We start from the raw sequence: 40,427 nt of genomic DNA on the forward strand, positions 1-40,427 counted from the left end.
GTTGCAGCTTGACACCAAATTGTAGTTTTGAAAGATAACTAAACAAAAATTAAAGGAACTAAAATGGTTGCAGCTTGACACCAAATTGTAGTTTTGAAAGATGTGCTTTTCTTGAAATATTCAATTTCCCCGGTTGCAGCTTGACACCAAATTGTAGTTTTGAAAGATAAAGAAAAATGGGATTTGAAGATGAAGTATGTTGCAGCTTGACACCAAATTGTAGTTTTGAAAGATGAAGCATCGCAAGCGTATAGTAATTCTTATGTTGCAGCTTGACACCAAATTGTAGTTTTGAAAGATTACCGCTTTCTCTGTACGGTGTGGATCAGGTTGCAGCTTGACACCAAATTGTAGTTTTGAAAGATCGAAAAAAAACATATCAAAAACATGATCCGTTGCAGCTTGACACCAAATTGTAGTTTTGAAAGATTTGATTGGCCATCAAACGGAGATAAAACTATGTTGCAGCTTGACACCAAATTGTAGTTTTGAAAGATTGAACATTGCGAGGTATTATGACGAAGGAGTTGCAGCTTGACACCAAATTGTAGTTTTGAAAGATAGCAGCTTTCTAATATGCCTTGCGCTTGTTAGTTAGCTGCTATTGCTACATTTAAAAGAGAGTGATTTCTTAATCAAACAATAGGTACTGGCCTGTTTTATCGGGCATTTTTTCTTTTTTGCGGTTGCAGAAGTGTTCAATCTTTCCGTATTGTTTATCAGTAAAACATAAGATACAAACATCACCACTTGGAGGAACGTGCTCTCTTATTTTATTCTTATATGAGTCCACCCGTTCACGAGTTCCGCAAAATCGCATATACACAGAATATTGACTCATGCTGAATCCCTCGTCCAATAAATAATTCCGGAATTTTGTTGCACGTTTTCTATCCACGTCCTTTTTGACCGGCAGGTCAAACATTACAAGCATCCACATGAGTCTAAGTCCGCTTATCATAAAACTCTGGAAATTGTATTGTGTTCTTTTTTTCTTTAAATGACCGAACAAGAGAAATCACTGTTTGTTTCATGCAATGCTCAAGAGTTAATCTTTTGCCGTCCATGATGAATCGCTCGTTGCACAGATCAGCCAGCTCTTTTTTATGCAGTGGATTGAGTTCATCCTCATTCCCTACGTGCATGGTAAATATCTTCCTGTCAACAAACGGACGATACGGTTCTATAATATCATCCGCAAGGCAGTAGGGATTAAGTTTGTTATGATGATGTAATCCTATTGAGGGCAGCAATCCAAAGGCAATACAATACCGTATTGCGCAGCTTCTTATGATTGCATATCCAAAATTAAGAAATGCGTTTATACCCGGCTCATCAAAATCCCTATTAAAAGCTTTACCGAATACTCTTTTCCAATAGCGAACTGCTGCCTGCGCTTCGATATTATCAGGATCGCCTGATCGAACTTTTTCGATCAGTTTTGCAAAATCTTTTGCATAATCTCCATTATCCAACAACACACATCTCTGGTTTCGGATCTTTTTTTTAATGATCGTCTGCCATATACGTTTTTTAAGAGCTTCAGATGCATCGAGCTGAATATTCATCCTGCCGGTAAATTCATAGTTGGAACAGTGGGAAATAAGATACCCTACAGGAATATAATTCTTCCCGCATAGTATCAATGGAATATTCATCTCACATAACCGAACACAGAGATTGTGTGAATAGCGTATGCCGAATCCGCTGACGATGATCGCGTCTATGTCAGCAAGCGGTTCTTTTCTAACTTCTTCCCTTTTGCATTTAACAACAATAAAACCTCTACTAATACTCAGGAAGATGTCATTCGTTTTGATCTCTAGTATATTCATGTCTTCGTGGATCGGAAATATTCCCAAGAATATCTATTCCAACTTTCCTGGCATTCATATCTTGTAATTTTGTAGGTCTGAACTGTTCACCAATATCCTCTTTACCCTTTTCTTTTTTAGCCACATCTAGCTCTCTAAGATATACTATCTTACCTGTCATTTTTCTTACTCTTCTAATTATCCTAATCCCATCTTCTTCATAAGCAACATTATCATTAATGAACAGGCGCATGATCTTTTTTGCTGTCGGATATTTTTTATGCCATTCGGGTTCAAAATCCTGTTGGTGGGCATAGAACATAGGAATAATTTCTATCTGCCATTTGCCTGCATCCTTTCCTTTATCGGGGCAGTAAATGTCTGCACAATAATTATTACCGGAAAGGTAATATTTATAACTCTCTCCTTTGTCGTTTCTTATTGGAACGACTGTTTTTTTGTCCTTTTCCACATGTATTTTAACTCTCTTTGTTCCGGTTCTTTGTCTAAATTCTTCCAAGATGTTTTCAATTTTTTTATCTTTATTATTTTCAATTTCATTCAACAGAGTTTCTCTTATCCGATTATCGGCGATCTCATTTATTTTCTTTATCGTGGTTAAATCACGAATAGGTTTGCGGACAGAAAGGGTTATCTTATCTTCGGTTTCGGATACAAGCCCGTAAGCGGTTTCATCATGAAGCTGCCCCACTGTTTGGTCATGCCTTATAGCTTCCTTCGCATTTCCATGATCCGGTTTATAAGATACAACAATATCATCTACTTGTTTTTGCATCCCATCGTGCGAAAATTCTTCATAGGGTGGTGGCATTTCTTCGATAAACCTATCCCTTGATTTTTCTGTTGCACGGGCAAATTTCTGTAGCATTGCTCTGTCCGTACACGCTACAATAAATCCATCGATGGCGTGGTGCCGGTTATCAGCACGGTTTTTTTCCGAATCATCAGAAAGCAGTTCGTTCAATCCCCATTTTGCTCTGAACTTTGAAGTAAGTGCTCCCGGAATAGCCCACACATTATTTGGTCCGGATATATAACTCAAATATTCCTTTGCCATTCTGCTCATATACTGGGTATCAGTAAGCAGTCGGGAAATTAATTCTCCTTGATCTTCGAAATTCTTCATTGCATCAGGAAAAAATCTCCATCGCTTTTTAGGTGGGAGCTTTTTACCTCTTTCTAGTATCTCATCCCAATTGTAATCTTCCGGACTGTTTCCAAATGCTTCATAAGGTGACCTTTCTCCTTTGAACTTGTTCGCAAGATAGTATGAAACAGTTTTATTGAGAGGTCGGTCATCAAAGGTTTTGGATTTAGGAAGTATGTGTTCAATCTCAAATTTGTTTGTGAATAGTTCATTGATTGATATTTGTTTTCCAGTATAAGGACAGCAGCGTTTTATCGGATCCGGGTTCAGTTCTTCCCAGAGTTTATATTTTAATCTGTTTTGATAAGTATTTTCAATGCTTATTTTTTCAAGCTCTTCTGCTATTTCTTCATTATGCTTTCTGTTTTCTGCCTGGTCTCTATTTATTTCATCCAGACGTTTCTTGCCGAGCTTAAGCTCACGTGCCAGTTCAATCACGATCTGAGCTGGAGGTCCGTATTTTTTTACCAGTGCGTTGGTTAACTTTCTCAGTTGGTTGAGTGCAATATGAACAGTTGGATTTGCAATTTTTCCATAACGTATTTCATCTATATCATCTGGATCGTTTGTCCCAAACGAAACATGATGTGGCATAATTTTTCCATAGTAGGGTAGATTTCCCTCGTCATAAATTTCTCCAGTGCGAAAATCAGAATGATGATATCCTGCTCTTGCACAAGCATCTGAGTATATATAACCCTCTTTCAAATATGGAAGTAATTTATTGATGGCTTTCTTGCTGAGACTTCCTATGCCCTGTGGTAATCGGACATTTTTAATATTGTTTGCCTGTTCATTCGTAAGTCCAAAATTCTCTTGAAGCCATGTTGTCATTGTTTTTTCTATTTCGACATCATTATCTTCATTAATAATACGTCGTATGATTTCATCCTGTTGATCGTTTGAAAGTTTATCCCACTGCTTTCCAAAACATTCTTCCTTTCTCATAATATGGGATGTTTCATCGCCTTTCAGGTCTTTTCGTTTCTCACTTTCAAGGTTAAATACATAGTCTTCTGGATCTTCTTTTAGTATTTTCTTTTTCAGACTTTTAAATGTTGAGGTTTTCTGTTTGAGAAGCGTTTTAATAATAATGTCCCTTTGCTCTTTTGTTAATTCGTGTTCTTTTCGCTCGAAATTCAATAAAATCAGATTATTCGCTTCCTGGTAAATTCTGAATTGCTGAAAAAGAGGATATGCAACAGGACACCTTGGTTCATCCACCTCAAATCTGCATTTGCCTTTTTGTTGCGGCTGAAGCGGACGCTGAAAAAATATTATATCACGAAGGTGTTCTTTAATATCATCTGTCAACTCATCGTGAAATCTGACCTGACTTTTCCAGATAAAATCGAATTCTTCCTTATACATCTCTCTTGAAGTATAAAAGTTATATGATTTTCCAAAGTCTCTTATTCTTACAGGTCGTTTCTTGTGATGTTCATTTTGGGGAATATCCTTATTCATATTGTATAAATATTCTCCAAGTGTTCGAGCGTTTTGGGCATCCAGTTTTTGTCGCAGTTCTTTGATGGCTTCTTTCAAACGGGAGGTTTCTTTTTCTGCACTATCTAGTTTCCTGTTGCTTTTGAACCCCCTGCGTTGATTGAGATGGAAAATTATTCTACCGATCTCATATATCGTAACTTCTTCATCCAGAGCTTTTGCTCTTAGAAAATATGGATCAATGAGCTGAAGTTGTTTTCTTTTTTCTTCATCTTCTTGTAGTAATCCATATTCTATCAAAGTATCCATGAGATATGCTCTTCTTTGCAAATATCTATCTCTGTTCCTTCTTGCACCGCGATGTTCTCGTCTCGTTACATTGAGTGGTTGACTTGTTTTTGCGTCTCTTCCATCCGGAAAAATCCTTACTCCAAGGTTAATAAGTCCAATCGGAAAATTGTCGTCATTTAGCTCTAGGATGCTCCATCCAAGTGAGGTAGCTCCAAGATCGATTCCAAGACGATATTTTTTCATCTTGACTCCTTTTATTAAAATCCCTTTTTTTGGTTCCAGTTCTTTAACCTGTTAATTAGTTTTAAAAATTTGGTGTCAAGCTGTTAACAAGGTTTTATGAACCAACAAATGAAGGCACAGGCTCCGGCTTGTGCCTTTTCTTCTTTAATTTATTGACAATTTGTTCGTATGAATATTTCCACTTTTAAAAATGAATTTCAGAGGTCTTTATGTCAATCACACATCATCAATACTGCCCGGAAGATTTCTCTCGCGTCAGTGATTTCCTGATCGCTCATTATCTTACGGAAAACAGGGACGGCAACTGGCTGCAACCGGCATGGGAGTATATGCATACACATCCATATCTTGATGAAGATTCTTTGGATAAGATCAGGATATGGCAAGAGAATGGAGAGATAGTTGCTGTAGTTCATTACGAGTCCCGGCTGGGAGAAGTATTTTTCCAGATTCATCCTGACTATACTGCGCTCAAGCCCGAAATGCTCGAGTATGCAGAGCGTTCATTGAAGGGTTCAACAAAAGAAGGCAAATCATATCTGCATGTGTTTGAGAATGATTTTGATGACGCTCTCAACTCTCTCGTTACCTCAAAAGGGTATATGAGAATAAATGCGGAAGATCGTCCTCTTTCCATGCTGAGCATACCCGATCCTTTTCCTGAAATAACTGTTCCTAAAGGATTTGTCATAAAAAGTCTGGCTGACGACAATGACCTGTACAAGATCAATCGTGTGCTCTGGCGCGGATTCAATCATCCAGGAGAACCGCCTGAAGAAGATGAGGATATAGAAGAGAGAAAGAAAATGCAGTCCGGTCCCAACTTTCGCAAAGAACTTACGATTGTGGTCGAAGCACCATCTGGAGATTTCGTTTCCTTTGCGGGAACCTGGTTCGTACCTCAGAAAAAATATGTGTATGTCGAACCGGTCGCAACTGATCCGAATTTCCGAAGAATGGGGCTTGGAAGAGCAGCACTTCTTGAAAGCATCCGAAGGTGCAAGGAACTCGGCGCTGAGGTTGCTTATGTCGGCTCGGGGCAGAAGTTCTATCAGAAACTTGGATTCAAAAAAATCTTTACATCACAATGCTGGGAAAAAGTTTGGTGAAAAACCAATCGGAGATAAGATGAATATTGTGTTGTGGATTCTGCAAATGACTCTGGCAACGAAAATAATTGCTACGGCATTTTCCCATGCTTTTAAGTATTCGGGCATGTATAATCGTCCCCTGATGATTATCGTTTCTGTACTACTCTTCATTTGTGCTGTCGGATTGGTCGTACGTGCTGCAATCGAAGTCCCACAATGGGTAACGCCGCTTGCTGCAGCCATTCTTGCCGTGATGATGATCGTTGCTTTCATCTTTCACCTGAACTGTCCTGAGCATCCATTTATAATTGCGGATATTATCCTGTTTGTTATGTCCCTTTTTATAGCATTTGGTCGCAGATTCATCGTCCCTTTATAATTATAAACTGTACGAGGAGGTTTCTCAAATGACATCAGATTTTAAAACGATTTTTATTACAATGGTTCGTTCTCCAGAGGAACTCTCTCGGTTGACATTGTTGGTTAAAAGTATACGTACGTGGGGAGGAAGACTTGCACGGTTTCCGATCATTATCTTTAATGTCAATCCGATACAGGTATCTTGCAAAGAGCTGGAGGATGACCTGACAGAAAGCATCATGCTGGATATTCCTGATTACTTGCACCGGTATTATTATGGTGATAAAGTTTTTGCCTGTGCCCGTGCTGAAGAGTTCTTCCCGGAAGCAGGTACACTCATCTGGATTGATCCTGCATGTTTGGTTGTAAACCCACCTATCGAATATTTGTTAAAAGAACAAAATGACTGCGCAGTGCGCCCTGTGCACATCAAAAATGTCGGTCTTCAAGCAAACGAACCACTCGATATTTTCTGGAAAAAGATCTATGAAATATGCAGTGTTAAAGATACCGACAGTAACGTCGAAACCTTTGTTGATAAATCGCTGATTCGGGCATATTATAATACTCATGCGTTTGCGGTCAATCCGGCTGCATGTTTGTTCAGACAATGGCTTTCATTATTTGAAAAACTCGTACAAGATACTGAATACCAGCAAGCTGCGTGTGTTGATGTATTGCATAAGATTTTCCTACACCAAGCAGTACTGAGTGCACTTATTTCAGTCAGATGTAATACTGACAACGTAAGAATCCTTCCCCCTGAGTATAATTATCCTTACAATCTGCAAGAAAAAGTTCCTGAAGATCGAAAAGCCCTTGCCTTTAACGATCTCGTTACCATAGCGTATGAAAAGCGCTCTCTTGATCCTGATAAAATCGAAGATATTGATATTGAAGAACCTTTGCGGCATTGGCTTACCGCATATTTCATATAGAGATTTATTGACGTTGAAACGCTAAATTTCTCTTTTTTTGTTACCCTAATCACAGATTGGCAGGTATAATGAAGCCACGTATTATTATTTTTTTATTATGTATCGTTGTTTTCTTCTTTGCAGCGTTCCTGACTCAGGCTTCAGAAATACCAGCAGTTCACAAGCCGCCAATTGTATCGCGGGATTCAATAATTGAGAAGGTCAAAGATCCTCCACCCGGTTATGAAACAGTGAATCCTGCTGAGTTCGGCAGATCGGACGGTGTCATTCTGGCGTGGCCCGGATGGGGAAATGAGATCATCGGTGACATCGCATATGCTGTTGCCGATGATTATAAAGTGTATATGGTCGTGGCGAATTCATATTATGAGGGCATCGCGACCACGTATCTTTCCTCAGTGGGGGTTAATATGCCTAACGTCAACTTCATTCATGATGCAACAATGAACAATATGGGGATGTGGATTCGGGACTATGGACCCTTCTGCATTCATGATGAAGGAGCGTTCGCGATCGATGATTTGATCTGGAGCGGCAACTATGGCATCGACCTAATCCCTTATACCATCGCAGATTTCTTCTCTTTGCCCATTTATCACAGCAACCTGATCCATCATGGCGGAAACCATTTGACCGACGGCAACGGCATGGGATTTTTTTCTACAAACATTTACAACCATAATGGGGGTTATACCCAAAACCAGATAAAGCAAGAGTTCAAAGCCTTCTTCGGCATAGACTCAATGGTCGTCTTCGCACCGATGAACGGTGACGGAACCGGGCATGTGGATATGTTTTGCAAGCTGTTAAATGACACGCTTTTCATCGTGGGTGAATATGAAAATCCTGGTGCAAGCTACCCAGGTGATTATGAACTTCTGAATAATCTTGCAGACTATCTTGGAACGCTCTCTAGTCTTGATGGAAGGCAGTTTCGGGTCGAGAGAATTCCAATGCCCCCGTATTATTACGGAGGACCTGCCGGAACGATCAATTATACCTATACAAATTCGCTTATCATAAATGACAAGGGGCTTGTTCCGTTGTATGGTTTTGATTCCGACGCTGAAGCCCTGCAGGTTTATGCAGACTGCATGCCGTATCATGAAATCATTCCCATAGATTCGGAGTTCATCATCCAATATTGGGGCGCTGTTCACTGTATTACCAATGAGCTTTTCAGCACAAATCCCTTGATCGTACTGCATGATCCACTGAAGGCATATACTTCGGGAACAAACCCGCAGATAAAATTCAGGTTGAATCCGAAATTCTTACAGTCCGGAGCATCAGTTTCCTATAGATGCATATCTTCTCCTAACTATACGGAAATTCCCGCACTGCTTAAGAATGGAGTGTGGTCCGCAACACTCCCCGCTTTGACCGAAGATTTTTCCTACTACATTTCGGGAACCGCAACAACAGGAGATATTGTATTCAATACCTCTCTACCTGAGGATGCTCCGTCAGAAGTTTTTTGGGTTGATGCCCTGAATGTTGGCACAGATGATGAAGCAGGAATATACACAATCCAATTAACTAATTATCCAAATCCTTTTAAAGACGATATATCCATCTCTTTTTCGGCGCCTTTTGCCGCACGATCTGCTTACATTAAACTATTTAACGTCAAGGGTCAGGTTGTGAGAAGCTATAGTATCACCAACCAGCCAACACATACAGCTGAGATTAAATGGGATGGAAAAGATGATCGAGGACGGTCGGTTGAGAGTGGTACTTACTTCTGCAGCGTAGTTCTCGATGGCAAACCGGTGCTGACCGGTAGAATTATAAAGATTCAATAGCAAAAATAGGAGGTTTAGTATGTCACTTACCGCTACAATTATCGGCTGGGTGCTTTGTGGAATATTCTTGATCTTGTTGATCATAACCCTTTCATTGGGAAGGGTCGTTCCTGCAATTCCATTGCTCCTCATATGTATCCTTGTTTCACCATTGTTCGGTGCTTTATTCAAAACTCAAAACGTAAAGATCATAATGTATATTGTGCGTACAGTTCTTGTGCTTGTCTTTCTTTTTGGATTTGTGATGCTCTCGTTCATCGATGCGATCAAATATCCTTTATACAAAAATGATCAACTCAAAGCAGACCTGCAGCGGATCTATGATGACAAAATGGATAAATGGCCTGTGCCGTATGAAACACAATATGTTGAGTGTGCCGGTGGAAAGGCATTCGTGGTGATCTGTGGTCCAGAAGACGCTCCACCCGTTCTGCTGTTCCATGCTGCAAGTATGGGTTCGTGGTCATGGCTTTACAATGTAGAAGAGCTTGCGAAAGATCGCAGGATTTATGCTGTTGATTACATTGGAGAGCCGGGCAAAAGCATTGCAACAGACGAAAAAGCGATCCCCTTTGACACAGAAGGGCTAAATCAAATGTATGATGACATCGTTGCAGGACTTGGCATCACTCAGCCCTATGATGTGATCGGTGCGTCATTTGGTGGATTCATTGCCATGAATAGAGCCATGCACGCACCCGATGAAGTGAAATCTGTAACACTGCTTGGTCCGATGGGAATGACGCCTGCCACATCGAGCGTGAACACAAAACTTATGGCATACCAGCTCTTTCCACTTAAGCCGTTCCAAAATAATATGTTCCACTGGGCTCTTGGATATGACCCGAGTGTTGTGGAAGAGACCGAGGAGTGGTTCTGGCTGGTGCTGAACGGAGTTACAAGAAAAGGATCCCCTCCCAATACATTTACCCCAGAGCAACTCAAAGAGATCGACATCCCTGTTCTTCTCATTCTTGGAGACAAGGATGGGCTTGTTGGAGACCCGCAGACAGTTATACCATTAGCGGAAAACGTGCCTGATATCGATATCGAAATCCTGTCTTCTGGTCATCTTATTGGCATGGAAAAACCGGCGGAAACCAACGCATTAATTATAGAGTTTCTGAGATAATAAATATCAAATATCGCAAGAGCAGGAGCTTCTTTGTTGTAAAGCAGTCTCCTGCTTTTGAATTTATAACGATTCGAAGTAACTGGGCCATCGGTTATAGTAAAATTATACAAATACCTTGAAATACACTTGCTAATAGTTTTTCTCAGTCTAACTTGCTTCCCATAAATAATTGACAAAAAATTAAATAAAACTATGCTTCCTGTAGTTTTCACATTCGACAATGAACGAGTACGAATTTTTTGAAAGGAGTATACTATGAAAAAAATGATAATTATTACCATTTGTATTTTGATTATTTCCACATTGCCGCTTATAGCCTGCACGACTATACTTGTAACAAAAGGAGCATCAGTTGATGGTTCTGTTTTCGTAGCCCATTCTGATGACAGCGAGTTGTTTGATCAACGTCTGGTTTATGTTCCAGCAGCAGATCATGAACCGGGCACATTCCGACCAATCTATTATGATGCCGCTTCACTCGGTGAAAGGCCGGAATATCACGGTTACCTGCTGCGAAGATATGTAGGATCTGACAGAGGTCCAACGTATGAAGATCCCAACCATCCACAGAGTATTCCTCTGGGACAAATTCCTCAGGTAGAACACACCTATGCCTATTTCGATGGCAGTTATGCCATTATGAATGAACACCAGTTGATGTTTGGCGAATGTACTGATGGCACCAAAATCCAACCAGATCCGATACCCGGGAAACTAATTTTCTACAGCGCTGAGCTGAGTCGTGTCGCAGCAGAACGCTGTACAAAAGCCCGAGAGGCAGTTCTTCTTATTGGCCATCTCATAGAAACCTATGGATATTATGGAACAGGAGAAACATTGCCTATTGGTGACACCGAAGAGGGATGGGTGATAGAAATGGCCCCAAGTCCGGAAGGTGTAGGCGGACTCTGGATTGCAAAGAAAGTGCCGGACGGGGAGGTATTTGTTGCTGCAAATGAAATCCGCATTCGTGAAGTAGATCCAGAGGATCCGAATATGCTCTATTGCAAGGACCTTCATGATATTGCCGAGAAGCATGGCTGGTGGAAACCAGAAGATGGTAAACTCGATTGGCTGAAAACTGTAAGTCTTGGTGAATACAGTCATCCATATTACTCCCTTCGAAGGGTGTGGCGACTTCAATCCAGGCTTGCACCCTCCATGAATCTCTCTCCGTGGGTTGAAAATGGCTATACCAAAGCATATCCCTTCTCAGTAAAACCTGATAAAAAGCTAGATGTACGAGATGTGATGGATCTGTATCGTGACTACTACCAAGGAACAGAATTTGATCAATCAAAAGGGGTAACTGCGGGACCCTTCGGGTGTCCATTCCGCTATCCGGGACCAATGGATGCCGGGGGTGATACAGGTGATCCTAACGCAAAGCTAAAAGGCGCATGGGAACGAACTATCTCGATCTATCGTTGCGGTTTCAGTTACGTCTGTCAAGCCCGAGACTGGCTACCCGATCCCATCGGGGGTATACTCTGGTTTGGTCCGGATGAACCAATGAGCACCTGTTATGTTCCATTCTACTGCGGAGTTACTGAGATATCACCCCCTTTCTACACCTGTGATACGGCTGACTTAAGTTTTGAAAGTGCGTGGTGGGCATTTAACTTTCTTGCAAATTGGGCTGCAGTGAAGTACAATTATATGATCAAAGATATCCAACATAAGCAAAATGAAATTGAGCTTGCAGAACTCGATGGTATCAATATAATGGATAAACAAGCCCTTGAGGTTTATAAAACGGATCCAGAAAAAGCTCGCCAGCTCATTACTACGTATTGCAAAAACCAGGGAAATCAAGTAGTTGATGAGTGGTGGAAATTTGCCTGGCTGCTCGTTGCCCGATATGATGACGGCTATGTCAGTTCTCCCGGCGATATGGCAAAAGAAGTTGGTTATCCTGAAAGTTGGTATAAGATTTCCGAGTGGCCAAACGGTCCGAAAACGTATCAAAAACCCAAGTAATTATACTTTTTATCAACCGTGCAATCAAGGAGTAGTCATATGATAGAACTAATGAAAGATCTTCCGGATAATGCTTTGGGACTCATTGCAATCGGCGAGTTGACAGCAGAAGATTATCAAAACGTGGTTATCCCGGCAGTAAAAGAAAAGCTGGAACATTACAAACGAATACGGTTCATCTATTACTTCGGTCCTGAATACAAGGGATTTTCAATAGGTGCAATGTTCGATGATTTGAAAGTTGGTTTTAGCCATCTTGCAATCTGGGAAAAGATTGCTATTGTCACCGACATCAAATGGATCATCGATGGTGTGCGGCTGTGGGGATTCACCATTCATGGGCAATTTAAGGTCTTTCATACCGATGAACTAGATAAGGCAAAGGAGTGGGTAGCGGAATAAGTAAATATATAGATGAATCCATAAGATTGAATCGATTAGTAATGTCATTTTTCTTACTATCAAGAAAGAATGAATACCCTGAAAAATTTGACAATGAATAACTGGGTAAGCTCTTTAATAAAAAAATTATTATGGTAATATGAAATACGATATAGATAAAACATGTAAAGTACTTAAAGCGCTCTCTCATCCGGACAGACTAAAAATCGTTATCGGTGTATATCATGACGAATGTAATGTTTCTGCCTGTCAGAGGAAAATGGGCTTACCGCAATCGACTATCTCACAGCACCTTAAGACAATCAAAGAAGCCGGCATCTGCGTGAGCAGGCGTCAGGGAAATCAGGTTTGCTATAAAGTCGTTGATGATTTCGCGATCGATATAATTAAAAAAATTGAAGGATAAATTTTTTTAGATGTGCATATCCAACTATTTGAATATATCAATACACAAATAAAAGGAGATCTTCATGAAACACACAATCACAAGAAAGGAAGACTTGAATGCGGTTGATTATGTTATCGATGTTGTTGCTCCGGAAGTAGCAAAGAGGTTCAGGCCAGGTAACTTCGCAGTCCTTATAACTGTGAAAAACGGTGAAAGAATACCAATGTCTATAGAGAGAGCCGAGGGCGATACGATCACCATGTATATTAAACGACTTGGGAAAACATCCCGGGAGTTAGACACATGGAACGTCGGTGATGCTCTCTACAAAGTAATCGGTCCAATGGGCACCCCTCCTCCGCTGAAAAAATACGGCACAGTTGTTTTTGCCTCAGATCTTGTTTGCGGTCATGCGGAAAATAATGCAATGTGCAGAGAATTGGGTAAGATCATGGGAAATCATATCATTTCCATCCAGAGCTTCCCTGACAAATCTCTTATCTATCCTGAAAAAGAACTCGCAAAATCTGTTTCAGATGAATTTATCCTCTGTACAGAAGATGGTTCTGTCGGTAGGAAAGGTCATTATCTTGATATTATGCAGGAACTTCTCGAAGAGAGAAGGATCGATCAGGTTTTTGCCGGTGGTGGAATTCCTCCATTGCAGAAACTTTCCGAACTAACCAAGAAGTACAATGTTCCTGTCTATACAACCGTTCGCCAGATCATGGTCGATGCAACGGGTATGTGCGGCTCCTGCCGTGTCTTCATCGATGGAGAACAAAAACTCGCCTGTATAGACGGTCCAATGTTCGACGGTCATAAGGTGGATTGGGAAGCTGCAATCAGCAGGCTCGCCATGTTTAAAAACAAGGAAGCTGTGGCAATGGAATGCTATAATGAAAAAATGAAGGAGGTGGTATAATGGCTGTTCAACCTAGAGTACCTATGAGAGAACAAAATCCCGCTGTTCGAATTACAAATTTCATGTCCGTACCCCTCGGCTATTCCTCAGAAGAAGCTGTAACAGAAGCAAAACGTTGCCTTCAATGCAAGGTTCCTATGTGTGAAACCGGCTGTCCTGTGCGCATGAGCATCAAAGATATTATCAAGCTTATTGCAGATGAAGAATTCGAAAAAGCATTCTATCTCTCAAAAGCAGATAACGCAGTTCCAGCAATGACTGGCAGGGTGTGCCCACAAGAAGACCAATGTGAAGGAAAATGTGTGCTGGATAAAACAGGACAACCCATCAATATTGGCAAACTATTCGCTTTTGTAGCAGACTGGGCTCGCAAAAAAGACATCCTCGAACAGATCCCGGAAGAAAGCAATGGCAAAAAAGTAGCAATCGTTGGTGCTGGACCCGCAGGTATAACCTGTTCAGTTGATCTGCGAAAACTCGGCTATGAGGTAACGGTCTTTGAAGCTCTACATATGGCTGGCGGTGTGCTTCAATATGGCATTCCAGCATTTCGACTGCCGCGCGATGTTGTGGACTACGAACTCTCCTATCTTGAAAAGATTGGTGTAGATATTCAACTCAACAAGGTTGTGGGTCAAAATGTTGATTTTGAAGTTCTCAAAAAAGAGTATGATGCGATCTACCTGGCAACAGGTGCCGGAGCTCCCCGATTCCTCAATTGCGAAGGCGAAAAACTGAAAGGTGTGTACTCCGCGAACGAATTCTTAATCAGAGTAAATCTGATGAAAGCCTATAAATTTCCTGATTGGGATACTCCCATTATTTGCGGAGATAAAGTAGGTGTTATCGGATGCGGTAATGTGGCAATGGACGCTGCGCGTTGCGCAAAACGTCTCGGCGCAAAAGAAGTATCCATTCTCTATAGACGCACAAAGCAATGTGCGCCTGCACGGGCAGAAGAGATCCATCACGCAGAAGAAGAAGGTATCATCTTTAAAGAAATGATCTCTCCATGCCGCATTTTCGGAAATGAAGACGGTTGGGTAACCGGCATTGAAATGGTCAAGACTGAATTCAAGGGAACCGATAAGAGCGGACGCCCAAGACCTGTAAATGTCGAGGGATCTGAATTCATTTTGGAAATGGATACAATTATTAATGCTCTTGGCACAACACCGAACAGGCTGTTCCTCAGCAATGTTCCGGAGCTGGACACCTATTCATGGGGTGGCATCAAGGTCGATGACAACTATATGTCGAACATCCCCGGTGTGTTCGCTGGTGGAGATGCACTTTCGGGCGGATCAACGGTCATCGATGCAATGGGAAACGGCAGAGATGCTGCTGAAGCCATTGATAAATATCTAAATAATCCTTAAACATATACCAAGGGGGCTCTCATGCAAAAAACACTAAAAGCCAAAGATATTATGGAAAAAAACGTAATAACTATTGGGCCTGATGTTATGCTAGATAAGGCAATTCAGAGATTATTGGAAAACAGAATAAGCGGAATGCCCGTTGTCGATGACAATGGAAAAATTATTGGCATTATTTCTGAAAAGGACATTCTGAATTTCTTGTTTTGTGGTTATCTTCATAATACAACAGTTAGTGAAGCCATGACAGAGAATTTAGTTCATTTCGATCCAGAGACAAGAATAGAAAAAATTGCTATTGCGATATCAAAATATCAATTTCGCAGAGTACCAATACTTCAGGACAGCAAAGTTGTAGGGATTGTTTCGCGAAGAGATATTATTCGTCACGTGCTTTAGATCACACAAAAGAGACCTGATTATTGATAATCATCCTGTAATCTCTTTAAGCACATTCTATAGCTGTTGATAATAACGTATAGTACCCTCTCTCACTCAAGCATAAAGAACCGCCTTCGGGCGGTTTTTTTTATTACTCTTTCTTATGGTTCTGTATATTTAATTTATTGACAAAAATTGGGCTTGAATAATTCACTCTCGTGAATGCAAAAAATTTATAAGGACTCAACATGAGAAAAACTACTCTCTTTTCAATTATCGTTTTTATCTTCATCTTTGCTGTTTGTTCTTCTGCTTACGGTATAGAATTATTAAAAGGAAAAACCCTTTATATGCAGGCACAATCTCTCGAAAAGAATGCAGATTACTTTAAAGCACAAGATCGCTACAAGGAAGCACGCCAAGAACTTCTTAAAGAGGGTGATATCGAGCTTGCAAATCAATGCCGGGTCGCGTGTACCCGGTTAGAAAAAATCCTTCTCACCTATACTCACACAGAAGCTGATGTGCGGAAAATGATTAAAGAAAAATATCCAGAAACAACTGGGGAACGGATCGATGAAGTGGTTGCAGACGGTCGTCTTGCACATATTGAGATTGGCGGAAAAACCTACTATTTTGATGAATTCCTGAACACGCTTTATCATATATATCCTGACTTCATGTCCGTAGAAGCAAAAGGTGCATTGGGAAAGATGGGAACGATCTTTGAGATAATGTCTCCCTACATTTATGAAGATGAAAATCTTCCTTCATGGCAGACACTTTCAAGTCCGCTTATCTTTGAATTCGATGCTTGTCTTTCCATCCCGCGAGAAAAATTTCCTGATGAAGGTCTGCTTAACGTCTGGATGCCGCTCCCGCTTTCAAATTCCTCGCAGACAAATATAAAGATCGAATCGATCTGCTCAAAAGAATATACTCCATATCCCGCTCAGCTTGATGGAGATATTGGGTATGTGTATTATGAATTCCCTCTTGAAGAGATCACGGACAGCATACGAATTGGGACAAAATTCACGTACACTGCATATGAAGTTCGGTTCAATGTCGATCCAGTAATAGTTGGTGAATATGATAAGAACTCAGAACTTTATAAGCGCTATACTGCATCGGACAAGAATATTGCCATTACACCGGAAATTCGCGATGCAGCTCGAAGGATTGCCGGGGATGAAACCAATCCATATCTCATTGCCAAAAAGTTCTATGATCATATTGTGTACGATCTTGATTACAGCTACATGCCCCATCTTGCATTGGAAGCGTTGAAAATCCCCGAATCGGTGTTTGTTCATGAACATGGATATGGCGACTGCGGAGCTCAGAGTATGTACTTTTCAGCACTTTGTCGATCTGTCGGTATTCCTGCTCGTGCTTCTGGTGGCATGCAGCTCTTCCCGCTAAGTGCAGCACATTGTGGCGACCACTTCTGGGCACATATATACATCCCAAATTCCGGTTGGATTCCCGTCGATACATCAGTTGGTCAGGCAGCAAAATATATTATTACCCTTTCTAAAGAACAGCAAACCGACTTTATCGAGTACTTCTTCAGCAAGATCGATCCTTTCAGGTATCTCATTCAGGAGGATGTTGATATGACACTATATCCTACACCAAAGGAACCGCTCCTCTTTGATATGGTGCTCCAAGCACCTACTGCAGAGTGCATGGAAATGGATGAAAATCCCGGATTGCTCTTCATGGAAAGCTGGAAGATACGCTGTAAAGAAGTATCAAAACCATAATAAAATAGTACTCTTAATCAGGGAAAGGAGAATGATGAAAAGAGTAACAGTACTCATCGTGATTGTTATGTTGTCCTATTCCGTTATATACGGACAGGAAGTGAAGGAAGAGACACCACCGCATTATCTGATGGTCATGTATGCAAATAATCAACTATATTATGATTGTGTCAGACCACATAAAACTATTTCGGTTGGATATAATCCCTTGCCTTTCTCTCAAGGACTCGGTCTCAATGCATGGTATCTTCGAGAAGATAATATTTCTATGTATGGACAAAAACCAAGTATAATTATAATTCAGCCATCTGGAAATTTTCTCTATAAATCTTTTGCCTTAAAACTTGGAATAAATATTTTATATAGAAGTGAAGGAGAGGAAACCGGTTTGAGGGGATTGCTCCCTGCGTTTGAGATGAGCTATGGATTTATGGAAAATTTATATCTCTCTTTTAACTTCAAATCAGATATGTTTTTGGGCAGTGTAAATGCGAATGTTCATTACCTGCTCAATGATAACATTTCAGGAATAATGCTTGGATATGCATATAAGGAGAATTGGAATGAGGATTACAATGGGCTTACATATAGAATAACTTATAGAATCTTTAAAAAATTCCTTCTTCGTGTTTGTGGTAATGTCGATTTTAAATTTATGTCTCAAGGTATACAGGCAGGTATTGGAATAATTTTATAGAATTATGTTACAACATATAGACAATCCTTCCACAAAAGTTATCATTCTTGGTACAGGCAATCCCAATCCCAATCCCGAACATTCGGGGTGCGCAGTACTCATTCTTGTTGATGAAAAACCTTATGTTGTCGACTTTGGAGCAAATGTTGTGCGGCAAATCGCAGCGCTTACTCCCGAGTATGGCGGTTCTTTGCATGAATTACAGATCGAAACCCTCAGCACAGCATTTTGTACACACCTTCATTCCGACCATACGCTTGGACTTCCCGATCTTATACTCACGCCATGGATAATGGGAAGAACCGAACCGCTTGCGTTGTTTGGTCCAAAAGGAATCAAAAAGATGGCTGAAAATATCCTGGGTGCATATGAAACAGATATCCGATATAGAATCCATGGACACGAGCCTATTAGTGGAACCGGCTGGAAAGTTGATGTACATGAAATCAATGAGGGAATCATATTTCAGGATGAACATATAATAGTCGAAGCGTTTCCCGTTGCACACGGTGATATAGAAACGTATGGCTTCAGGTTCACAACTCCCGATAAAACCGTCGTGATCTCCGGCGATACATCACCATGCGACAACATTATCTCTTTTTCAAAAGATGCGGATATTCTTATTCATGAAGTGTATTCGCAGAAAGGGTTTGAAACATTGCCGCCTGAGTGGAAAAAATATCATGCGGCCCATCATGCTTCAACGAAGCAACTTGCCGATATTGCCAATAGATGCAAACCAAAGCTGCTCGTTACCTATCACATGCTTTTCTGGAAAACAACATCGAAAGATATTCTTAATGAAATACAACAGTCTTATTCGGGAAAGGTTGTTGTTGCTCATGATCTACAGATTTTTTCATAAAGTTAAATATTATGAGCGACTATTACGCAAATACTCTTTCGGGAAAACGTCTGCAGAAATGCTACGATATCGCTACTCCGTGTGTCCAGCAGTATCTTAAAGCTGAAATAGAATTCGTGTGTAATAAGATAAATCCGGGAGATCGCGTGCTTGAACTCGGCTGCGGGTATGGAAGGGCAATGAAATATTTTTTAGAGAAAACCGATCAAGTCGTTGGTATCGATAATTCAGAGGAGAATATCCGATATGCACATGAATATCTTAAGGATGTGTCTGGATGGCAGATTCATTGTATGAATGCGATCGGTCTGCAATTTGATGATGCTTCCTTTGATGTGGTCGTGTGTATTCAAAACGGACTTTCCGCTTTCCATGAAGATCCTGTCCGCATTATGTCCGAGGCACTGCGTGTTATAAAGAAAAATGGCATTGCACTGTTTTCGACCTATTCAGAGAAATTCTGGAATGAACGCCTGCAATGGTTTCGTGATCAGGCAGCACATGGGCTTTTAGGAAAGATCGACGAAGAAAAAACAGGTAATGGAATTATTGTTTGTAAAGATGGATTTACTGCAAGAACGTTTAATAAGCATGATTTATCTACTCTAACAAAATCGCTCAATGTTTCTGCATCCTTCTATGGGGTCGATGGTTCCAGCTTATTTTGCGAGGTGAAAAAATGAGCATGAATACAAAAGATCCCTACCTTGATTTTGCTTCCCGTTACGACCTTATGCAGAAAGAGAATCCTTTCGAAGACAAAAGCAGGTTAGAATTTTATAGAAAGTTATTCGATCGATATAATGTAAAAAAAATCCTGGACTGTTCCTGCGGTACCGGATCGGATCTCATTCGTATCAAATCGCTTGGATTCGATATTTTCGGTTCGGATATCTCAGAAGCAATGCTGAACATCGCAAAGGAAAAGATCGCTTCTTATGTGATGGAGATTCCTCTTGAAAAGAAAGATTTCAGACATCTTTCCGGTCATTTTGATGCTGTCCTTTGCATGACAACCTCTCTGCCGCATCTTATCGAAAAGAAAGAAATTCTCGCTGCACTAACGAGCATGAGGAATGTCCTGAATCCAGACGGCATACTTGTCCTCTCGCAGGGTATGACAGATAAACAGTATGCTCAAAAACTGCGATTTTTTCCGATAAGAAACACTCCTTCCCATTCCCGTGTTATGATTATTGACTATCTCGAGGATGAATGGGAAGTTCATGTTCTCGACCTGGTGCATACAGCAGACGAGCAATCTTTTCATCGCTCAAGTTTCAGGTATAGACTCTTACTTCGTGATGACTATCATGAACTTCTTCGGGAAGCAGGATTCACGAAGTTAGAATTTTATGGTGATTTCAACTTTTCTTCCTATGATATTATGAGCAGCAATCAGCTTATAATAGTTGCGCAGAAATAAAAAAAGGAAATGTCTTGAAATATAAACTTGTCATCTTCGATTTCGACGGCACGCTTGCCGATACCTTTTATTGGTTCGTGAAGAACATTCGTGCTGTTGCAGATAAATACGGCTTCAAAAACATTACGGACGAGGAGGTTGAGGATTTACGAAACTTTGATGCAAAACATATGATCAAACACGTGGGCTTTCCAATGCTCAAACTCCCGCTGATCGCAACCCACATGCGCGGACTTATGAAAAAAGAGATCCATACGATCAAACTCTTTGATGGTGTGCCGAAAATGCTGCACGAACTGCACGGTGTCGGACTGACGCTTGCCGTTGTTAGCACAAACTCAGAGGAAAATGTAAAAACCGTACTTGGACCTGAACTGAGTGCCCTGATCTCAGATTATGAATGTGGGGTCTTACTATTTGGTAAAGAAGCAAAATTCAAGAAAATATCACACAAATGCAAAATCTCCCTTTCAGAAGCTATTTATATTGCAGACGAGATGCGCGACTTACATTCTGCACAAAAAGTTGGGCTCGATATTGGATTTGTTTCCTGGGGATACACCAATCCAGAACCGCTCAAGAAAATGAATCCAACGATGTTTTTTGAGAAGGTTGAGGAGATTCCTAAAAAAATAAGTATTCATTATTTGTGAGGAAAAAGATGTTCAAAAAACTAAAAACTCGTTTCAAGAAGAGGTTAAACAAATTAATTGATTTTGGAATGCTTGGAACATATAGTATGATTATTGATGATTTAAAAAATAGATATTCTGATATGCCTGATTCTGATATAGATGTCTTAGCAGCTGCTATTGTAAATGAAATATTTCAAAAGGAACAAATCGGAAAATCTAAAGATGTCAAGCTAAAAAACCCTGAATTAATTGATGCAGAAGTTCTATATTTTCTGAAAAATGAAGAAATTTTAGAATCTGCCGCACTTTGTTTACGAATTATGGCAATGGTTGAATTGTCTGATGGTAATCATTCAGGATTAAATCTTCTTGATAAAGCAAATGAAATTGATCCTGGGGGGAATATTCCTTCAGGTAAAGAAATTTCCAATTTACTTAAAGAACTCAGGATATAAGTAAATAGTATTAACGATAAAAAGCCCCAACATTGCGCTGGGGCTTTTCTTTTCTGATTAAGTGGTATTAGTGTGTGTCTTTATATTTTTTTAATACGTCAAGAACCGCATCGATGTCAGCAGCCGTGTGGTCTGCGTTTACCTGGAATCGGATCTCTTCGTCGCCTTTTGGCACAACCGGGAAGTTCAGTCCGGTGCCAAGTACGCCGTTCTCGGTCAGGTATTTGACTAGTTCAGCGGTTTTGGGTGTATCGCGAACCATAAGCGGTACAACCGGGTGAGGTCCTTTGATGGTTTCATAGCCAAGATCGATCAGACCTTTTTCGAATTTCGCCGTCATTTTAGCAAGATGTTCCAACCTCTTGAGTCCTTCGGGTGAATCGATGATCTCGAGTACTTTCAGTACGGCGGCAGCTTCTGAATTGGTGATCGGATTTGAATAGATGTACATCGGAGCTTTTTCTCTGAGGTATGTGGTGATCGTTTCGGATGATGTTACATAGCCGCCGTTCACGCCAAATGCCTTGCCAAGCGTTCCAATGAGGATATCAACTTTTGTATTGAGGTATTCTTCGGTTCCGCGTCCTGTCTTGCCGAGTGCCCCCACACCATGGGAGTCGTCAACAATTGAGAAAACACCTTCTTCAAACTTGTCGTTATACTTGTTGCACAATTCGACGAGTTTGTCCAGAGGTGCATAGTCACCGCGCATACTGAAGATGCCGTCTGTGATGACCATACAGCGCTTGCCTTTGCCCACAGCTTCCTGCAGACGGGCTTCGAGTTCGTCCATATTGTTGTGTTTATAGATCATCTTGTCTGCGGGGCGTGAAAGGCGGATCGCCTGGATGATACAGTTGTGGTTCAATTCATCGCTGATAACCACGGTTTCTTTTGTCATGAGGGGATAGATCACACCCATGCTGGTCACATACGCAGAGCTGAAGATCATTGCAGATTCACGTCCGTGAAAATCCGCAAGTTTCTTCTCTAGATCGATATGCGGCGTATAGGTTCCGCTAATGAAGCGCACGGCACCTGGCCCGACACCAAATTTTTCTGCAGCAGCTTCTTCGGCTTTGATAACCTCAGGATTCAATGACATACCGAGATATGAGTTTGAATTCATTTTGATGAATTTCTTATCTCCATAACCCTGAATGCAGACGCGAGGACCAAATTCGCCTTCCGGCTTGATCACGTCTGTTATCACCATTTCAGCGCCTTTGTCTCTGCCGCTCTCTCTAAGGTCTTTCAGTTCTTTTTCAAGCGCAGTTTTTATCTTATTTACTGGCATGTATTCCTCCAAATATAAATTATTTTAATTTTTTAGATAAGACTTCGATCATATCTTTGGTCATAGCTTCGAGATCGTACTTTGGACTCCATCCCCATTCTTCGCGAGCTGCGGAATCGTCCATTGAATTAGGCCATGAATTCGCAATTGCCTGCCGGACAGGATCGACATCATATTCTAATACAAATTCCGGTATTACCTTTTTGATCGAAGCTGCGATCATTTCCGGATCAAAGCTCATTGCGGTAACATTGAATGCGTTTCTGTGTTTGAGTTTTGCAGGATCTGCTTCCATGAGGTCGATCGCTCCCTTGATCGCATCGGGCATATACATCATATCGAGGAACGTTCCCTTGCCGAGATTACATGTATATTTTTTTTTCTTGATCGCTTCATAATAGATCTCGACCGCATAATCAGTTGTTCCTCCTCCCGGAAGGGTTTCGTTCGAGATAATTCCGGGATATCTCACACCGCGTGTATCGACGCCGAATCTTTTAAAATAATAATCGCAGAGCAGTTCTCCGGCAACCTTTGTTACACCGTACATCGTACCTGGTCTCTGGATCGTATCCTGTGGAGTATTATCGAGAGGGGTTGATTCTCCAAATGCACCGATTGAGCTGGGTGTAAAAACTGCGCATCCATATTCTCTGGCAACTTCAAGTACATTGTACAGACCATTGATATTCACGTTCCATGCGAGGTTTGGCTTTGCTTCCGCTACGGCAGACAGGATCGCAGCGAGATGATAGATCGTATCGACATCATACTTTTTAACGACATCGTTCACCTGCTCTACGTCCGTGCAGTCGACCAGCTCGCAAGGTCCGGATTCTTTCAGTTTCTCTCCGGGCTGCGTTTTGCGAAAACCTGCAACGACATTGTTATTACCATAAATTTTCCGTAATTCCATTGTAAGTTCAGAGCCAATTTGACCGACAGCTCCGGTAACAAGGACCTTTTGCATTTATTCCTCCGGTTTCAATTTATTTTTTCTAAAATGATAATTGCTATTGCTGATTCTTTGGTGTGGGAAAGTGACACATGTATTTTGTTTATACCGGCCTTTTCGCAAACCTGTTTTGCCGTTTTCTGTATTCTGATTTCCGGTTTGCCGAGTTCATTATTAACAACCTCGACATCCTTCCATTGCAGTCCACCGCGAAGCCCTGAGCCAAGTGCTTTGAGAAATGCTTCTTTTGCTGCAAAACGTGCAGCAAAACACTGAGCTTGAATTCCAATATTCTCAGCTCTTGTACAATAGATTATTTCACTCTGAGTAAAGAGCATCTCGATAAATTTTTCGCCGTGGGAAGCCAACTCATTTTTTATTCGTTCAACTTCAACAAGGTCTGTGCCAATACCAAATATCATAGTCTACTCTTTTTTTTGTCCCTTCTTCTCTGTCAATATTAATGCTCGCTTTTTGAGGGCTTTTTGGGCAGCATCGTATTCACTCCATGGTGTCTCTTCAATACCATAGCACATGGTTGTTTCATGTGCTTTTCCACAGGTAATAACCGTATCTCCATTATGTGCTGAAATAATTGCTTTTTCTATAGCTTTTTCTCGGTCAGGGATCTTAAAAAAGTCAATCCCTTCTTTTCGTCCTTCCTGTATGCAACCTGCTGCTATTTCTTGTATGATGTCATCGATCGACTCGGTACGGGGATCTTCGGTTGTGATGTAAATCCTATCTGCAAATCTGCCTGCAACCTTCCCCATTTCCCTTCTTTTTTGAACATCTCGTAGCCCCGCACTGCCAAACACAACGTGAATCTTCCCTTTTGTAAACGATCGGGTTGCAAGAAGTGCCTGCTCAAGGGCATTTGCTGTATGGGCAAAATCGATGATAACCATAAAATTGCCCTGTTTGTGTAGAACATTTTCCATTCTCCCTTTGATGGTGCGTAACGAGGAAACTGCTCTGACAATAACATCCCAGGATATGTTCTGTGAACGGGCAACCGCAATTGCTGCGAGAATATTATACACATTATATGTTCCCAAAAGTGGGCTTTCAATCCTTAATGTCTTTCCTGTCGCATGAACACTAAAACGGAGTTTTTCGTTCTGCATAACATCTTCTGCCTTATAATCGGCATTCTTCTTTATGCCGAATGAAATATGCATATCTGCTTGATGTTTGTGAAAATTTTCGTAGGATGGATCATCTTTGTTGAGTATGCTTATTTTAGGAATGTCGTTCTTTTTAGATGATAAAGAAAGAAGCTCAAATAGATGAGCTTTTACTTGTATATATTCCTCTCTCGATCGGTGATAATCGAGATGTTCAGATGTTATGTTCGTCAAAGCTGCGATATCATATTCACATGCTTCCACTCGATACTGAGCAAGTCCATGTGATGAGGTTTCGATGACTGCATATTCCGATCCGGCATCGACCATTTCTGCTAAATACTTCTGAAGAGATAGAGCATCGGGTGTTGTGGTATGAAATCCCGTTTCCAGAATGCGGTCCCCGATAACAGCATTGATCGAGGTGATCAGTCCTGTTTTGTGTCCGGCTTCGTTGAGTATGTGATGAATGAGCGTAGAAGTAGTTGTTTTGCCGTCTGTACCGGTAACGCCGATTACGATGAGTTTACGTGCCGGGAAGCCGTAAAATGCTGCTGCAAGATGAGCAAGTGCTTTGCGTGAATTCTTTACTTTTAAAACAGGGACAGAAACTTCTGCTGGCATAAAAGTCTCATCTTCAAGCATGATTGCACCCACTCCATTTTCTACTGCTTTCTCGATGAATTCGTGTCCGTCAACATCAACACCTTTTATTGCAACAAAAAGATATCCCTTCTCAGCGCTTCTTGAATCAACACAAATTTTCGCAATATCTAAACCTGTTGAACCCCGTAGAAGCTCGTAATCACCACTATTCTGTAAAAGTTCTTTGAGCGTCATTATTCCTCTAATGAGTCTGAAATCTTACCTTTTTTGATCAGGCTGCGAATCGAAACATAGGTATTTATACCGCGGTTCATCACGTTATACCAGAATGGTTTGTACACATGATCGTGCATGCCGATGAATTTCTTGAATTCACCACCAAATCCTTTCTTAAAACGATACACCCCAAAGAGCGGATGTCCCTCTTTTGGATGAGCTGGTACTCCCCAGAGGTCATAGGTTTTGTATCCCTGTTCCTTTGCCCATTGTATCACATGCCAGTGCAGCGCCTGGTTTGGCATCACGTTGCGATATTCGTTCGAAGATGCCCCATACATATACCAGATCTTTTCACCAAAGGCAAAAATATACACACCCGCAACGGGGATATCGTCATAATATGCCAGGAATAATTTCACCATCCCCTTATGGGCCATTAACTCTATTACCTGTTTATAGTATTCCTCGTTATGAATAATAAAAGCATCGCGTTTTGCCGTTGTTTCGTAAATATCATAAAAAATTCGTGCACCTTCCAACGATGTATTTTCTCTGACCTTAACACCTTTCTTCATTGAAAGACGGATATTATACCTGGTTTTCGACTCGCAACCGGCCATGATGTCATCGAGAGATTGTGTCAGGTCGAGAAAAAAGGTTGCCCGTGGCTGGATTTGCTTCATGGCAAAAGTGAAATTGTGCTCGTTTAACACCCTCAATGACTTTTCATCATTCTCATCGATCTCAGGATCGATCTTCAAGAGAATAGCATTATGATTTTTTGCGATCTCGGAGATTGTATTCATCAAAACTGTAAAATAATAACTCGTTACATCAATAACCGGACCTCGCGGTGCATAGAAAAGACATTTTCCAATATAGGGAATATTCCGCTTCTGAATAGAGATTCCGCCAACGATCTTGTCATCATCAAAAACAGCAATCCGAATCGGTATCCATCCGGATATTCGCTTGAATTTTCCCCATTCATAGGACTGTATTATCGGGCATTCCTGGGTCGATGCCACGAACTCATTCCATGTGGAAAATTCTTCTTCTGTTTCCAAAATTCTACATTCGATCTTGCTATTCATATGTTCTTAAGGGACTGCGCTTTCAGGTGTGAGAATCTTCACCTGTCCAAACTGTCAACTTTTTCCTGCTTGTATCTATATAGAGTAAAATTTGACACTCAGCACTGTACTTTTATAAACCTCACAATCACAAAGAAAAGGAGCTCATGATTAATGAAAATCTTCAAATTGATCCTTGTAAGCATTGTTGTAACACTACTTTTATCCATTAGTAGTTATATTTTTGCTGAAAATAATGAACAGACAGAAGAGGAACCCATGAAAGATCCTATAGTGAAAATGCATACGAATTATGGTGATATCACATTAAAGCTGTATAATGATACCCCCCAGCACAGAGATAATTTTCTTAAGCTTGTTGAAGAATGTTTCTATGACAGCACGCTCTTTCACCGGGTAATTGCAGGTTTTATGATACAAGGCGGTGATCCTGATTCAAAAAAAGCAGGAAAGGGTGCTCGTCTTGGTGCTGGCGGTCCTGGTTATACCGTTCCTGCCGAGTTTCGAAAAGACCTTATCCACAAGAAAGGTGCCTTGGCGGCAGCCCGTCAGGGAGATCAGGTAAATCCCCAGAAGCGTTCTTCCGGATCGCAGTTCTATATTGTTGTGGGCAGAAAATGGACTGCCGATGAGATGACCATAATCGAGCAACAAAAGGGATTCAAGTATACAGAGGAACAACGTAAAATCTATATGAATACTGGCGGCTATCCTTTCCTTGATAGAGAATATACGGTTTATGGCGAGGTGATCGATGGGCTCGACATTATCGATGCTATCTCTGTGGCGGATACAAATCCTGCTGACCGACCGCTTCAGGATATTGTTATTGAAAGTGTGGAGATCGTGGAATAGGTTCACTGAACCTCCATACATACTATAAGTTAGAAGTAAAATATATATTCACAAAGATTGACATAGAATTTTGCGAGTTTGAGTTTGTAAAAAAATTCCGAATGGGGGTGATCATTCGTGACGAAAGTGGTCGTTGGCAAAGACGAAAGCTTTGAAAGTGCCTTCCGCCGCTTCAACCGCAAGGTCCAGCGCTCGGGCGTTCTGTCTGACATTAAGAAGAACCGCTATTACGAGAAGCCGAGCGACAAGAAGCGCAGAGAGCTCAAAGCTACTTTACGTAAACTGAAACGTAACAGTTACAGATATCGTTCTCGGTAATGTGTATCGATACTCGTACGTAAACCTCAATGGATATTATTAATATCTTTGCCCTCGGAATTTTACTTGTTTTCGGGGGCTTTGGTTTTGTATCAGGATTTATCAAGGGGAGTGCCCGTCTCATCGGCTGGATCGTTGCACTTATTCTTGCGATCAAGCTCGGTCCCGCATCGTCGGTATTTTTTCAAACTGTGTTTCATTTTTCTCCAAAAACATCAAACATTCTCGGCGGCATTGTCGTTTTCCTTCTTGTAATGGTCATCATCGCGATCATTGTAAAAGTTCTCAGAAGAATGATACAAGCGCTTCATCTAAGTTTTCTCGACCGTCTTCTTGGCTTTATCCTCGGATGCTTTCAGGCAATGATCCTGATTTTCCTACTTTGCCTTGTTATTCAGCTTGTCCCTCTTTCAAAAGCTGCACGAACGACAGCTCTCAATGCCCCTTTCGTTGAATGGAGTAACGAAAAGATCGCCCGGATCCTCGAAGCGACAAAACTCGATTCCCAGATACGGGAAAACGCTTACTACCAGGAACTTCTTAAGCTACAATATAAACTTCAAAAAGACGTTACAGACTCAATTTCACCCCTTTCATGAAAAACGCTTTTGACGAACTGGAATTTGATAAAGTTAAAGCGTTGATCGCTGCCAATTGTGTGTCTCCTCTAGGACAGCGTCTTGTCGAAGTCCTCTCCCCCCTCAAAGAAAAAAACTCTGTTGAGAAAAAACTCGGGGAATTGCAGGATGCTTTTAATTATCTCGAGCAAAGTCATCATTTTGCATTATCCGGGCTTGAAGATACAGAACTCCTTTTTGATAATTTTGGGAGATTCGAACAATTTACGATAGAAGAACTCCTCATGTTTGGAAGTAATATCCATATTGCAAACACGCTCAAAAACGACAAGGACATTTCGGATGAGTCTTTCCCGAAGCTTTTTTCAATCATTTCTTCTATAGTTGAAATGAGGGAGTTGGAAAAACAGTATGATAAGATTTTTGATTCGGCCGGTGAGATCAAAGACACGGCAAGCCCGATGTTATCATCCATCCGAAGGAATAAGCAGAAAGCAAAGAAGCGAATTTATTCCGAGCTGGAAAGTATTCTTGAGAAAAAGGATTATGAAAATGTGATCCAGGATAAAGTGGTAACCTTTCGTGATGAACGTTATGTAATTCCTGTTCGGGAAGGAGGTGTTACCCAACTCAAGGGCATTGTGCATGGTCGATCAAAAACAGGAGCGTCATTCTATGTGGAACCGCTCTCGGTTATGGAACTTAATAACTCGTTGAACACCCTTACCGAGGAAGAAAAGCAGGAAATCCATAGAATTCTTACCGAACTCTATTCGATGCTTCGAGAAAAGAAGGATGGCCTCCGTCACAATCTTTCAATCCTGCAAAAAATTGATTTTCTTAACGCCTGTGCGCTGTATTGCAGGAGGATCAATGCCCACATGCCGGAAATAATCGATGACACTCGTTTAAATCTTAAAAATGCACAGCATCCGCTTCTTTTTGAAACAATTAATCCAAAAAAGATAATTCCTTTTTCGCTTCATATTGGCGATGAATTCAGGGGAATCGTTATTTCTGGAGTGAATACCGGTGGAAAAACGGTTACGCTGAAAGCAACCGGACTTCTTGCGATCATGGCCCTTTCGGGTTTGATGATACCTGTTGAGGAGTCACAGATAGGAATGTTTACCTCCTTCTTTACGGATATCAACGATGAGCAGTCCATCGAGGATTCTATTAGTACCTTTTCCTCTCATATACAAAAATTGAATAATATTTTTGATAAAGCAGATGCATCCTCGCTCATTCTTATTGATGAACTCGGTACGGGAACCGATCCTGAAGAGGGTGCTGCGTTCGCACAATCTGTTATGGAAGCGCTTATTGCAAAAAAATCAAAAGTAATCATCACTACTCACCTGAATAAACTCAAGATATTTGCCTCCGAACATCCCTTATGTGAAAATGCTTCGATGAGATTTGACCAGGAACGGTTACAGCCAACGTATAAACTCGATCTCGGTTTTCCGGGCAACAGCTATGCCCTCGACATTGCTAAAGAATATAATTCTCCGGAAGACATTATTGCTCGGGCTCGAGAACTTATCGACCAGAAGAGTCTTCAGTTAAGCGAACTTTTGAAAAAGACCGAACAGCAGCGAATTCACCTTGCCCAAAAAATATATGAATTCGACCTCAAGAACAAGCTGCTTGAACAACGACTGAATTCTCTTGAGCTCAAAGAGAAAAACTGGCAAAAGATCGAAAAAGAGAGGAAGAAAGAAATCCTCAATAAATCAGAGGCATACCTTGTAGAACTCCAGCAAGAATTCGGTCATGAAATCGATGAATTAAAAAAGCAACTCCGATCTGAAAAGAATATCCCCCATGACAAAGTTCGTGAAATCAAAGATAAAATTACAAACAAAAAATACGACATCGAAAAAAAGAAAGACCTGCTGTCTGGTGTCGAATATATACCCTTGAAAGAAATCGATGTTGGCAAAGAAGTGTATATCAAGCCCCTCAAGCTTGTTGGGAAAATCCAGTCTGTCGGGAAAAATTCTGCACGCGTCCTCGCTGAAGGACTCACATATAATGTAAAAAACTCCGATCTTTATGAAATTCCCGAAGGGAAAAAATCCCACGAGCATAAAGAAGATTCGGATATATCTGTTCATGCCAACATCGATCATGACATTGCATTCGAGCTCAACCTGATGGGTTTGACCTTTGATGAAGCACGTTTCGAGCTGGATAAATATATCGACAAAGCGATCCTGCTGAATTACCCGAAAGTGCGTATTCTCCACGGAAAAGGAACGGGACAACTACGTAAAAAAATCTGGGAATATCTCAGAAACGAAAAAAGGGTGAAAGAATATAATTCTGCTCCTCTTCAGGAAGGCGGAGATGGGGTGACCGTGGTGTTTTTGAAATAAATTTTCTGTTGCTCCTTTAATCCTCAATTATTCTCTCTTCAATTTTCATTAAAAAAAGTAATTCTTTATGAAACTTGCATAAAAATTTGTTCTTATTAGAGTGAAGTCATGCGATACGATCAAAACCTTCTCGATGATATACGCTCAGCTAACAGCATTGTAGATGTGATCGGAGAATATGTGCCCCTGAAGCGCAGCGGTGCAAACTACATGGCTCCCTGCCCTTTTCATAACGAGACCAAACCCTCTTTTATGGTTTCTCCCCGCCTGCAGATCTTCAAATGCTTCGGATGTGGCAAAGGCGGAAATGTCTTCACCTTCTTGATGGAATACGAAAAGATAAACTTCAATGAAGCAGTACGGAAGCTTGCTGAAAGGGTCGGTATTGCGCTGCCCGTTTACCAGGAACAATCGAAAGAAGAAAAAAGTCTCTATAATTCTCTTTACGGTATATACGAATCTGCACTTCGCTTTTATCATACAAATCTTACCGGAAAAGACAATGCGGGGCTCGCATATCTGAAATCAAGAAATATTTCAGAAAAAGATATTAAGGTTTTCAAACTCGGTCTTGCGCCAGGCTCACCAAATTCGCTCCAAAACCACCTGAAAAAGAAAGGTTATTCCGATAACATCCTCAATAAAAGCGGCTTGTTCACAACGTCAAATGGAGCGTTGCGGGATAAATTCTTTAACCGCATCATGTTTCCCGTTTACAGTTCTGACGGAAAAGTCATTGCTTTTGGCAGCCGCATCTATAAAGAAGGTGATGATCGCGGAGCAAAATATCTGAATTCTCCGGAAACACCCATCTACCAGAAACGCAAGCATCTTTATGGACTATATCAATCAAAGGATACGATCATAAAACATGACGCTGCCATCCTTGTTGAAGGAAACCTCGACCTGATCAAACTCTGGCATCATGGTTTTACAAATGTTATTGCCAGTCTCGGAACCTCGCTTACAGAAGAACAGGTAAAGCTTCTATCACGATATACGAAAAACATCTATATCATGTATGACGGAGACGGTGCTGGTAAGGAATCAGCCGCACGAGCGATCTCAATCTGTCTATCGCAATCTATCTTTCCAAAGATGATCATCCTTCCTGATGATACAGATCCGGATGATTTCCTGGAAACACATGGCGCTGGCGCGCTTCGTGATTATATCGATGATGCTCGGTCATTTTATAATTTTTTATATCAAATGCGCAATGCCGGTAAAAGTCTCGACAACAAGAAAAAGGCGCTGAATAATGTTATTGAGTGTCTTGATCTCATTGAAAGTCCCGTGCAAAAAGAACTCTATATACAGGAGACAGCAAATCTTTTCGGGGTTAGTGAAACTAATATTTTCAAGGCATTGCAGGCGTTGCAGAAAAAATCCTGGAAACCAAGAACACCTCTTACTCTCCATGTCGATCCTGATCAGGAAGAAAAGGATTTTATACGTATTATCCTGGCTCATCCGGAACGATGTGAAGAATATTTCGATGATATCGAGATCGATTATTTCTCAAACCCCCTCCTGAAAAAACTATTTGCATATATAAAACAAGAGAAAAGTCGTGATAATCTCTCCGAAAAAGGCGCGAAGCTTCTGGACCTTTTTAATCCCAAAGATTCTGATTTTATTTCCGATCTCCTGTTCAACGAACTGCCCTTCTCCCGGAACACCTTCGAAAAAATGCTGATCGGGCTGCAAATTAGAAAGTTAAATGTTGACTTAATTACGCTTAATGAATATATTATAAAACATCCTGATAATGAAGAAAAAATCAATGAGAAAAAGGCAGTTAAGCATAAAATTAATCAATTAAAGAAGGATTTCAAAGGCGGTACGGTAAAGAAACTTTTGAGTTAAGTTCTTGTGTGAGTGCCCGGAGACTTTATGAAAACGATAAGTGAATTTATTGAAGAACTAAAACAGCGTGGGGATGAGCGGGGTTTTATCACCTATGATGAAATAAATCAGCTTCTTCCTGATAATCCTATTTTTTTGGATAAGATCGATGACATCTTTAATGAATTAAAAGATGCCGGGCTTGAGATCCTCGACGAGACAATGAAGGGCGGGATCCGCAAGAAGAAACGTACCCCAAAGCCCAAAAAAGCATCGGTTAAGATAAGCTTTTATGACGATCCTGTCCGCATGTATCTAAAGGATATGGGAAAAGTGCCGCTGCTCACTCCTGAGGATGAAGCAAAGATATCCAAAAGGATTGAAGATGCACAGACAACGATCAATAAACTGACACTCAATTGTGGAAGCAGTCTCCGTGAATTCCAGAATGTTATCAAACGTTATAGGGAAGGGAAGATCAAAATAGACCAGATCCTGAAAATAGAATTTGGCAGCTGGTTCGATAAAGAAAATAACGAACGCCTTATCTCCCTGCTGGATGAGCGAACAAAAAAAGCTCTTGATCACTCTGATGAGATTGAAAAAATAATCAATAAAAAACCCTCAAAAAGATACAGCAAGACCCAAACTGTCGGTGAAAAAATAAAAGAGAACCGCGCACACATCATGGAGCTTTTTGAGGAGATGTGCTTCACCGACATGATGATCCAGCGTCTCATTTACAGAATAAACAGTTTGCTTGGTCGTATAAATGTCAGTCTCAATCGTATCTACGCTGTGAGTAATATTAAGGGCTATAGCACAGCAAAAATATGCACACTCGGCAGGAAAGCCGAAAAAGGCAAAGAAGATTTCAATGAAGTTGCCGAACTCACTGGTCTTGATCCGCATATTTTTATGGATGCCCTGAGAAAGATCAAAAACAACCGGAGAAAGATTCGAAGGGTCGAGCTCGAAACACGTATGACTGCCGATGAGCTCAAACGTCTGATGGAGGATATCCGCAAAGCACAGGATCAGAAAGAGCAAGCAAAGAATGATATCATAAAGGCAAATGTCCGTCTTGTTATCAGTATTGCCAAGAAATATAACAATCGCGGGCTCAGCTTCCTCGACCTGATCCAGGAAGGCAATATCGGGCTTATCCGTGCTGTTGAAAAATATGATTATCACAAGGGATATAAATTCTCAACCTATGCCACCTGGTGGATTCGCCAGACTATCACAAAAGGTATTGCTGATCAGTCACGGACAATTCGCGTTCCTGTTCATATGGCAGAAGCCATTAATAAAGTGAATCGGGCTCATAACAAACTTGTGCAGGCACTCGGCAGAGAGCCCTATCCAGAGGAAATCGCACAGGAACTCGATCTTCCGGTCGAAAAAGTGAAGGGCATCATGAATGTCTCGAAACGACCTGTTTCTCTCGATAAACCTGTCGGTGATGAGGATGGCGATACCACATTAAGTGATTTCATCGAAGACGATAATATGATCTCGCCTGAGAAAATCGCAGAAAGAACACTCCTGCGCAAACAGGTTGAGGCTGTCCTTTCAACACTTACAAAACGAGAGCGTCGTGTGATCAAATTGCGCTTTGGCATCGGTGACCAGACTCCCCGAACCCTTGAAGAGGTTGGTCATATCTTTGATATCACTCGTGAGCGTGTTCGACAAATCGAAGAAAAAGCCAAAGAAAAACTTCGCCATCACAGCAGGGCCAATATCCTCAAAAAATATATGGATACATTTGAGGAATTTAATCGATAATATTTAATCCCAAAATAGATAAACATACGTTTCAAAAAACGGATTTTTTTACATCTACTAATTATACATTTTCTTGACACATTAAAAGAAAGAAATTTATTTTACACAGCGTAAAATCATTTTACTTAACGTATAATAGTGCAATAAATGAACAGAAAAGAAAAAGAAATGCTGACTCGCAGGGAAGCAATAATTGCTGCTGCCGAAAAACTTTTTTTCAGCAAGGGCTTTCAGAATGTTACGATGGAAGAGATCGCCGAGAAAGCAGAATTCACAAGACCAACCTTGTATGCGTACTTTAAAACCAAAGCTGAACTTTATGTTGTGATCTTTACGAAAATATCTCTGATCAGGTGGAAGATGCTGAATGATGCTATGGCACAAAAAGACACAGGGTATGATAAACTCTATGCCTTTGGTGATGCATATTACGAATTCGCAATTCAATATCCAGAATATTTGAAATTCATGCTCTACTGGGATCATTACGGGCTTCCATGTGACAAGATCGATCAGGATATTATGAAAGCATTTACAGAACCAAGAGATAATGCTCGTGTCGATCTGGTTAATGCTTTCCGCCTTGGTATGAGTGATGGTACAATTCGGGATGATATTGAAATCGATTATGTCATGCCCTATTTATGTATTACGACACGCGCTGTCCTTAATGAGGTTGTACTCGGTTACGCAAATAAGGAATATTATTACAGTTTCTTTCGATTATTTCTCAGGGGTTTGAAAAAATAAATTAACAAAACGGAGGTCTTGTATGTTTAAAACTGGGAAAAAATTAGTGCTTTTGGGGATTATCCTGCTGCTGATTCCCCTGTCTGTCAAGGCACAAAACTACCTGGATATGCCAGAAGGAATCTCTTATGACAGCGGTTCAAAGAGCTATTATGTATCCTGTTGGAATCCTGCATGTGTCGTAAAGATCGATAGTCTCGGCAATCAGAGTGTTTTTAAGTCCGGGCTAACTGCCTGTGCAAATAATGTCCTTGTGGATTCGATCCTGTATGTGTCCTATCGATATGGAGTAAAGGCGTTCAACATCAAAACCGGAGTACAGGTTCTATATAAGCCCATAAGTGCTACGAATTACTTTGATGGCATCGCATATCATGCAGGTTATCTTTATCTAATCAATCACGGGCAGAAACTCTATAAGATAAATCTTACAGATAACACCCATGAATTGTTAACAAGCACCGGACTCGGCTCCTATCCACAGGGACTTATTTATGACGAGGTTAACGACAGGCTCTTAACGTGCTCGTTCCAGAACAGCGCTCCCATCGTGCAGATCAATCCTCAGAACGGGCAGACATCCTATGCCTTGTGGACTGGTCTAAATAATCTCGATGCTTTAGCGCAGGATCAATACGGCAATATCTATGTAACGTGCAATGGAACTAATTCTGTGTATCGATATGATTCAAATCTGGAGAATCGCATCGTTGTTTCATCGGGCCATAGCGGTCCTTCAGGTCTTGAATACAATCGTGACGATAATATCCTTGCAATCTCTAACTTCTTTACTGATGTGGTAGATTTTGTGTCAATGGCACCCTATTCAATTGATGATCCTATAGAAGAGGGATTACGGCTACATCAGAATTTTCCAAATCCTTTCAGCCACTCCACAACCCTCAGGTTTGCTCTTATGAAACCGTCAAATATCGTTCTCTCCTTATATGATGCTCGAGGTAGATTTATCACAACACTTCTTGATGACCACTATCAATCAGGATTCCATGATTTTTCTCTTGATATTCACTGTTGTTCACAACCAGAACTCCCGTCTGGAATATATTTTATTCATCTTAAAAACAATGACCTGGAGCTGATGAGAGAAATTACGCTTATTCGTTAGATTTTGGGGCTGAGGTGGTTTTTTTCCTTTAGGGTTTATTTAATCATAAAACCGAACGGATACTTCGTCGATGTGTTCGTTTTCCGCGAGGATTTTTTCCTGAAATTCTATTGTTGTAAGAAACCCCTTTGTTCGCTGCGGTTCAAAAATCCCGTAAATCATCTTAGAACCGAGTTCAAGATTTTGATAATATACCCGAACAATTATCCTGCGTTTGATCTTGAAGCTCGCAATGTTGTCGATCTCAAAATATACCTGGCAATAGGTTGGTGCTTCTGTTTCTATCTGTATTTCCTGCACGTTCAGGTATTTATCAAGCTGCTTATGACAATATTTCGTTTGGAGTAATCCGAAAATTGCTGCTGCAAGAAGGATCACCCAGATGAACATTGGCACCCGCTGTCTCCTTCCAGTTGAAGTTTGAGGTCGTCGAACTCTAAACATATATGATACAAGAATTATTGAAAGAATCAATGCAAGTTTTTCATAAAAAAACTCTTGATGTTTATTCTTTACCTATTGTTCAGAAACCTGTTTCCAGTTGAAATTTTACTTGTCTCGAATGTTTAATTTCTTTCTCCTTCCAGGCTTTTTCCGCATATTTTGCCTGGATCGAGATATGCCGACCAATATCATATTTAAAAAGAACATACCAGAAAATCCCATCACCTTTAAATTGAGAGTTTAGCATCACGCCATCGAGATCATTTTCGTACATATAGAGGATTATATCCCCCGTATGATACTGACAGAAGCGGATATAATTCTTTAATCGTGGTGTGATGAAGTACTTGATCTCCTGGTAGAGAAGGGTTCCTGCATCATACTTGTCTGTGTTCTCATAATGATGGTAGGTAAATTCTCCCCTGAATTTGAGCTCTATCTTCTCGTTGATCTTTTGAATAAAATCGCAACGGCAAGTATTTCTTTTTACCTGGTACAGTTTACTCACATCATCAAAACTGCGCCACCGCTCTGTCTGTTTAAAATGATACGTTGCGCGTATTCGGGATGCTTTCCACTTTTGATCGAACTGCACAAATGAATCAAAGCCATACGCTGGTACATTTCCATACGTGCCCTTTTCCGGAAACCGGTAAACGTCAAAATAAACATCAAGCCGTGAGCGATCAAAAGGATGGCATGTTATACCATAATACACTCCTCGTTCGTTATCGAACTCTCCACCTCCGTGGAACGGATTTCCATGGAATGTTGGAAAATTCTTTTCATAATCCCTGTAGAGAATTACATTCTCGAACGAACCTTGTTGCCAGAATAATCCTGCCACGAATGCCTTTTTCTCATCTGCTAAACCACCTTCTCCAAAGAACGTTACGTTCTCGAAATTGAGATTAAAGTCTATGCTATAGAGATTTTGGTCCTGCTTTTTTGTAGAATCACAAAAGGGATGATCATACATATCTCGATACCCGGTTAGACCAATTGTGCTTTTATCTCCATAGCTGAGGTGAGCTCCATATAATTTTTCGCGGATTGCATCCTTCTTGTCGTGCCCCGATTCGCCTATATGGAAACCGGTTATATCAATACTTTTTATACATCCGTTCTCGACGATTCCGTCCAGAGTATAGTCTGAATAAAAGGAAATAACATGGAAATTATGGAATGAAAAATCTATGGCAGCACCGAAAAGAGAATATGCTTCATTGGTCGATGTGTATGGGCGAATTTCCTGGTAGTGTTTTATCGGTTGATGGGTGGCATTACCTCCTTTTGAGAGAGCAAGTTTTGGTGCAAAAAGAATGCCCTGCCCAAAAGCTAACCTATAATTCCCGAGAGCAAATGCTTTTACAAATCCCATGTCTTTTGCGAAGAGTGTCGCGCTCCAATAATCAAGCCAGTCTTTTTCTCCTTCGTCTTTTTGGGAGAGAAAATAGAGAGAAAACTTTTTCCAATTTGCCTGATATTTTTGATAAAATTTCAAGGGAGAATCTTTATCTGCTCCTTCTTTGTACTGCAACCTCTGGCGGGTGATCACATGAACCGGTGCTGAAATATGGTAAGAAATATATGGTTCGAGCTCTTCAATAACCTCGTCTGGTATTCCCGCTTTCTGAAGATCGTTGCTGTTTGTTATCGAATGCTTTTTCCGAAACCTCAGGATCTCTTCACCGTCCTGAGGTGAAAGCCACGGGAGTTCAACTAGTTCCTCGAAACTTGCCTTATTGATATCAAGTTTGTGTTTCTTAAGATATTCAAGATGTCTTTGAAGTTCAGTCGAAATATAGGTTTCATCTTCTGATGAAAAGAGCTTCTCCATCTGTTCTTCTGTATCTTCAGCCCTCAAAGAGAAGGAGATTATTACAACAAGAATAATCAATATGACAATCTTATTTCCCATACTGCACCGAGATGTAATGAGATACCTTAAAATACTCATGTGTTTCGATCGCATATTGTATCGCGCAATTCATGAAATGGAATTCGCACCCTGCGGTGAATTGATTTGGTTCTGTATGGAATCCGCTGAAAAATCCAGCGAAATCAACCGGATAGTATGCAACACCCACTCGAAAAGAAAAGGGATAATAGATCTCTTTTATGAATCCAAATCCAACGCTCAGATTCTCTGCAAAATCATAGGATATAAACGTTCTGTTTTCCTGAGGGAGCGGGTCGTTCTCCAGTTCGCTGAAGGTGATGTTGAGATAGGATGTAGAGAATGTAAGTTCCTTGTATTCTGCCCTGAACCCAACATCTACCTGAAATGCATTCTGCGCTTCGAATTCTTGGGTTTTATCAATAAGGTAACGGGCACTTGCTCCAAACCAGTAATGAGAGAAAATCCTATAATTTGCTCCTATAACAAAGCTTTGCTCTTTATAGATATCATTTCCGAAATCCTGGTAGCCAAGGGCAAACACTGCGCTGCCAAATCTATATGAAAAAGCAATATTCTTGTAAGATATGTCATTAAATGAAAAGGGTATCATGTATGACGTTGATAATGAGTAATGGTCTTGAATATTTGCCGGATTAAGAAACAGGCAGGATGCTGAACCGTCAAAAAGAGTAATGCCGGAAAGTGCCGCTATACGGGCTGATGGAGCATACTGCAAGAACGCACCCTCAATCAAAAAGGGGATGATGCACAAACAAACTATTGTGAATAGAATTATTTTCATAACTCGCTCCACATCTATTTTTATTCTTCTAAATTGAGGATGAAAAATTGGGTTTTTTTTGTCAAATTTTTGTTATAAAAAAAACCCGCACAATGCGGGTTGAAAGATGGTACCAGAGGCCGGACTTGAACCGGCACGAGCGCGAAGCTCGAGGGATTTTAAGTCCCTTGTGTCTACCAATTCCACCACTCCGGCACTAAAAATTGGAGGCGACACCCGGATTCGAACCGGGGAATAAGGATTTTGCAGACCCCTGCCTTACCACTTGGCTATGTCGCCAAAAAAAATGGAGCGGGAAACGGGATTCGAACCCGCGACATCTACCTTGGCAAGGTAGAGCTCTACCACTGAGCTATTCCCGCTGTAGGAAGTAAAAAATTTTTGCTTGGCTTCCTATGTCAAGAATTTTGCACGTCTATTTTATATTGATAAAAACAACCGCTGAATCAATTATTAATTTTATCGTTTTTCCTGGATTGTCCTTCTCCAGACATCAAACGTTAACCACCAAAGTACGTCTTTTGCAAAACCCGTTTGACCTTTATAATATTCATTAACTATTTCTTTTATGTAGCTATAATCATAATATAAAAATTCTTTTGCTCCTTCACTATGAAGAGTGTCATAAACATACTCCATATTATTCTTAAGAAATAACTTGGCAAAATCGAAGGTGTGGCTTTTTTGGAAACGTTCATAGAGTTTACCTAATAAAAAAGCAAGATAGTTATTTA

Annotated in this window: 38 protein-coding genes, 3 tRNA genes and 1 CRISPR repeat array; of the genes, 26 read left to right on the forward strand and 15 right to left on the reverse strand. The window is 40.7% G+C overall.

Translation table 11 applies throughout. The features are described from left to right. Positions 1-562: a CRISPR direct-repeat array (repeat unit 36 nt; unit sequence GTTGCAGCTTGACACCAAATTGTAGTTTTGAAAGAT). 69 nt (positions 563-631) lie between these two features. Genes cas2 through cas9 form a run of 3 tightly spaced genes read right to left on the reverse strand, consistent with a single transcriptional unit; the run spans position 632 to position 4,962 of the window. Continuing rightward, entirely contained in the window at positions 632-961 is a 330-nt protein-coding gene (gene cas2 / locus JW794_04720) for a CRISPR-associated endonuclease Cas2 (GenBank protein ID MBN2017420.1), read from the reverse strand. After that, positions 945-1,835, reverse strand: coding sequence for a type II CRISPR-associated endonuclease Cas1 (gene cas1 / locus JW794_04725; protein MBN2017421.1), 891 nt, complete (start codon positions 1,833-1,835; stop codon positions 945-947). Before cas1 ends, cas2 begins: the two co-directional genes overlap by 17 nt. Next, entirely contained in the window at positions 1,807-4,962 is a 3,156-nt protein-coding gene (gene cas9, locus JW794_04730; GenBank protein ID MBN2017422.1) for a type II CRISPR RNA-guided endonuclease Cas9, read from the reverse strand. The genes cas1 and cas9 overlap by 29 nt, the downstream gene beginning before the upstream one ends. A 209-nt stretch (positions 4,963-5,171) precedes the next feature. On the opposite strand from cas9, the gene JW794_04735 reads away from it, so the two are divergent. The 18 genes from JW794_04735 (at position 5,172) to JW794_04820 (ending at position 21,596) form a co-directional block, all read left to right on the forward strand. Then, entirely contained in the window at positions 5,172-6,071 is a 900-nt protein-coding gene (locus JW794_04735; protein ID MBN2017423.1) for a GNAT family N-acetyltransferase, read from the forward strand. Between the two features lie 19 nt (positions 6,072-6,090). Continuing rightward, positions 6,091-6,432 carry a DoxX family protein gene (locus tag JW794_04740; GenBank protein ID MBN2017424.1) on the forward strand — a complete coding sequence of 114 codons (342 nt, stop codon included), beginning with the start codon at positions 6,091-6,093 and terminating at the stop codon, positions 6,430-6,432. 28 nt (positions 6,433-6,460) lie between these two features. Continuing rightward, positions 6,461-7,351: a hypothetical protein gene (locus JW794_04745; GenBank protein MBN2017425.1), complete on the forward strand. Its 891-nt coding sequence runs from the start codon at positions 6,461-6,463 to the stop codon at positions 7,349-7,351. A 68-nt stretch (positions 7,352-7,419) separates the two neighbouring features. Further along, positions 7,420-9,156 (forward strand): agmatine deiminase family protein, encoded by a 1,737-nt coding sequence (locus JW794_04750; GenBank protein MBN2017426.1) that lies wholly within the window; start codon positions 7,420-7,422, stop codon positions 9,154-9,156. 19 nt (positions 9,157-9,175) lie between these two features. Next, positions 9,176-10,288, forward strand: coding sequence for an alpha/beta fold hydrolase (locus JW794_04755; protein ID MBN2017427.1), 1,113 nt, complete (start codon positions 9,176-9,178; stop codon positions 10,286-10,288). 258 nt (positions 10,289-10,546) lie between these two features. Then, on the forward strand, positions 10,547-12,271 hold the full coding sequence (locus tag JW794_04760; protein MBN2017428.1) for a C69 family dipeptidase: 1,725 nt from the start codon (positions 10,547-10,549) through the stop codon (positions 12,269-12,271). A gap of 39 nt (positions 12,272-12,310) precedes the next feature. Continuing rightward, on the forward strand, positions 12,311-12,673 hold the full coding sequence (locus tag JW794_04765) for an STAS/SEC14 domain-containing protein (protein MBN2017429.1): 363 nt from the start codon (positions 12,311-12,313) through the stop codon (positions 12,671-12,673). 139 nt (positions 12,674-12,812) lie between these two features. Continuing rightward, positions 12,813-13,079, forward strand: a complete 267-nt coding sequence (locus JW794_04770; protein ID MBN2017430.1) for a winged helix-turn-helix transcriptional regulator — start codon at positions 12,813-12,815, stop codon at positions 13,077-13,079. 64 nt (positions 13,080-13,143) lie between these two features. Beyond that, on the forward strand, positions 13,144-13,986 hold the full coding sequence (locus JW794_04775; protein ID MBN2017431.1) for a sulfide/dihydroorotate dehydrogenase-like FAD/NAD-binding protein: 843 nt from the start codon (positions 13,144-13,146) through the stop codon (positions 13,984-13,986). Further along, positions 13,986-15,365, forward strand: a complete 1,380-nt coding sequence (gene gltA, locus JW794_04780) for an NADPH-dependent glutamate synthase (protein ID MBN2017432.1) — start codon at positions 13,986-13,988, stop codon at positions 15,363-15,365. The genes JW794_04775 and gltA overlap by 1 nt, the downstream gene beginning before the upstream one ends. Before the next feature lie 21 nt (positions 15,366-15,386). Then, positions 15,387-15,764: a CBS domain-containing protein gene (locus tag JW794_04785; protein MBN2017433.1), complete on the forward strand. Its 378-nt coding sequence runs from the start codon at positions 15,387-15,389 to the stop codon at positions 15,762-15,764. A gap of 230 nt (positions 15,765-15,994) precedes the next feature. Beyond that, positions 15,995-17,515 carry a transglutaminase domain-containing protein gene (locus tag JW794_04790; GenBank protein ID MBN2017434.1) on the forward strand — a complete coding sequence of 507 codons (1,521 nt, stop codon included), beginning with the start codon at positions 15,995-15,997 and terminating at the stop codon, positions 17,513-17,515. A 34-nt stretch (positions 17,516-17,549) separates the two neighbouring features. Next, complete coding sequence (locus JW794_04795; GenBank protein MBN2017435.1) at positions 17,550-18,212, forward strand: hypothetical protein; 663 nt, start codon at positions 17,550-17,552, stop codon at positions 18,210-18,212. A gap of 4 nt (positions 18,213-18,216) precedes the next feature. After that, positions 18,217-19,080: an MBL fold metallo-hydrolase gene (locus JW794_04800; GenBank protein MBN2017436.1), complete on the forward strand. Its 864-nt coding sequence runs from the start codon at positions 18,217-18,219 to the stop codon at positions 19,078-19,080. A gap of 11 nt (positions 19,081-19,091) precedes the next feature. Next, positions 19,092-19,763, forward strand: a complete 672-nt coding sequence (locus JW794_04805) for a class I SAM-dependent methyltransferase (GenBank protein MBN2017437.1) — start codon at positions 19,092-19,094, stop codon at positions 19,761-19,763. Positions 19,764-19,765: 2 nt separating this feature from the next. After that, the gene (locus JW794_04810; protein ID MBN2017438.1) at positions 19,766-20,506 is read left to right on the forward strand and encodes a class I SAM-dependent methyltransferase; all 741 of its coding nucleotides are present in this window, start codon (positions 19,766-19,768) and stop codon (positions 20,504-20,506) included. Positions 20,507-20,520: 14 nt separating this feature from the next. Then, positions 20,521-21,159 carry an HAD hydrolase-like protein gene (locus JW794_04815; protein MBN2017439.1) on the forward strand — a complete coding sequence of 213 codons (639 nt, stop codon included), beginning with the start codon at positions 20,521-20,523 and terminating at the stop codon, positions 21,157-21,159. A gap of 8 nt (positions 21,160-21,167) precedes the next feature. Beyond that, the gene (locus tag JW794_04820) at positions 21,168-21,596 is read left to right on the forward strand and encodes a hypothetical protein (GenBank protein ID MBN2017440.1); all 429 of its coding nucleotides are present in this window, start codon (positions 21,168-21,170) and stop codon (positions 21,594-21,596) included. 67 nt (positions 21,597-21,663) lie between these two features. On the opposite strand, the gene JW794_04825 is transcribed toward JW794_04820, so the two are convergent. Genes JW794_04825 through JW794_04845 form a run of 5 tightly spaced genes read right to left on the reverse strand, consistent with a single transcriptional unit; the run spans position 21,664 to position 26,894 of the window. Then, entirely contained in the window at positions 21,664-22,893 is a 1,230-nt protein-coding gene (locus JW794_04825) for an aminotransferase class I/II-fold pyridoxal phosphate-dependent enzyme (GenBank protein MBN2017441.1), read from the reverse strand. Positions 22,894-22,912: 19 nt separating this feature from the next. Beyond that, entirely contained in the window at positions 22,913-23,863 is a 951-nt protein-coding gene (locus JW794_04830) for an L-threonine 3-dehydrogenase (protein MBN2017442.1), read from the reverse strand. 14 nt (positions 23,864-23,877) lie between these two features. Next, positions 23,878-24,270: a holo-ACP synthase gene (locus tag JW794_04835; protein MBN2017443.1), complete on the reverse strand. Its 393-nt coding sequence runs from the start codon at positions 24,268-24,270 to the stop codon at positions 23,878-23,880. 3 nt (positions 24,271-24,273) lie between these two features. After that, positions 24,274-25,815, reverse strand: a complete 1,542-nt coding sequence (locus tag JW794_04840) for a UDP-N-acetylmuramoyl-L-alanyl-D-glutamate--2,6-diaminopimelate ligase (protein ID MBN2017444.1) — start codon at positions 25,813-25,815, stop codon at positions 24,274-24,276. Then, on the reverse strand, positions 25,815-26,894 hold the full coding sequence (locus JW794_04845) for a peptidoglycan bridge formation glycyltransferase FemA/FemB family protein (GenBank protein MBN2017445.1): 1,080 nt from the start codon (positions 26,892-26,894) through the stop codon (positions 25,815-25,817). Before JW794_04845 ends, JW794_04840 begins: the two co-directional genes overlap by 1 nt. 153 nt (positions 26,895-27,047) lie before the next feature. Here JW794_04845 and JW794_04850 point away from each other — a divergent pair, with 153 nt between their 5' ends. The 8 genes from JW794_04850 to JW794_04885 all read left to right on the forward strand — a co-directional run bounded on the left by JW794_04850 (position 27,048) and on the right by JW794_04885 (position 36,544). After that, entirely contained in the window at positions 27,048-27,749 is a 702-nt protein-coding gene (locus tag JW794_04850; GenBank protein MBN2017446.1) for a peptidylprolyl isomerase, read from the forward strand. 117 nt (positions 27,750-27,866) lie between these two features. Continuing rightward, complete coding sequence (locus JW794_04855) at positions 27,867-28,067, forward strand: 30S ribosomal protein S21 (GenBank protein MBN2017447.1); 201 nt, start codon at positions 27,867-27,869, stop codon at positions 28,065-28,067. A 29-nt stretch (positions 28,068-28,096) separates the two neighbouring features. After that, on the forward strand, positions 28,097-28,666 hold the full coding sequence (locus JW794_04860; GenBank protein MBN2017448.1) for a CvpA family protein: 570 nt from the start codon (positions 28,097-28,099) through the stop codon (positions 28,664-28,666). Then, positions 28,663-31,029 carry an endonuclease MutS2 gene (locus JW794_04865; GenBank protein MBN2017449.1) on the forward strand — a complete coding sequence of 789 codons (2,367 nt, stop codon included), beginning with the start codon at positions 28,663-28,665 and terminating at the stop codon, positions 31,027-31,029. The genes JW794_04860 and JW794_04865 overlap by 4 nt, the downstream gene beginning before the upstream one ends. A gap of 108 nt (positions 31,030-31,137) precedes the next feature. Continuing rightward, on the forward strand, positions 31,138-32,898 hold the full coding sequence (locus JW794_04870; GenBank protein ID MBN2017450.1) for a DNA primase: 1,761 nt from the start codon (positions 31,138-31,140) through the stop codon (positions 32,896-32,898). Positions 32,899-32,925: 27 nt separating this feature from the next. Beyond that, positions 32,926-34,668, forward strand: coding sequence for an RNA polymerase sigma factor RpoD (gene rpoD, locus JW794_04875; GenBank protein ID MBN2017451.1), 1,743 nt, complete (start codon positions 32,926-32,928; stop codon positions 34,666-34,668). A gap of 147 nt (positions 34,669-34,815) precedes the next feature. Continuing rightward, a complete protein-coding gene (locus JW794_04880; protein ID MBN2017452.1) occupies positions 34,816-35,418 on the forward strand; it encodes a TetR/AcrR family transcriptional regulator in 603 nt (200 codons plus the stop codon). Positions 35,419-35,440: 22 nt separating this feature from the next. Beyond that, positions 35,441-36,544, forward strand: a complete 1,104-nt coding sequence (locus JW794_04885; GenBank protein ID MBN2017453.1) for a T9SS type A sorting domain-containing protein — start codon at positions 35,441-35,443, stop codon at positions 36,542-36,544. A gap of 39 nt (positions 36,545-36,583) precedes the next feature. On the opposite strand, the gene JW794_04890 is transcribed toward JW794_04885, so the two are convergent. From JW794_04890 to JW794_04920, 7 genes are all read right to left on the reverse strand, one after another. Next, complete coding sequence (locus tag JW794_04890; protein ID MBN2017454.1) at positions 36,584-36,934, reverse strand: hypothetical protein; 351 nt, start codon at positions 36,932-36,934, stop codon at positions 36,584-36,586. A 133-nt stretch (positions 36,935-37,067) separates the two neighbouring features. Further along, a complete protein-coding gene (locus tag JW794_04895) occupies positions 37,068-38,909 on the reverse strand; it encodes a helix-hairpin-helix domain-containing protein (protein MBN2017455.1) in 1,842 nt (613 codons plus the stop codon). Beyond that, positions 38,899-39,693 (reverse strand): hypothetical protein, encoded by a 795-nt coding sequence (locus JW794_04900; GenBank protein ID MBN2017456.1) that lies wholly within the window; start codon positions 39,691-39,693, stop codon positions 38,899-38,901. Before JW794_04900 ends, JW794_04895 begins: the two co-directional genes overlap by 11 nt. A gap of 107 nt (positions 39,694-39,800) precedes the next feature. Beyond that, positions 39,801-39,888: transfer RNA gene (locus JW794_04905), tRNA-Leu, on the reverse strand. Between the two features lie 9 nt (positions 39,889-39,897). Further along, positions 39,898-39,972 (reverse strand) — tRNA-Cys (locus tag JW794_04910). An 8-nt stretch (positions 39,973-39,980) separates the two neighbouring features. After that, positions 39,981-40,055, reverse strand: a tRNA-Gly gene (locus tag JW794_04915). A gap of 97 nt (positions 40,056-40,152) precedes the next feature. Further along, on the reverse strand, positions 40,153-40,427 hold a 275-nt coding region (locus tag JW794_04920), incomplete at its 5' end, for a hypothetical protein (GenBank protein MBN2017457.1).

Source organism: Candidatus Cloacimonadota bacterium (genome assembly GCA_016932035.1).
Taxonomy (GTDB): Bacteria; Cloacimonadota; Cloacimonadia; order JGIOTU-2; family JGIOTU-2; genus Celaenobacter.

What these genes read in the sequence shown, in the direction of transcription:
- cas2 (MBN2017420.1), bottom strand. Translation starts at nt 961, where the DNA reads ATGATAAGCGGACTTAGACTCATGTGGATGCTTGTAATGTTTGACCTG.
- cas1 (MBN2017421.1), bottom strand. Translation starts at nt 1,835, where the DNA reads ATGAATATACTAGAGATCAAAACGAATGACATCTTCCTGAGTATTAGT.
- cas9 (MBN2017422.1), bottom strand. Translation starts at nt 4,962, where the DNA reads ATGAAAAAATATCGTCTTGGAATCGATCTTGGAGCTACCTCACTTGGA.
- JW794_04735 (MBN2017423.1), top strand. Translation starts at nt 5,172, where the DNA reads ATGTCAATCACACATCATCAATACTGCCCGGAAGATTTCTCTCGCGTC.
- JW794_04740 (MBN2017424.1), top strand. Translation starts at nt 6,091, where the DNA reads ATGAATATTGTGTTGTGGATTCTGCAAATGACTCTGGCAACGAAAATA.
- JW794_04745 (MBN2017425.1), top strand. Translation starts at nt 6,461, where the DNA reads ATGACATCAGATTTTAAAACGATTTTTATTACAATGGTTCGTTCTCCA.
- JW794_04750 (MBN2017426.1), top strand. Translation starts at nt 7,420, where the DNA reads ATGAAGCCACGTATTATTATTTTTTTATTATGTATCGTTGTTTTCTTC.
- JW794_04755 (MBN2017427.1), top strand. Translation starts at nt 9,176, where the DNA reads ATGTCACTTACCGCTACAATTATCGGCTGGGTGCTTTGTGGAATATTC.
- JW794_04760 (MBN2017428.1), top strand. Translation starts at nt 10,547, where the DNA reads ATGAAAAAAATGATAATTATTACCATTTGTATTTTGATTATTTCCACA.
- JW794_04765 (MBN2017429.1), top strand. Translation starts at nt 12,311, where the DNA reads ATGATAGAACTAATGAAAGATCTTCCGGATAATGCTTTGGGACTCATT.
- JW794_04770 (MBN2017430.1), top strand. Translation starts at nt 12,813, where the DNA reads ATGAAATACGATATAGATAAAACATGTAAAGTACTTAAAGCGCTCTCT.
- JW794_04775 (MBN2017431.1), top strand. Translation starts at nt 13,144, where the DNA reads ATGAAACACACAATCACAAGAAAGGAAGACTTGAATGCGGTTGATTAT.
- gltA (MBN2017432.1), top strand. Translation starts at nt 13,986, where the DNA reads ATGGCTGTTCAACCTAGAGTACCTATGAGAGAACAAAATCCCGCTGTT.
- JW794_04785 (MBN2017433.1), top strand. Translation starts at nt 15,387, where the DNA reads ATGCAAAAAACACTAAAAGCCAAAGATATTATGGAAAAAAACGTAATA.
- JW794_04790 (MBN2017434.1), top strand. Translation starts at nt 15,995, where the DNA reads ATGAGAAAAACTACTCTCTTTTCAATTATCGTTTTTATCTTCATCTTT.
- JW794_04795 (MBN2017435.1), top strand. Translation starts at nt 17,550, where the DNA reads ATGAAAAGAGTAACAGTACTCATCGTGATTGTTATGTTGTCCTATTCC.
- JW794_04800 (MBN2017436.1), top strand. Translation starts at nt 18,217, where the DNA reads ATGTTACAACATATAGACAATCCTTCCACAAAAGTTATCATTCTTGGT.
- JW794_04805 (MBN2017437.1), top strand. Translation starts at nt 19,092, where the DNA reads ATGAGCGACTATTACGCAAATACTCTTTCGGGAAAACGTCTGCAGAAA.
- JW794_04810 (MBN2017438.1), top strand. Translation starts at nt 19,766, where the DNA reads ATGAATACAAAAGATCCCTACCTTGATTTTGCTTCCCGTTACGACCTT.
- JW794_04820 (MBN2017440.1), top strand. Translation starts at nt 21,168, where the DNA reads ATGTTCAAAAAACTAAAAACTCGTTTCAAGAAGAGGTTAAACAAATTA.
- JW794_04825 (MBN2017441.1), bottom strand. Translation starts at nt 22,893, where the DNA reads ATGCCAGTAAATAAGATAAAAACTGCGCTTGAAAAAGAACTGAAAGAC.
- JW794_04830 (MBN2017442.1), bottom strand. Translation starts at nt 23,863, where the DNA reads ATGCAAAAGGTCCTTGTTACCGGAGCTGTCGGTCAAATTGGCTCTGAA.
- JW794_04835 (MBN2017443.1), bottom strand. Translation starts at nt 24,270, where the DNA reads ATGATATTTGGTATTGGCACAGACCTTGTTGAAGTTGAACGAATAAAA.
- JW794_04840 (MBN2017444.1), bottom strand. Translation starts at nt 25,815, where the DNA reads ATGACGCTCAAAGAACTTTTACAGAATAGTGGTGATTACGAGCTTCTA.
- JW794_04845 (MBN2017445.1), bottom strand. Translation starts at nt 26,894, where the DNA reads ATGAATAGCAAGATCGAATGTAGAATTTTGGAAACAGAAGAAGAATTT.
- JW794_04850 (MBN2017446.1), top strand. Translation starts at nt 27,048, where the DNA reads ATGAAAATCTTCAAATTGATCCTTGTAAGCATTGTTGTAACACTACTT.
- JW794_04860 (MBN2017448.1), top strand. Translation starts at nt 28,097, where the DNA reads ATGGATATTATTAATATCTTTGCCCTCGGAATTTTACTTGTTTTCGGG.
- JW794_04865 (MBN2017449.1), top strand. Translation starts at nt 28,663, where the DNA reads ATGAAAAACGCTTTTGACGAACTGGAATTTGATAAAGTTAAAGCGTTG.
- JW794_04870 (MBN2017450.1), top strand. Translation starts at nt 31,138, where the DNA reads ATGCGATACGATCAAAACCTTCTCGATGATATACGCTCAGCTAACAGC.
- rpoD (MBN2017451.1), top strand. Translation starts at nt 32,926, where the DNA reads ATGAAAACGATAAGTGAATTTATTGAAGAACTAAAACAGCGTGGGGAT.
- JW794_04880 (MBN2017452.1), top strand. Translation starts at nt 34,816, where the DNA reads ATGAACAGAAAAGAAAAAGAAATGCTGACTCGCAGGGAAGCAATAATT.
- JW794_04885 (MBN2017453.1), top strand. Translation starts at nt 35,441, where the DNA reads ATGTTTAAAACTGGGAAAAAATTAGTGCTTTTGGGGATTATCCTGCTG.
- JW794_04890 (MBN2017454.1), bottom strand. Translation starts at nt 36,934, where the DNA reads ATGTTCATCTGGGTGATCCTTCTTGCAGCAGCAATTTTCGGATTACTC.
- JW794_04895 (MBN2017455.1), bottom strand. Translation starts at nt 38,909, where the DNA reads ATGGGAAATAAGATTGTCATATTGATTATTCTTGTTGTAATAATCTCC.
- JW794_04900 (MBN2017456.1), bottom strand. Translation starts at nt 39,693, where the DNA reads ATGAAAATAATTCTATTCACAATAGTTTGTTTGTGCATCATCCCCTTT.